A 57,671-nucleotide genomic window follows, 5' to 3' on the forward strand; every position below is an offset into this window, starting at 1 on the left:
AGGTCGCCGGTCACCTTCTTGCGGGAGCAATCCGTCCAGTTCTGGATGGTGTTGGCCACCATGTTCGCCGCGGTGTGTTCGTCGTTGTAGCTGGAGGCCACCGAGATCACCGAATAGCTGTTCTTGGAACCGAATCCGGTGAGCTCTTGGTAGTTCAGCCCGGTGTAGCCACTGCCGTCATAGGTCTTGTCCAGGCCGGCGTAGACCGCGCTGGCGCATTGCGCGTCGGAGGTGCTGGCCGCACCGGCGATCGGCGAGGTCGCCGTCTTGTAGACCGTCAACTCGACCGGCGGATCCGACGGCCACTTGACGATGGGCGAGGTCTCCGCCGAGGTCAGCTGGAGAGCGGCTAGGTCGACGTCGGCGGAGGGGGTGGTGTCGTCGATCCCCGGCGCGCCCGGGGTGGCCGAGGCCAGGCCGGGCAGTACCGTCAGCGCCCCGGCGGCGCAGGTCGCGATCGCGAGCGCCAGGTAACCGATTCTCCGGTCGGTGTCGTCCCGTTGCATTGCACGTCCTTAACGTTGGGGTCGGTCGGTTCGGTTATCGATGGAACCACATTGCGGACTCCAACGTGGGGGTCTCCGCGGGGAACACCGGATAACATGCGGTCAGCCCCAGCCGCCGGTAGGGGATCTCAACACGGCGAAACGGAATGGATTTCGATGCGAATTCACCTGGCCCCAGTGGTGGCAGTCTCGGTCGCGGCGTTAATCGGGGTGGTCTCGGACGGTTCGATCGCACAGGCCGCGCCCAGCGCCGCAGACCTGGCTGACGTGCTGGTTCCCGCCGATGAGGTCAGTGAGCGGATGGACACCACCATGCAGGTGATCAGTTCCGAATCCGGCACCCAGCCGTTGAGCACGCCGACCACCACCCCGGCGAACTGCACGGCCGTGTACGCGCCCGGCTCGGCAGCGGCCTACGACGGCTCGGGCTACACCGACTTCGTCGTGCAGACCCTTCGCCAGCCCGGCGGCGAGGTGAACCCCAACGTGGTTCAGGCCGTCGCTGAGTTCCCCGACGCCAAGGCCGCGCAGACCTACCTCAATGACCAGGCCGCCATCTGGAAGAGCTGCAAGGGCACGCCGTTGACCGCCGACTACGCCAACGGATTGACCTCCGACCTCAAGGCCGGGGTCGTCACCGCGGGCGGCCTGGAACTGTTCGCCACGTTGTTCGCAAATCCCATGAAGGGCACGGCCGGTTGCGAGCGGGTACTGCAGGCCAAGGGCAACTACGTCGTCGACGTCCGGCTCTGCACCGACGACAACCCGGGCGGCAAGGGGCGCAGCCTGCGTTCACAGATTGTCCGGAACCTCGCCTAGCCCCAGCACGCAAACTACGTCGACGAAAGGTCAGCTCTCCATGCGCAATTCGCACACCCTGGGCATGTTCACCGCCGGCATCGCTGCAGCCGGACTGCTGCTTGCGGCCCCGGCCTTCGCCGCGCCGGTCGACGCCGACGACCTCGCGGCGCTGCAGCCCGATCCCGCCTCGCTCAACAGCATCTTCGCGGGTCCGGGACTGCGGAATCCGTCGCTGACGGTCACCGACCACTCCAATGGGCTGCGCAACTACAAGTCCATTGAGAAGGGCTGTGTCGGAGCGGTCTATCCGGCCACCGAAGCGACCTATGGCGGCAGCTCCTACCGAGGGATCGATCTGCAGACCCTCACCAGTGATGTGACCGGCCCGGTTCGGGTGCGGGTGACCACCGTGATCGCGGCGTTTCCCACCGAGGAAGCCGCGTCGGCCTTCGTGAGTGAGACCGCGCAGTCCTGGCAGAACTGCGCCGGCGATCAGGTCAACCTGACGCTGCCCGGACAGGACGATGAGCAGTGGTACGTGCAGACGCCGTCGGAGGCCGGCGACGGCTTCGCGGTGCGGACCAACCGGGTCTCGGACCACTCGACCTGCTCGCACCTGATCACCGGAAAGTCCAACGCGGCCGTCGAGGTTCTGGTGTGCAGCAGCGGGATCGTGTCCGATCAGGCGCTCAAGGTCGCCGACCAGGTCCGGGCGGGCATCACCGGCTGACCCGGCTCAACGCGGCCGGACCACCACTTCCTGCAGCTGCGCCTCGGCGGGGGTGCGGATGGCGGCGGCCACCACTTCGGCGACGGTGCCGGGGCGCAGGAAGCGGGCCGGGTCGTACTCGCCACCCTCGTAGGCGACCAGGTCTTGCTGCATGTCGGTGTCGACCCGGCCGGGGTAGACCGTGGTGACCCGCAGGTCCGGCTCGTCACCGCGCAGCGAATCCGCGAACGCCCGCAGCGCGAACTTGCTCGCCGAATACGACGCCATGCCTGCAGAGACGCGTTGCCCGGCACCGGAGTTGATGAAAACCACCTGGCCACGGGCTGCCCGTAGGGCGGGCAGCAGCGCCAGAGTCAGGGCCACCGCACCGAACACGTTCACCTCGAAGGTGGCCCGCCACTCCTCGATATAGGACTCGCCGGCCGCACCGGGCAGCATCACCCCGGCGTTATGCACCAGCACGTCGAGTTCGTCGACGATCTCGGTGGCCGCCTCGATCCCGTCACCGTCAGCGAGGTCGAGCGGCCAGGTGGTGGCACCGAGCCGTTCGGCGACCGCGTCCAGACGCGTCGACGGTCGGCCGGCCAGCAACAGGGTGTGGGTGGGCGCCAGTGCCTCCGCTATCGCCGAGCCGATTCCGCCGCCGGCGCCGGTGATCAGGGCGGTCGGCATCAACCGCAGTCCAGGGGGCAGCCCGCGTCGTCGGCGGCTGCCGGATCGATCCCATCGCACGTGGCCAGTCGCTCCAGCGGTTCCAGCGCACGCGTCAGGGTGTCGAGTTCTTCCGGGCTGAGCTTGGACAGCATCGCCGCCAGCGCGGCGTGCCGGTTTGCCAGCGACTCACGGTGGCTCGCCAGACCCTCGGGGGTGATGTCGACCAGCACCGCCCGCAGATCCGAGGGGTCGCGGCTGCGCTTGACCAAGCCGATCTTCTCCAGGCGGCGGATCGCCACCGTGGTGGTGGGGGTGCGGACCCGCTCGTGGGCGGCCAGCTCGGTCATCCGGATGGGGCCCCGGTCCAGCAGCGTGATCAGGATCGACAGCTGAGCCAGGGTGAGTTCGCCGGTCGGGGTGCCTCCGCTGATGTCGCCGCGCCGCAGGATCGAGAACAGTTTGGACAGCGAACGGTGCAAGCCTTCCGCGATCGCCGTCACCTGCGGCGTATCGGCCTTGCTCTCCGTCATAGTTCGCCAGTCTAACCGGTGACTGTAAACAGGGTTGACAAGTCGGACAGGTTGCTGTCACAACACCTGGGAAAGGAACTTCTGCAGGCGCCGCGTCTCGGCGTTGTCGAAGATCTGATCCGGCGGGCCGCACTCCACGACCTTGCCCCGGTCCATGAAGACAACCGTGTCCGATGCCGAACGGGCGAAGCCCATCTCGTGGGTGACCACCACCATCGTCATGCCGTCGGCCCCGAGTTCGGCGATCAACGCCAAGATCCCCTTGACCAATTCCGGATCCAGCGCCGAGGTGGCTTCGTCGAAGAGCATCACCTGCGGCTGCATCGCCAGCGCCCGAGCGATCGCCACCCGTTGCTGCTGGCCCCCGGAGAGCGCCGACGGGCGGGAGGCCGCCTTGTTCTTCAGCCCGACCCGGTCCAGCAGGCCCAGCGCGAGCTCGCGTGCGGCCTCGACGGACATCCCACGCAGCTTGCGCGGAGCCAGCGTGATGTTGTCCAGCACGCTGCGGTGCGGGAACAGATTGAAATGCTGGAACACCATCCCGATCCGCTGACGCAGCTCGTCGGGGTCGTCGGCCAGCACCGATCGGCCGCCCAGCAGGACGTCGCCGGCGTCGGGCTCGTGGAGCCGGTTCAAGGTGCGCAGCATCGTCGACTTACCCGAGCCGGACGGACCGATCACCGCGGCGGTGGAACCCGCAGGCACGTCGAGGTCGACTCCGTGCAGCACCTGGTGTTTGCCGAAGGACAACTGAATCCCTTTGGCCGCCAGCGACACCGGCTCGCGGGCCGCGGGCGCCGTCACGTCATCTCCTGACTGGAGATGGCCGGGCTGAGCTCGACGGCATCATCGGCTTCGGGGGGCCTGCCGCGCCGCAGGCGATGATCGACGACATTCACCAGGTGGGTCAGCGGGATGGTCAACGCCAGGTAGAGGATGCCGGCGGCCACCAGCGGGGACAGGCTGCCGGTCTGGGCGTTGAAGTCGCGGCCCACCTGGAACAGCTCCCGCTGACCGGCGACCAGGCCGAGGAAATACAGCAGTGCCGACGCCTTGAGCAGGGCGATGAACTGGTTGACCAGCGCCGGCAGCACCCGCCGGATGCCCTGCGGGATCACCACCAGCCGCATGGCCGACGGGTAGCCGAAACCCAGTGCGCGCGAAGCCTCCAGCTGGCCGGACTCCACACTCTGGATGCCCGAGCGCAAGATCTCCCCGATGTAGGCCGCGGCGGTCAATCCCAGTGCCGCGATCCCCAGCGGGTAGGGGTTGTTGTGCGTGAGCCCGCCGACCAGCGGCCCGACCACCAGGCCGATCATCAGGATGATCAGCACCTCGGGCAATCCCCGGAAGATGTCGGTGTAGATCCGCGCCGGCCAGCGTAGCCATCGGGTCCGCGAGATTCCGGCCACGGCCAGCCCCAGCCCCGCCACCAAACCGATGGCGCCGCCGCTGACGGTCAGCAGCAGTGTGTTGGGCAGGCCGGTTTTGAGCAGATCCGGCAGGGCCCGCCGGTACAACTCCCAGTCGAAGAAGGAGTCGCGCAGCTGTGCCAGCGTCGATTTGGGCGTGTACGCCTCCGACTCGGGGCGGTGATGGCGGGCCGCGATCGCGGCGAAATCCGGCAGATGCGGGGTGGCCGCCGACTTGGACCCCGGCTGCCAGTCCGGCGGCAACGGCCGCGGCACCCAGTCGGTGAACAGCTGCGGCCAGGTGCCGTCTTCGATGACCGCGTCCAGGCCGGCGTTCAGCGCCGAGATCAGCGCCTGGTTCCCCTTGGCCACCGCGTATGCCTCGAAGCCGGCCGGGCTGAAGGTGTAGCCGACGATCTGCGCCGGATCGCCGGGCTTCAACAGATTCAGCGCGGTGAGCGACGGCGCCACCCAGGCGTCGACCTGGCGGCTTTTCAGGCTGCTGTACAGCGTGACCGAGTCGGGGAACCGCACCGGTTCGACTTCCAGGGCGTCGACGGCGTAGGCGTCTTCGACGGTGCCCTGGACCACCGCGATGCGCTGGCCGCCGGACAGGGCGTCGAACCCGGTGATCCCCGACCCGGCCGGGACCACCAATGCCATGTAGCCGAAGTCGTAGCCGTTGGTGAAACCGACTGTGCGGCGGCGCTCGTCGGTGGCGTTGATCGACGCCGACCCGACGTCGAAACGTCCCGACTCCACCTGGGCCAGCAGGCCGAAGAAGTCGGTGCCGACGAAGTGCACCCGCAGACCCAGCTTCTTGGCGATGGCCCGCAGCAGTTCATTGTCGAACCCGCTGTAGCGGCCCATGGCGTTGATGCAGTTCGTCGGCGGGCTTTCGGTGAGCGTGCCGACCGTCAGCACCCCGGGGGTGCCCAGACCCAACTTGGTCACGTCGATCGAACTCAGCGGCTCGACACCGGCCGTGGTGTATTTGTCCTCGCGCGGACGCTTGGCGTTGGCCAGTTTGACCGGCAACGCGACGGCGGCCTGCTCCCCGGGCGGGGTGCACAGGTCCGGGGCGGCCCCGGCCGGCGGCACCGCCGCCAGACCGCCCACGATCATGCACGTGGCGATGAACGCCGCGAGCCTTATTGCTCGTCGCGCCATCGGCACAGCGCCTTGGCGGCGGTCAGGTCGTAGTCGGGTCCACTGCTGCCGATGGTCAGCAGGGTCACCCCGAGTCCGGTCAACGCGGCGGCCTCGGCCAGCAAGTCGGCCACGGTGCCGCGTGTCTGGTCACCGCCCAGCGCCGCCGAGTGCTCGATCGTGGCGGGGTCTCGCCCGATAGCGGCGCAGTGCTGCGCCAGCACGGCGGCTTTGTGCGGGTAGCTGTTGGCGTCGGCGAAGCTGTGCCACATGTCGGCGTGCTCGGCCACCAGGCGCAGCGTCTTGCGCTCGCCGCCACCCCCGATCAACATCGGGATGGCGCGAGTCGGCGGCGGATTAAGCTGGGCCAGGCGAGTTTTGATGCGCGGCAGTGCGCCGGCCAAGTCGTCGAGGCGGCTGCCTGCGGTGCCGAACTCGTAGCCGTATTCCCGGTAGTCCCGATGCTTCCAGCCCGAGCCGATGCCCAGGATCAGCCGACCGTCGCCGATGTGGTCGACGGTGCGGGCCATATCGGCCAGCAGCTCCGGGTTGCGGTAGGAGTTGCACGACACCAGCGCCCCGATTTCGATGCGCGAGGTCTGCTCGGCCCAGGCGGCCAACATGGTCCAGCATTCGAAGTGCGGTCCGTCGCGGTCACCGTAGAGCGGGAAGAAGTGGTCCCAGTTGAAGGCGATGTCGACCCCTAGGTCCTCGCAACGCCGGACCGCGTCGCGGATCGCGCTGTATCGGGGTGCGTGCTGGGGCTGCAGTTGGACGGCGATGCGGATGGGCCGGGCCATCTCGCCACCTTAGCCCCGGAATCGGCGGGTATCAGGCGAGTGAACCGACGGATTCATGCGGCGGTCCCGGCTGCGCCTCTCCTCCGTCGAGCCTCGCTGAACCGCCGGTTGTTACGCGAGGGTCATGCGAAGCAGCTCGACCAGGACGCGCGGCCGATCACTTTGCACGGAGTGCCCGGCACCGTCGACCACGTGGGTGGTCAACCCCGGCGAGCGTTGCGCGTATTCGGCGACGTCGTCGGCGGAGACGAATACCGAATCGCCGCCGCGGATCAACGTGGTGGGCGCGGTGATCGCCGAGACATCGGTCCACAGCTCGGTGAAGTCGCCGACCGAGCGGATGGTGTCGTAACGCCACGTCCAACTGCCGTCCGGCAACCGACGAGTGTTGTGCAACAGTCCGCGTCGCAGCGACTCCGGATCCCGATGCGGCGCCGCAGCCGTGGTGACCGCCAGCAGTGACTCGAAATCGGGGAAGGTCCGTTCGCCTTGGGCCAATGACACGGTCCCGCGGTCGGCGGCGCTCATCTCGGCGTGGCGCTGCAACGCCGACGGTGTCACATCCACAATCGCCAACCGGCGCACCAGCTCGCCGGCGGTGGCCGCCAATCGGATCGCGGTCAGCCCGCCCAGGGACATGCCGACCACCAACTCGGCATCCGGTGCCAGCTCGCGCAGTACCGGAGCCAGGGTGGTGGCATTGCGCTGGGGTGAGTAGTCGCCGTCCTCGCGCCACGCCGAGCGGCCGTGCCCGGGCAGGTCCACTGCCAGTGCGGGCTGGCCGAGCCCGAGGATGACGGTGTCCCAGGTGTGGGCGTTCTGCGCACCGCCGTGCAGGAACACCACCCGCGGCGGTGCCGAGCCCCAGCGCAGTGCGCTGACTTCGCCGGCCTCAATCCGCTCGACGTCGGGCAATGCGCCGGCCAGACCGGCCTGCTCGGCGTTACCGCGCAACAGCGCGAACTCCGAGAGGCCGGCCAGCTCGTCGTCAGTCATGTCCCCCCGCAGAGTGGATGTTGTCTAGCCGACGATGAATTCTTCGAGCTGGGCGCGCGCGATGTCGTCAGCCAGCTGCTTGGGCGGGCTCTTCATCAGGTACGCCGATGCCGGCAGGATCGGTCCACCGATGCCACGGTCCTTGGCGATCTTGGCGGCACGCACCGCGTCGATGATGATGCCGGCCGAGTTCGGCGAGTCCCACACCTCGAGCTTGTACTCCAGGTTCAACGGGGCGTCGCCGAAGGCGCGACCTTCGAGGCGCACGTAGGCCCACTTGCGGTCGTCGAGCCAGGCCACGTGGTCGCTTGGTCCGATGTGGACGTTCTTGTCCTCGACCTTGCCGGCCAGCGAGCCGGTCAGGTTGGAGGTGACGGCCTGGGTCTTGGAGACCTTCTTGGACTCCAGCCGCTCACGCTCGAGCATGTTCTTGAAGTCCATGTTGCCGCCGACGTTGAGCTGGTAGGTGCGGTCCAGGGTGACCCCGCGGTCCTCGAACAGCTTGGCCATCACGCGGTGGGTGATGGTGGCGCCGACCTGGCTCTTGATGTCGTCGCCGACGATCGGCACGCCGGCGTCCGCGAACTTCTTGGCCCACACCGGGTCGGAGGCGATGAACACCGGCAGCGCGTTGACGAACGCCACGCCGGCGTCGATGGCGCACTGGGCGTAGAACTTGTCGGCCTCTTCGGAGCCCACCGGCAGGTAGGAGACCAGCACGTCGACCTTGGCCTCGCGCAGCGCGGCGACCACGTCCACGGCCTCGGCGTCGGAGACCTCGATGGTCTCGGCGTAGTACTTGCCGATGCCGTCCAGGGTCGGGCCGCGTTGCACGATGACGTTGGTCGGCGGCACGTCGGCGATCTTGATGGTGTTGTTCTCCGAGGCGAAGATGGCCTCGGAGAGATCGAAGCCGACCTTCTTGGCGTCCACGTCGAACGCGGCGACGAACTTGACGTCGCGGACGTGGTACGGGCCGAAGCGCACGTGCATCAAGCCGGGAACCGTGGAGGTGTCATCGGCGTTCTGGTAGTACTGGACGCCTTGGACCAGCGAGGACGCGCAGTTGCCGACGCCGACAATGGCGACCCGCACATCCGTCGTTTGCTCAGTCATTTTCGACGCTCTCCTTTTTTGCTTTCACTGCTGACGTGCTGTGTTGTGTTTCCCCGATGCCCGCGTCCGTATGCAGGATCAGGGTTGTTCGGCCCGGCCCTGCGATACGCGTTCGGCCGCGATCAGCTCGTTGAGCCACTTGACCTCCCGCTCACTGGACTCCAGCCCGAGCTGGTGCAGTTGGCGGGTGTAGCGGTCCAATGAGTTGCTGGCCCGTGCCACCGCGTTGCGCAGGCCTTCCCGGCGTTCTTCCACCTGCCGGCGGCGGCCTTCGAGGATCCGCATCCGAGCCTCGGCGGGGGTGCGGTTGAAGAACGCCAGGTGGACTCCGAAGCCGTCGTCGGTGTAGTTCTGCGGGCCGGTGTCGGACACCAGCTCGTTGAATCGTTGACGGCCGGCGTCGGTCAGCCGGTACACCCGCCGGGCCCGGCGTACCGGGGTTCCCGTCGGCGCGGCGTCCTCGGCGATGACTCCGGCCAGCTGCATGCGCCGCAGCGCGGGGTACAGCGAGCCGTAGGAGAACGCCCGGAACGCACCCAGCAGACCGGTCAACCGCTTCCGGAGTTCGTAGCCGTGCATCGGAGACTCGAGCAGCAAGCCCAAAATGGCAAGCTCAAGCACTCCAGTCACCTCCTGCAGATGGCGTAGCTACGACCGGCCGACGGTTCGCGCCATAGTATCGCGCCGATATAACCAAGCCCAAGTGGCTGTTGTTCGCCCGATGTTCAGCCCGGCGAAACGAGAGGTTCCGTGGTCGCCGCATCTCTTGCTCGCCGAACTACGTCGCTCGCCGAATCCGCTGGTCAGGACGGGTAGTTGATGCGCTTGACGGTGCCGTCGCCCGCGAAGGCGATGTAGCCGCTGCCGTAGTCGCTGGAAACATACACCGACAGCGACAGCGCCCCCGGTGTCGTGGGATCCCGCGCCGGATCGACGATCAGGTAGGTGCTTTTCACATCGGCTGGTTTGATCCCGAGCGTCTCGGGAGCTCCACGCAGGATCCCGACCGCGGCCTTCACGTCGAATGCGCCCAGATCGACCAGTACGTCACTGCTGCTCTTGGACGAGGTGGACGGGTCATCCCAACCGCCTCGGTAGGAGTAGTCCAGTTTGCGGCGCTCTTCGCCTGGGTCGGACCGTTCGAGAGATGCGTAGTCGGGATAGACCACCAGCCGGTAACCCATGGTGTCGCCGAACTTCTGCCGGGCCTGCTCCAGCAGGCCGGTGAGTCCGCCCAGGGACTGCAGCTGTCGTGGTGGGGTGAGCACCACCGGCGCGACGCCGTCCGGCTTGGCCCCGGGATCAGAGGTGAAACTCAGCGGCGAGCTGGTGTTTCCGTACATCGCCCAGCCCAGCAGCATGCCCGCCACCAACGCGGCGCCCAGTGTGCCCAGCGCTTTGAGGGCGACACCGCGGACGCCGAACTTGGTGGGACTGCCCAACGCCGGCAGTTTGACCGGAGCGGTTTCGGTCTGCAGGTCACCGACCAGGGAATGCAGGTCTCCCAGCGTCACGGCGCGGGTGGCCGCGCTGATCCGCTCCCGGTGCTCGGCGCTGGACACCTGCCCCTCACCCAGAGCGCTGTCCAGGATCCGGCAGACGTCGTCCCGGTCGCTGTCTTTGGCTCGGGTGCCCGCGGTCTGCCGTGTCGCCACGGCGACGATAGTAAAAGAAGGCCGCCCCGCGGTGACGCCGAATCCGCCGCTTGACGTCGGTTGGGGGCGTTGATCGCGACCGCCGGAGAGCACCCGACGTACTCTGGTGACCGTGCGATTGCAGCGACAGATAGTGGACTACGCGCTCCGGCGCCGTTCCCTGCTGGCCGAGGTCTACTCCGGGCGCACCGGGGTGACTGAGGTGTGCGACGCCAACCCGTATCTGCTGCGCGCCGCGAAGTTCCACGGCAAGGCCAGTGCGGTGGTCTGCCCCATCTGCCGCAAGGAGCCGCTCACCCTGGTGTCGTGGGTGTACGGCGAACAGCTGGGTGCGGTCTCGGGCTCGGCGCGTTCCGCCGAGGAACTGGTCCTGTTGGCCACCCGCTTCTCGGAGTTCTCGGTGTACGTCGTCGAGGTGTGCCGGACCTGTAGCTGGAATCACCTGGTGAAGTCATATGTGTTGGGCCTCGCGCGCCCGCCGAAGGGATCCCGCGGTCGGCGTACGGCACGTAGCGGAGCCCGTACCGCCAGTGAGTAAGCATCACGACGACGGGTCCGATGCTGGCTCGGCCCGGCACTCCGACGCCGGCGGCCGGCGCCCACCGGCGGGTCCGGATGATCGACTGACCACGATCATTCCGGCGGTCGACGATGCTGTGACCGCCGACCTGCGCGATCCCATCGACGCGGTTCGGGCGGCCCTCGACGGGGCGCCCCCGCAACGCGAGCAGGCGCTCAGTGGCCGGATCCCGAGGCGGGAGCCACCGCCGGAGAAGCCGACCGCGCCGCCGCGACGGGCGGAGCCCTCCGCTCGCGCCGACCGGCCGGCCGCGCCGAATCCGCTGGAGTGGCTGCGTGCGCACCCGCCGAATTGGCGGTGGATCCGGCGCGGGCTCTACACCGCCGTGGTGGTGATGCTGCTGCTGCCGGTCATCACCTTCGCGATGGCCTACTCCATCACCGATGTGCCCTCGCCCGGTGACATCCGGACCAACCAGGTGTCCACGATCCTGGCCAGTGACGGATCCGAGCTGGCCAAAATCATTCCGCCGGAAGGCAACCGCGTCGATATCGACATCAACCAGGTGCCGGTCTACGTGCGTAACGCGGTGTTGGCCGCCGAAGACCGCGACTTCTACTCCAACCCGGGCTTTTCGGTGTCGGGCTTCGCCCGCGCGATCAAGAACAACCTCTTCGGCGGTGACACCCAGGGCGGTTCGACGATCACCCAGCAGTACGTCAAGAACGCCCTGGTCGGATCCGAGCGGGCCGGCATGGGCGGATTGGTCCGCAAGGCCAAAGAACTCGTGATCGCCACGAAGATGTCCAGCGCGTGGCGCAAAGACGATGTGCTGCAGGCCTACCTGAACATCATCTACTTCGGCCGCGGTGCCTATGGGATCGCCGCTGCGTCGCGGGCCTACTTCGACAAGCCCGTCGAGCAGCTCGACATCGCCGAGGGGGCGCTGCTGGCCGCACTGATCCAGCGGCCATCCACCCTCGACCCCGCAGTCGATCCCGAAGGCGCCCTCGACCGGTGGAACTGGGTGCTCGACGGAATGGTGGAGACCGGGGCCATTTCCGCCGGTGAGCGTGCCGCCCAAGAGTTTCCGTCCACCGTCTCGCCCGAACTGGCCCGCGACCAGAACATCACCACCGGGCCCAACGGCCTGATCCAGCGCCAGGTCACCCAGGAACTGCTCGAGCTGTTCAACATCGACGAACAGACGCTCAACACCCAGGGCCTGCAGATCACCACCACCATCGACCCGGCGGCGCAGGACGCCGCCGAAGACGCGGTGGCCACCTACCTCAAAGACCAGATCCCCAACATGCGGACCGCGGTGGTGTCCATCGATCCGCGTGACGGCGCGGTGCGCGCCTACTACGGGGGCTCGGAGGCAACCGGCTTCGACTTCGCTCAGGCCGGGCTGCAGACCGGATCGTCGTTCAAGGTGTTCGCCCTGGTGGCCGCGTTGGAGCAGGGCATCGGCTTGGGGTATCAGATCGACAGTTCGCCGCTGACCCTCGACAATGGCCGGACCAAGATCACCAACGCCGAGGGCGAGGGCTGCGGTGTCTGCAACATCGCCGAGGCGCTCAAGCGCTCGCTGAACACCGCCTACTACCGGCTGATGCTCAAGCTCAAGAACGGTGCGCAGGACGTGGCCGACGCCGCGCATCAGGCCGGGGTCGCCAAAAGCTTCCCCGGCGTCCCGCACACCCTGTCGCAGGACGGCGGCCCGCCCGAAGGCGGAGTGGTGCTCGGCCAGTACCAGACCCGGGTGATCGACATGGCGTCGGCGTACGCGACGTTGGCAGACTCCGGCATCTACCACCCGCCGCACTTTGTGCAGAAGGTGGTCAGCGCTGACGGCAATGTGCTGTTCGACGCGACAACCTCCGAAGACACCGGCGAGCAGCGCATCCCCAAGGCGGTCGCCGACAACGTCACCTCCGCCATGCAGCCCATCGCCGGCTGGTCGCGTGGGCACAACCTGGCCGGCGGACGGCCATCGGCGGCCAAGACCGGCACCACGCAGCTGGGCGACACCGGGGCCAACCGGGACGGCTGGATGGTCGGCTACACGCCGTCGCTGTCGACCGCGGTCTGGGTGGGCACCACCGGGGGAAACGAACCCCTGGTGAATCAGTGGGGTGGTCCGGTCTACGGCGCGGGCATTCCCGCCGACATCTGGAAGGCCACCATGGACGGCGCCCTGAAGGGCACCCCCAACGAAACCTTCCCCACGCCCACCGAGATCGGCGGTTACGCGGGTGTCCCGGCCGCGCCGCCACCTCCTCCACCGATGGACGCCGGCCCGCCGTTGCCGCCGGAGGAGACCGTCATCCAGCCGACTATCGAGATCGCACCGGGCATCACCATTCCGATTGGTCCGCCCACGACCATCACGGCCGCCCCGCCTGCACCACCTGCGCCGCCTGCGGCCGAACCGGGTGGCCCGCCACCGGCGGAGCAGCCGCCCGCTGTGCCGTAGTGCGTTTGTGACCTGGTTTCAACCCGATGGTGAGTCCACGGAAGTAGTCTGTTGGCCATGCGACTGCAGCGATGCGTGGGGGACGGCTGGCTGCTGAGCACTTCGCCGATCGCCGAAATGGGTTGTGCCCGACTCGGGATGGCGAAGGGCCGGAAGCCTGACTCCTACCCGCCGGGACGCCCTGGGCGCCGGTGAAAACGCAGGGCCCGACAGCGCCGGGTGCCGACAGCGCTGAGGAAGAACACTTCTTGACGACGACCAACGCCAAGCCCACTGACAAGCCGAATGGGGCGGGCGCCGAGGGCACCGCGGACGACTCCGCCGAGATCATCGATGACGAGGCGGATCGCCAGGAGCGTCTCGAAGCGGTCAAGGCCGCCATGGAGCGACCACGCCCGGAGAGCGAAAAGCCTCCCAGCCCAGCCGAATCGCCGGCAGATCTCGACGTCGAGCCGGAGCAGCACGAATTGCGGCGGCGGCGGAATTGGCTCTGGGCCCGACGCGGCCTGTACGCCGCTGCCGCGGCGCTCCTTGCGGTGCCGGTGGTCACCTTCGGGATGGCCTACCGCACCGTGGAGGTCCCCGAACCCGGTGACATCCACACCACTCAGGTGTCGACCATCCTTGCCGCCGACGGCACCGAGCTGGCGAAAATCGTTCCGCCGGACGGGAACCGGGTTGACATCAAGCTTGACCGGGTACCGGTTCACGTGCGTGACGCGGTGTTGGCCGCCGAGGACCGCGACTTCTACACCAACTCCGGTTACTCGGTCTCCGGGCTGTTTCGGGCGGTCAAGAACAACCTGCTCGGCGGTGACACCCAGGGCGGGTCGACGATCACCCAGCAGTACGTCAAGAACGCGCTGGTCGGGTCCGAGCGGGCCGGCATGGGCGGATTGGTCCGCAAGGGCAAAGAGCTCGTCATCGCCACCAAGATGTCCGAGGAGTGGTCCAAAGACGAGGTACTGGAGGCCTACCTCAACATCATCTACTTCGGCCGCACCACGTACGGGATCGCCGCGGCCGCGCGGGCGTACTTCGACAAGCGGGTCGAGGACCTCACCGTCTCCGAGGGCGCGCTACTGGCGACCGTGATTCAGCGGCCGTCCGCCTTGGATCCGGCCATCAACCGGGACCTGTCCGTCGAGCGGTGGAACTGGGTGCTCGACGGCATGGTGCAGACCGGTGCCCTGACGCTCAGTGAGCGGGCCAAGCAGTTCTTCCCGACCACGATCCCGCCCGATCAGGCGCGCAACGCCGACCAGGCCTCCGGGCCCAACGGGCTGATTCAGCGCCAGGTCACCGAAGAATTACTCGACATGTTCCACATCGACGAGCAGACCCTGAACATGGAGGGACTGCGCATCACCACCACGATCGACATGAAGGCACAGCGGGCGGTGGAGAAGGCCGTCCGGGCGACCATGGCTGGGCAGAAGCCGACTATGCGGACCGCCGTGGTCTCCATCGATCCACGCAACGGCGCGGTGCGGGCCTACTACGGCGGCGACGAGGTGGGCGGCTTCGACTTCGCCCAGGCCGGCTTGCAGACCGGTTCCTCGTTCAAGGTGTTCGCCTTGGTGGCGGCGTTGAAACAGGGCATCGGGCTCGGTGAGCAGGTCGACAGCGGCCCGCTGACGGTCGGCAAGACCAAGATCAGCAATGTGGGCGGCGCCAGCTGCGGAGTCTGCAACATCGCCGAGGCACTCAAGCGGTCCCTCAACACGGCCTACTACCGGCTGATGCTCAAGCTCAAGCACGGACCGCAGGACGTCGCCGATGCCGCGCACCAGCTCGGGGTCGCCAAGAGCTTCCCGGGGGTCGCGCACACCCTGTCCCAGGACGGCCTTGGCGGGCCCCCGGAGAACGGCATCGTGCTCGGCCAGTACCAGACTCGGGTGATCGACATGGCGTCGGCGTACGCCACCCTGGCCGACTCCGGGATGTACCACCGGTCGCACTTCATCGCGAAGGTCGTGGGTCCGGACGACCGGGTGCTCTTCGACGCCGCAGCGGCCACCAAGGACTCCGGCGAGCAGCGCGTCCCGAAGGCGGTCGCGGACAACGTCACCGACGCCATGAAGGCGATCCCGAGCTATTCGGGCGGGCACGACCTGGCCGGTGGGCGCCCGGCCGCGGCCAAGACCGGCACCACCCAGCTCGGCAACACCGGCGCCAACCGGGACGCCTGGATGGTCGGTTACACGCCGACCCTGTCGACCGCGGTCTGGGTGGGCACCACCACCGGCGACGAACCGCTGACGAACAAGTGGGGCGGGCCGGTGTACGGCGCGGGTCTGCCGGCCGACATCTGGAAAGCCAGCATGGATGGCGCGCTGTGGGGTGACCCGATAGTCCAGTTCCCCAAGCCCACCGAGATCGGCGGCTCCGCCGGCGTGCCGACCGCGGCGCCGCCGGCCCCGGACTGGAACTGGTATGCGCCGCCTCCGCCCCCACGGGACTGGGACGAGCCGCCACCCCCGCCGCCGGGCTTCCCGATGCCGGAGCCGTTCCCGCCGCCTCCACCCCCGCCACCCCCGCCTCCACCACCTCCGCCGCCTCCACCACCCCCGCCGCCGGAGCCGCCTCCGGCGCCGGAGGCTCTCCCGTGACGGAGGAGACGACCGAACGCACGATGCGCTCGCCCCGCCCGCTGGCGGCGGATCTGCGCAGCGCCGACGACCGCGACCTGCCCAGCCGCACCGATGTCGTCGGTCATGCGCTGTCGAACACCATCGGCGGGCCGGTCGGCCGCCATGCGCTGATCGGGCGGACCAGGTTCATGACGCCGCTGCGGGTGATGTTCCTGATCGCGGTGCTGTTCTTGGCGCTGGGCTGGACCACCAAATCGGCGTGCTTGCAGAGCACCGGCAGCGGGAGCCCCGATCAGCGGGTGGCCAACTGGGACAACGAGCGTGCGTACTTCCAGTTGTGCTACTCCGACGTGGTGCCGCTCTACACCGCGGAGCTACTGGATCAAGGCAAGTTTCCGTACAAGTCCAGCTGGGTGGAGAAGGACTCGTCAGGGAAGGAACAGACCCGCTACGACGGACTGCCCGCCGTGCGCTACATGGAATATCCGGTGCTGACCGGCTTGTACCAGTACTCGGCGATGGCCTTGGCGAAGACGTACACGGCGATCACCAAGGTGCTGAAGATCCCGGCATTGAGCGGGGTCGCCGAGGTGGTGGTTTTCTTCGACATCGTCGCGTTGGGTCTGGCACTGGCCTGGCTGGCAACGGTGTGGTCCACCGCCGGGTTGGCGGGCCGACGCATCTGGGACGCTGCGTTGGTGGCGGCTTCGCCGGTGGTGATCTTCCAGATCTTCACCAATTTCGACGCCTTGGCCACCGCTTTCGCCGGGGCCGGTCTGTTGGCCTGGGCACGGCGCCGCCCGACGATGGCCGGCGTGCTGCTCGGTCTGGGCACCGCCGCCAAGCTCTACCCGGTCCTGCTGCTGTTCCCGCTGCTGGTGCTGGGCCTGCGCACCGGCCGGCTGCGGGAAGTCAAACGCACCGCGGTGGCCACCGCGGTGAGCTGGCTGGCGGTGAACCTGCCGGTCCTGCTGTACGCACCGCGGGGCTGGAGCGAATTCTTCCGGCTCAACTCCCGCCGCGGCGACGACATGGATTCGGTCTACAACGTGGTGAGGTCGTTGACCGGCTGGCACGGGTTCGACGGCGACCTGGGGATGTGGCAGCCGCCGATGGTGCTCAACGGTGTCGTCGCCGGGCTGTTCGCGCTGTGCTGCATCGGGATCGGCTACATCGCGCTGACCGCGCCTCGGCGGCCGCGCGTCGCTCAGTTGGCGTTCCTGGTGGTTGCGGCTTTCCTGTTGACCAACAAGGTCTGGAGCCCGCAGTTCTCGCTGTGGCTGGTGCCGTTGGCGGTGCTGGCCCTGCCACACCGCCGGCTGTTGCTGATCTGGATGACCGTCGATGCGCTGGTCTGGGTGCCGCGGATGTACTACCTCTACAGCGTTGCGGACCGCAGCCTTCCCGAACAGTGGTTCACCACCACCGTGTTGGTGCGCGACCTGGCGGTCATGGTTTTGTGTGCACTGGTGATTCGGCAGATCTATCGACCGGAGCACGATCTGGTGCGGGCCCACGGTTGGGCCGACGACCCGGCGGGTGGGGTGTTCGATCAGGCACCCGATGTGCCCCCGCCGTGGCTGCCGGGCTGGTTGCGACCGAAGCGGCGGTATCGCCCGAACGGGGTGGAGACGAGAACGGATGTGCACCGGCCATAGCGTCACGCGGGGGATTTGGGGCGGACTCCCATAGTGGCGGCGCCGCCGCTCGAAAGAACGTTCGTTTACCTCGCCGAATTATTTTCGTGACTTTGCTGTAATCTCGCGGGCGCGATGACTACCGCCCCCACATCCCCCGACGGTCCGTCCACGCCGCAGGTCGCCGTTATCGGACTGGCTTGCCGGCTGCCAGGCGGGATCGATTCGCCGCAACGGTTCTGGGAGGCCTTGCTGCGCGGTGCGGACTTTATCGCCGAAGTCCCCGCCGACCGGTGGGATGCCGACTCCTACGGCGGCCCCGAGTCGGGCCCAACCGTACCCCGCTGGGGTGCCTTCCTGGAGGACATCGGCGGATTCGACGCCGAGTTCTTCGGGATGACCGAGCCCGAGGCCACCGCGATCGATCCGCAACACCGCCTGCTGCTGGAGACGTCGTGGGAGGCCGTCGAGCACGCCGGACTCGACCCGGCGGACTTGGCTCGATCGCAGACGGGCGTGTTCGTGGGCCTGACCCACAGCGACTACGAGCTGCTGGCCGCCGAGTGCGGCGCTGCCGAGGGGCCGTACGGATTCACCGGTACCAGTACCGGTTTCGCTTCCGGCCGGGTTGCGCAGGCGCTGGGGCTACATGGCCCGGCGGTCACGGTGGACACCGCATGTTCGTCGGGATTGATGGCCGTGCACCAGGCCTGCCGCAGCCTGCAAGTCGGTGAAAGCGAGCTCGCCCTGGCGGGCGGTGTGTCGGTGATGCTCGAACCCCGCAGATCGGCCGCCGGATCGCCGCAGGGCACGCTGTCACCGACCGGCCGATGCCATTCCTTCGATACCGCCGCCGACGGTGTCGTTTCGGGTGAGGGCTGTGTGGTGCTGCTGCTCAAGCGGTTGCCGGATGCGGTTCGCGATCACGATCGCATCCTGGCCGTGCTGCGAGGGACAGCGGCCAATCAGGACGGCCGCCCGGATTCGGCCGCGGTGCCGCCAGAGTCGGCGCAGGTTGCGATGTACCGAACTGCGTTGGCCACCGCAGGCGTCGACGCCGGCACCGTGGGTCTGGTCGAGGCGCACGGGGTCGGCAACCCGATCGGGGACCGGGTCGAATACACCGGACTGGCCGCGGTCTACGGCACCGACAACCGCTGCCTCCTGGGATCGGTAAAGACCAACTTCGGGCACTGCCAGTCGGCATCCGGGCCGCTGAGCCTGATGAAGGCGATTCTCGCGCTGCAGCACGGCACGGTTCCCCAGAACCTGAACTTCACTCGGTTGCCTGACCAACTGGCCGGGATAGCGACCAACCTTCTTGTGCCGCAAGAGAATATGCCATGGCCCAGCACCGGCGAGCTTCCGCGTCGGGCCGCGGTGTCTTCCCATGGCCTGTCGGGCACCAACGTGCACGTCATCGTCGAACAAGCACCGGCGGACACTGCCCCCGAACCAGCGGCAGAACCCGACGAAGCGGCGCCCCTGCTCTTCCCCCTGTCGGCCACCTCCGCGGCCCAGCTGCGGGTGACATCAGCCCGGCTGGCGGACTGGCTCGACGAGCACGCCACCGCGATGACCGACTCCGGCTTCGCCGATCTCGGTTACACGCTGGCACGGCGGCGCGCCCACCGGCCGGTACGGACGGTGGTGGCGGCTAGCAGCGTCGGTGAACTCGGCGCGGCGCTGCGTGAAATCGCCGGTAACGACCTGCCGTATCAGCCGATCGTCGGGCCGGACGAGCGTGGGCCGGTGTGGGTGTTCTCCGGCCAAGCTCCCCGGTGGGTGGGAATGGCCGAAGTGCTCGCCGGGGAACCGGAGTTCGCGGCGGCCGTCGCCGAGATGGAGCCGGTAGTCGCCGAGGAAGCCGGGTTCTCACTCACCGAGGTGCTGTCCGCGTCGCAGCCGCCCACCGAAATCGACCGGCTGCAGGTGACCGCCTTCGCCACGCAGGTCGGGCTGGCCGAAGCCCTGAAGGCTTATGGGGTTCGGCCGGGTGCTGTCATCGGGCATTCGCTCGGGGAGACCGCGGCGGCCGTCGTCGCCGGTGGTCTGACGCTCGAAGACGGGCTCCGGGTCACCTGCCGCCGCGCCCGGCTGCTGTCGGCCATCGCCGGAGGCGGCTCCATGGCCGCAGTGGAACTGCCGGCGCAGCAAGTGCTTTCGGAGTTCTCCATCCGTGACGTGTCCGACGTGGTGCTCGCCGTGGTCGAGTCGCCGGTGACCACCGTGATCGGCGGTGACGGCGACATGGTGCGCGACTTGGCGGCCGCCTGGCAACAGCAGGGTGTGGCGGCTCGCGAGGTGACGGTCCCGGTGGCCGCGCATACGCCCCAGGTGGAACCGATCCTGCATGACTTGGCGCAGGCCCTTGCCGACCTGAAGCCGACCGAACCGGATGTCCCGTACTACTCCGCAACGCTGTGGGCGCCGCGCGACCGGCCGGAATTCGACGGCCAGTACTGGGCGGACAACCTGCGTTACATGGCCCGGTTCGCGGCGGCCGTGCAGGCCGCGATCAAGGACGGCTACCGGATCTTTGCCGAGCCGGCGCCGCAGCCCCTGCTCACTGAGGCCATCGAGCAGAATGCCAGCAGCGGCGATACCTCGATCGCTGTGCTGTCGCCCAACCGCTTCGAGTACCAGGCAGGGGTGTGGCCGGGACTGCGCGGCTTCGTCGCCGACCTGCACAGCGCGGGTACCGCGGTGGACTTCGCCGTGCAGTACCCGACGGGGCGGCTGGTAGAGGCGCCGCTGCCGAGCTGGAACCATCGCGCGCTGATGTTCAGCCGCGAGGCCGCTGACGCCAAACCGCAGGGCGCCGCGGTCCGGGCGGTACACCCGTTACTCGGGTCGCACGTGCACCTGTTGGAGGAACCCGAGCGCCACGTTTGGCAAGGCGATCTCGGCACCGTGGCGCACCCCTGGCTGGACCACCACCGATTGGACAATGTGGCCGCGGTGCCCGGCGCCGCCTACTGCGAGATGGCCCTGGCCGCGGCCCGGGTCAGCCTGGGCGGATCGGCCGAGGTCCGCGACGTCCGGTTCGAACAGGCGCTGCTGCTCGACGAACATACGCCGGTGTCCTCGGGTGCCGCGGTGGCTGCTCCCGGCGTCTTGACCTTCACCGTGCATACGCATCAGGAACGGGCCCGCATCGGCCGGGCAAGCGCGGTGCTGCAGGCTCTGCCGGATGTTCCGCAGCCGCAGGCCCACGACGTGGCGGCGTTGCTGGCCGCCCACCCGTCCTGCGTCGAAGGCACCGAGCTGCGAAAGCTGTTGGACGGCGGAGGTATTCAGTACGGTCCTGCCTTCGCGGGCCTGACCGCGGTCCGTGTCGGCGACGGGCAACACCGCGACGCTGCCACGGTGCTCGCCGAGGTCGCGCTGCCGGGACAATTGCGCGCTCAACAGGCGCCCTATGAAATCCATCCCGCATTGCTTGACGCATGCTTCCAATCGGCTGCCGTTCACCCCGGCGTCCCGCGCGCAAGTGACGGCGGACCACTGCGGCCGGTTGGCGTGCGCAGCCTGCGCCGTCACCACCCCACCCGCGCTGCGCAGTACTGCCTCACCACGGTGACGGCACTGCACGGCGACGCATGCGAGGCCGACCTGGAGTTGATGGACGCGGCGGGCAACGTGTTGCTCAGCGTCGAAGGACTCCAGCTCGCCGCAGGCAGCTCCGAGCACGAAACCGCTGAGCGCACCCTGGATGAGCGGTTGCTGACCATCGACTGGGAGCGCCGCGACCTACCAGACGCAGCCCAGGCCGCCGCGGGGAGTTGGCTGCTGCTGAGCATGGCCGACGCCGCCGACCCCATGACCACCTATCTCGATGCCGCACTGAAGGATGCTGGGGCGCAGTCCGATACGGTCTCGGTGCCGATTGACGGCGACCATGTGGCTGACGCGGCAGCGCCCAGCGCACGCCTGGCCGACGTCCTCAACGAGGCGCTGGGCGGCCGCACCGGGATAGTCGTGGTGACCGCACCGTCGGTCGACGGCTGCCACCCACCGCAGCGGGGCCGGGGCTTCGTGTCCTACCTACTGAACGTCGTTCGCCAATTGGCGGTGCTTCCCGGCGAATCCCCACGGTTGTTCGTGGTGACCAGAAACGCCGCGACGGTGCGGCCAGGTGATCAGGCCAACCTGGAGCAGGCGAGCCTGCGCGGGCTGCTGCGGGTCATCGATTCGGAGTATCCGCACCTGCAGGTCACCCAGATCGACGTCGAGGGCAGTGTCGCAGAAACCGATGAGGGTTTCGCCGCCCGGCTCGCGGCGCAACTTCAGAGCGGGTCCGAAGAGGACGAGACCGCGTGGCGCGACGGTGCTTGGTATACCGCGCGGCTACGTCCCGGACCGCTCAGCCCTGCCGAACGGCGGACCACCGTTATCGAGCACGGACAAGATGGCCTGCGGCTGCAGCGCAGCAGTGCCGATGAGGGCGATTCGCTGGAATCGGTTGCGCACCCCCGGGTTGCACCGGGTCCCGGACAGATCGAGGTTGCGGTGGCGGCCTCCGGGATGAACTACGCGGAGGCGCACTCCGCCGAGGGGCCTGCTCGGCAGCTGGGCACCGACTTCGCCGGGGTGGTGGTCGCAGTCGGTCCCGACGTCACCGGTCACCGGGTGGGCGACCACGTGGGCGGAACTTCGCCTGACGGCTGTTGGAGCACGTTCATCACGTGCGATGCCCGCCTGGCCGTCACCCTCCCCGCGGAGGTGCCGCTGTCGGAGGCCGCCGCGATACCGACCGCCTACGTCACCGCCTGGTACGGGCTGCACGAGCTGGCGCGGATCACGGCAGCAGACAAGGTGCTGATCCACTCCGCAACCGGCGCCGTCGGTCAAGCCGCCATCGCTATCGCGCGAACCGCCGGCTGCGAGATCTTCGCCACCGCAGACACTCCGCAGCGTCGACAGCGGTTGCACGACATGGGCATTGAACATGTCTATGACTCCAGCAACCTTGAGTTCGCCGATCGGATCAAGGTGGACACCGACGGCTACGGCGTCGACGTCGTACTCAACTCGCTGTCGGGCGTGGCGCAACGCGCCGGACTTGACCTGCTGAGCTTCGGCGGCCGGTTCATCGAACTCGGCAAGCAGGATGTCTACGGAGACAGCTGGATTGGCCTGTTCCCGTTCCGCCGCAACCTGTCGCTACACGCGGTCGACCTGGCGCTGCTGGCGCATAGCCACCCAGAAGTCGTCCAGCGCATGCTGACCACGGTCTATCAGCGCGCGGCGGAGGGCGTACTGCCGCAGCCGCCGACCACGCACTACCCCTTGCTCGACGCGGCTGCTGCGCTGGCGCAGGCGGACGGCGCCGACAACGCGGGAACGGTCTTGCTCGACGCCCCACAGTCCGGCGTCACCGTGGCGGTGGTCCCGCCGGAGCAGGCTCGTTTGTTCCGGACTGACGGTTCTTACATCGTCACCGGCGGAACCGGCGGCGCCGGACTGTTCCTGGCTGCCGAGATGGCGGCGGCGGGCTGCGGCCGAATCGTGCTCAACGGGCTGTCGGCACCGCAGGGCCAAGCGCGACAGGTCATCGAGCAGTTGCGCGCCGGCGGCACCGATATTCAGGTGGAGTGCGGCGACATCGCCGACCCCGCGACCGCGCGCCGTCTGGTGGCGGCGGCGACCGAATCCGGACTGCCGGTCCGCGGCGTGCTGCATGCGGCCGGCACGGCTGCGGAGGCCGCGTTGACCGACACCACCGACGAACTCATCGATCGGTGCTGGGCGCCGAAGGTCTACGGCGCGTGGAACCTTCACCAGGCCCTGCAGGAGGAAAGTGCCGCGCAGCCGCTGGACTGGTTCTGCGCGTTCTCCTCGACCACCGCGCTCATCGGCCCGCCGGGGCAGGGTGCTTCGGCGGCAGCCAACAGTTGGTTGGACGCGTTCGGATGCTGGCGGCGGGCCCTGGGCCTGCCGGCGACGGTGATCGGTTGGGGGCCGTGGGCCGAGACCGGGGGCGGCACCGCACCAGCCGATGACGCCCAAGCCGCGATCACCTCCGCCGAAGGCGCCCGCGCCTTCCGTGCGGTACTGAGCTATGACCGCCCGTACACCGGCTACGCGCCGATTACCCGAGCACCGTGGTTGGCGGCATTGGCGCACCGCAGCCGATTCGCCGAAGCATTCCGGGCGGTACGCCACAACAGCCCCGACGCCGAGCGGTTCCTCGCCGAGCTGAAAGAGCTGCCGCGTCACGAGTGGCTCAGCGCGATACTGCGCCTGGTGTCCGACCAGATCAGCCTGCTGTTGCGCCGTACCGTCGACCCGGATCGGGCGCTGCCCGAATATGGCATGGATTCGTTGGCCAGCTTGGAGTTTCGCACCCGGATCGAAACGGAAACCGGAGTACGCGTCGGTCCCGCCCAGCTCACCACGGTGCGTGGCTTGGCCCAGCATGTGTGTGATCAGCTGGCGACCCGGTTGGAGGACCCGGAGCCACGCGGTGGCAAGTGAGTTGAGCCGGCTGGCGATTGCCCCCATCGACCAGCCGAGGTGTTGTTCGCCCGAGCAGAGGAGAAGACGTTGCGCGTAGGGCCATTGGCATTAGGGACGCTGGCTGACTGGGAACCCGATGAGGGTCCGACCGTGGTGTGGGGTCCGTCAGCTGCCGCGCTGGCCGCGGCGCGGCGCGCGCCGGTCAATGCCGTGCCGGCCAGCTACATGCAGGAACAGCACATTCGCGGCTATATCGACCAGACGGCCGCCGGACTCGACTACTCGCGCCTGATGGTGCTCAGCTGCGACATGCAGGGCAGGTGCGATCGGCGCGCCATCGACTACATCATCAATGCGCATCTGCGGCGGCATGAGACCTACCGCAGCTGGTTCGAGCACGCCGAGGACGGGCGTCTCATTCGTCACGTTGTCGAGGATCCCGCCGACATCGCGTTCGTCCCGGTGGATCACGGCGAGCTGACGTTGCCGCAAGTCCGCGACCTGCTCAACGAAACGCCCGATCCGCTGCAGTGGGACTGCTTCCGGTTCGGGATCATCCAGTCCAAGAGCCACTTCACGTTCTTCGCCAGCATCGACCACGTCCACGTGGACGCGGCGGTCGCCGGGGTGACGTTGATGGAGCTCTACATGATGTACAACGCGCTGGTGGCCGGCGGCGCGCCGCTGGAGCTGCCCGCTGCGGGTAGCTATAGCGACTTCTGCATCCGTCAGCACCAGTTCACATCTGCGCTCACGCTGGAGTCGCCGCAGATCCAGGCGTGGCGAAGCTTCGCCGAAAGCAATGACGGAAGCCTGCCCGGTTTCCCGCTGCCCCTCGGCGACCCCGCGCAGCCCTGCGAGGCGGCCATGGTCACCGTCACCATGCTGGGTGAACAGCAGACCGCCGAATTCGAGTCCGCCTGCATGGACGCGAACGCCCGCTTCGTCGGGGGAGTGTTGGCATGCTGTGGCTTGGCGCAGCGCGAATTGACCGGCGCGGCCACCTATTACGGGCTCACCCCGCGCGACACCCGCAATTCCCCGGGGGACGACCTCACGCTGGGCTGGTTCACCGGCCTGGTTCCGATCACGGTTCCGATCGGTGACATCTCGTTTGAGGAGGCGGCCAGCGCCGCGCAGATTTCCTTCGACTCGGGCCGAACGTTGGCGGAGGTGCCCTACCAGCGGGTGATGGAGTTGGCGCCACAGTTGCGTAAGCCGCCACCGAATTTCCCCGTCATCAACTTCCTGGACGCCGGCGCCGCCCCGCTGTCGGCCTTGATCGCCGCGGGGTTGGATGATCTGAACATCGGCGTCTTCAGCGACGGCCGGTACTCGTATCAGATGTCGCTCTACGTGATCCGGGTCGAGGAGGAGACGGCGGTCACGGCGATCTTCCCGGACAACCCGGAGGCTCACGAGTCGGTGGCGCGTTATCTGGCGGTGTTGAAGTCCGTGTTCGAACGGGTCGCCGACGCCGGCGATTGGGAAAATGTCGCCTGATCTCATTCTCGTTGGTCGCGACCGCCAAGCCCAGCAGGTGCTGCCGGAGGTGAGCTCATCTTCAGCCGGCTAGGCGAGTTCGTGGTGCGGCGACCGTGGCCGGTGATCGGCTTCTGGGCGCTGCTCGTCGTGCTGCTGCCGCTGTTCGCGCCGTCGCTGACCGAGATGGCGCAACGCCACCCCGTGGCGGTGCTGCCCGCCGACGCCCCGTCGGTCGAGGCCGCCGCCAAGGTCTCCGCCGCCTTTGACGAGGACGGCTCGGAGAACGTGCTGACCGTTCTGCTCACCGATGACCAGGGCTTGGATCGAGCCGATGAGAAGGTCTACCGCGCGTTGGTGGACCGGCTGCGTCTTGATACCGAAGACGTGGTGATGCTGCAGGACTTTCACACCACCCCGGCGTTGCGGGAAGTGCTCGTCAGCAGTGACGGCAAGGCATGGATCCTGCCGGTCGGGCTCGCGGGGGACTTGGGCACCCCTGAGGCCTACGCGGCGTACGTCCGCGTCGCCGGGATCGTCAAGGAGACCGTTGCCGGATCGACGTTGACCGCCGACGTCACCGGCCCGGCGGCCACGGTCGCCGACCTGACCGACGCCGGAGCGCGCGACCGCCTCGCGATCGAGCTGGCGATCGGTGTCCTGCTGCTGTTCATCTTGGGCGTCATCTACCGCAACCCGCTCACCATGTTGCTGCCCCTGATCACCATCGGCGTATCGATGGTGGCCGCGCAGGCGGCAGTAGCGACGGCGTCACTGGTGACCGGAATGGCCGTCTCGAACCAGGCCATCGTGATGCTCAGCGCCTTGATCGCCGGCGTGGGAACCGATTACGTCGTCTTCCTGGTCAGCCGCTATCACGACTACATCCGGATGGGTTCCGGTACTGCCGAGGACTGCCAGCGCGCGGTGCAGCGGGCGCTGGCGTCGATCGGCAAGGTGATCGCCGCGTCTGCGGCCACCGTTGCCATCACCCTGCTGGGGATGGGCTTTGCCAAACTGGGGGTGTTCGCCACGGTCGGCCCGGTGCTGGCGATCGGGATCGCGGTGGCGTTCTTCGCCGCGGTGACGTTGCTTCCGGCCATTCTGACGCTGGCCGGGCCGCGCGGATGGGTGGCGCCGCGCCCCGAACGCGCTGCGCGGTTCTGGCGCCGGACCGGGGTGCGAATCGTTCGGCGCCCCAAGACGTATCTGGTCGGCAGCCTGGCGCTGTTGCTGGCGTTGGGCAGTGCGGCCGGGCTGATCCGGTTCAACTACGACGACCGCAAACAACTGCCGGCCTCCGTCGACAGCTCGGTGGGGTATGCGGCGCTGGACCGGCACTTCCCGGTGAACCAGACGATCCCCGAGTATCTGCTGGTCCAATCGCCCAACGATCTGCGTACTCCGCGGGCCCTTGCCGACATGGAGCAGATGGCGCAACGGATCAGCCAGATCCCGGGTGTGGCCGCGGTCCGTGGCGTTACCCGGCCAAGCGGTGAGTCGCTCGAAGAGGCCAGGGCCACTTATCAAGCCGGTGAGGTCGGGGGTCAGCTGGGTGATGCCGCGGGCTTGATCGCCGAGCGCGATGGTGACCTCAACCGGCTGACCACAGGCTCCCGGAAGCTGGCAAACGGTCTCGGAGATCTGAACACCCAGGTCAGCCAGTCGGTTGCCAGCGTGCGCAGCCTGGTCGACGCGTTGGCGTATCTGCAGACGCAGTTCGGGGGCACCAAGACATTCGGTGAAATCGACCAGGCCGCAAGGCTGGTCAACAGCATCCGGGCGCTCGGCGACGCTCTCCAGGTGACCTTCGCCGGACTGGCGTCCAGCTTCGACTGGGTCGATCCCGTCACCGAGTCTCTCGATACCAGCCCGACATGCGACGCCAATCCGATCTGCGGGACGGCGCGAGCGGAGTTCCACAAGCTGCAAAACGCCCGTGCCGCGGGCACTCTCGATGAGATCTCCAGCCTGTTTCGTCAACTGCAGTCGGCGCAGCCCTCGCAGACCCTGTCGTCTGCGGTCAACGGGCTGAGCCGCTCTTTGCAGTCGGCCTCGCAGTCTCTGCACGCGCTGGGATTCGACAATCCTCGCCGGGTGCAGCGCAAGATCATCGAGATGCAGAACGGCACTTCCGAGCTCGCCAGCGCCGGCCGTCAGGTGGCCGACGGGGTGCAACTCCTGGTCGACCAGACCAAGGAGCTGGGACTGGGCCTGGACACCGCGTCGGCGTTCCTCATGACGATGGGCCACGACGCTTCTCCGCCGTCGATGGCGGGATTCAACGTGCCCCGGCAGGTTCTGGCCACCGAGGAGTTCAGGACGCTGGCCCACACCTTCGTCTCGCCCGACGGGCATTCGGTGCGGTATTTCATCCAGACCGATGAAGATCCGTTCAGCACCAAAGCCATGGACCAGGTCAACACAATCCTCGCGACCGCCCAAGCGGCGCAACCCAATACCGTGCTGGCGGACGCCTCGATCTCGATCTCCGGGTATCCGGTCACACTGCGCGATATTCGCGACTACTACGACCGGGACATCCGGCTCATCGTCGTCCTGACGACGCTGGTGGTGCTGATGATTCTGACCGCCCTGCTGCGTTCGGTCATCGCCCCGATCTACCTGGTGGGCTCGGTGATCATCTCCTACCTGTCGGCGATCGGGCTCGGGGCGCTGGTCTTCCAGGTCATATTGGGGCAGCAACTGCATTGGAGCGTGCCAGGTCTGGCGTTTGTTGTGCTGGTGGCCGTGGGCGCCGATTACAACATGCTGCTTGCGTCCCGACTACGCGACGAATCGCCGCTGGGCGTGCGTACCAGCGTCATTCGCACGGTCGGGTCGACCGGCGCGGTGATCACCGCGGCGGGTCTGATCTTCGCCTCCGCCATGTTCGGGCTGCTGTTCGCCAGCGTCGGCGCTGTGGTGCAGGGTGGCTTCGTGATCGGAGCCGGCATCCTTGTCGACACGTTTGTGGTGCGCAGTATTACCGTGCCCGCCGCCGCAGCACTGCTCGGACGGGCGAACTGGTGGCCCGCGCGTCCGTGGCTACAACCCGTGCCCGACAACCCGAAACGGAGCATCGCCAAGGGCGAGGCGATCGAAACGGTGGCCGAGGCCTGACCTTTTGCGTCAGCCGTTGAAACCGAAGAAGTTGCGAAGCTTGCCGACGGTGTCGTCGACGGCGCTGTTGGTCTCTGGTCCCAGAATCTGCACCACATCCATGCCCGCCGGGTCGACCGAAATCGGTTTGGTGGCGGGATCGTCGTTGCGGGAGTAGCCGGCGTCGACCTGGGGCTGCAGGAAAGCGTCGAGCTGGTCGACCAGATCGTCCGGAACGCCGGCGAAGCGCAACGGCAGCGTCAACGGCAGGTGATTGATCGGAATCAGGTACGACGTGGTGGTTGCGCCCCGGGAGTTGACGGTGGCCCTGATGTTCTGCGGGGGCACATCTGCCGGAGTCGTGAACGCGGCAGGAGTGTGCACAATCGCAGACCCCAGAAGGGCGTTGGCGACCGACCACAGATTGTCCGGCCGGTCGGGGAAGTCGGCCATGCCGTCGTAGGCGGCGACCACCCGGTTGGTGTCGTACTGGCTCTCCACCTCGGGGGGCATGACGTAGTCGTCCAGTGGCAGGCGGCTGCCCGGCGGGAAGAGTCCGCCGAGAAAGCTCTTCCCGAAAGCGTGCTTGCCCATGGGGGAGCCGAACGTTGAGAACTGCAGCATGTGGGGTGGCGGCGCGTTGGGATCGCTGGCGAGCCGGACCTGCTCCTTGTCGAGCGCCATGGTGCCCTGCGACAAGCCGACCACGGCGGCCGGCTCGGTCCCACGACGGATCACCGCATCCAGGCTGTCGGCCGCCGCGTCGACGGCGGCGGCCACGGTCACGTTGTCGCGCTGAGCGTCGGGCGCGAACATGGTGGGCACCCACCTGAACATGGCACCCGCCGGGTAGTCGATGATCTCGCGCTTCCTGTTGGGGAAGTAGCCGGCACCGGCGCGCTTGGTGTAATCCGCCCACGGGATGCCGGGGGGGCGGGCACCGCCGACTGCGTAGACCACGTCAGCGGACGCTGCATCACCCACGGGCGCCGGGGTCGGCGCGATCCATGGATTGTCCACCGGGGGTGCGGGGTTGGGTGCAGCAGTGGCGACGCTGGAGCTCAACCCGCCGGCCGTGCCGGCGAGCCAGACCGCGAGGGCTCCGGCGACCAGTCGCTTCATCGCTAACTCCTTACAGCTGTGCGCGGCGTCCGTTGGACCTGCCGGCAACCCCGGCCGGGGTAGCCGTCAGTCCGCGCAAGGGGGGTGTCACCACCTTCTCACAGACCTAAGCTGCCGGCAGGGGGCAAGAGCCCACCGCCGGCAGCGCGAGACCGTGGGCTCAGCGGTCCATCCGGATGAACTGCTGACTCTGGTACTGCTCGACGCAGGCGGCCCGGCGAACCTTGCCGCTGGTGGTGATGGGAATCGATCCCGGACCCACCAGCACCACGTCGGCGACGGTCACTCCGTGGGCCTGGGAGATCGCAGCCTGCACATCGTTTTTCAGGACGGCCAGCCGCGCCGCGGTGTCCTCGGCGGATTCGCCGCGATCCCGAACTTCGATGATGGTGACCAGGGTCTCGTCCTCGTTGACGGGAACCGCGATGGCCGCGACGCGACCCCCGCTGATCTCTTGAAGGGTGGCTTCGATGTCCTCGGGGTAGTGGTTGCGTCCGCGGATGATCAGCAGATCCTTCATGCGGCCGACGATGAACAGCTCATCCTCGGAGATGAATCCGAGGTCGCCGGTCCTTAGCCACGGGCCGTTCGGGGTGCCCTCGGACGCCCTGACCAGTGACGCCCCGAACACTTCCTGCGTCTGTTCCGGCTTGTTCCAGTAGCCGGCGGCCACATTGGCGCCGGCTGTCCAGATCTCGCCGACGGTTCCCGCCGAGCACTCGGCGCACGTTTCGGGGTCCACGATGCGCACCGCCGGCGACTTCGGCACACCGTAGGTGAGCAGGGGCGTGCCGTCCGGTGCCTCGCACCGTTGAGCGCTGCCGCGCGTCAACTTCTCCGACTCGAAGTAGACGGTCTGGGGCGGGCATTCCACGTCGAGCGTCGCCACATACAGCGTGGCCTCGGCCAGCCCGTATGCGGGGTGCAGCGCCCGGGCACGGAAGTTGTGGGGGGCGAATCGGTTGAGGAAGCGCTCCAAAGTCGCGGGGTGGACGCGTTCGCTGCCGCTGACGATGCCCAGCACGTCGCCCAGGTCGCGGCCGGCCAGGTCCTCTTCGGTGGTCTTTCGCACCGCCAGTTCGAAGGCGAAGTTCGGCGCCGCCGAAAATGCCCGGGGGTGGCTGGCCATGGCTTGGATCCAGCGTGCGGGGCGCTGCAGGAACGCCACGGGGCTGGTCAGCTCGCATCGGTAGCCGCCGAGGACCGGCGCGATGATGCCCAGGATCAAGCCCAGATCGTGGTAGAAGGGCAGCCACGACACGATCGTGGTGTCCGGCGGTGCCACCCCGTTGAACTCCGGGAAGTAGCCCGCCATGAACTGCCGGAAGTTCACCTGAAGGTTGCGGTCCGTCACCATCACGCCAGCAGGAAGCCGCGTCGAGCCCGAGGTGTACTGCAGATACGCCACACCGCCGGAGTCGACGGGTTGCTCACCCATGGCGACGCTGGCGTCCAGATCCAACGCGTCGACAGCGACGACGGTCGCCGTGGCGTCGGCCCCGGATTCGCGCACATACTCGGCGACCAGGTCTGCGGCGCCGGTCGTGGTCAGGACGACGGACGGCGCGGTGTCGGTGAGCACGGCACTGACCCGCTCATCGTGTGCGCCGGGATGCGGCACCGGCAGGGGCACCGCGATGAATCCCGCCTGGATGGATCCGAGGAAGGCCGCCACGTAGCCGAGACCCTGCGGGGCGAGGATGACGGCGCGGTCCCCGGCGGAACCGTGCTGCTTGAGTTCGCGCGCGACATTGAGAGCCCGCCGATAGATCTGTGACCAGGACAGCGTCTCGGCGACACCGTCCCAGTCCTGCTCGTAATCGGTGTAGGTGTAGGCGGGGTCATCGGGGGAGAGGAAGGCGCGTTCGCGCAACAAAGTTAATAGGGAAACATCAGGCATGGCGGTGAGGCTACCGTCACAATGCGAGATGTGCCGCGCAACAGTGGGCGGGAGGACCTTGTACCTCTATCTGGCCAGCGCGACCTGCGCCCCCGCTGGGGTCGCCCCCGCCCCCGGCAGCAGCCGGGCGGCACGCCCGTTACCGCCGGACAGCAACCCGGCCAGCCGCTACGATCGTGACGATCCGGACCCGAGCTGCCACCGAGAGATGCGGGACGCCCGATGAACCGTTCAGTTCGAGCCGCGGCCTGCTGCTCGCTGGCCCTGCTGGCAACCTTCGGCTGTAGTGCGACCACGGGTGAGATCCCCGTCGACGCCATGATGGCCAACGTGTCTTCGGCCCCCAGGACGCCCGGTGCGGCGCCCACGGACGGGCTGCCACCCGGGCGGGTCGGTGCCCTGCTCCTGTCCGACGACGATGTCAGCGCCATCGTCGGGCTGCCGATGCACGGAAACGGCAGTTGGCAGGTACCCGGCGCCGAGGTCACGTTGCGGGATCGCAACGACTGCAAGGCTCTTACGCTCTCCGGCAAAGATTTCTGGACCACGGACTACACCGCGTATCGACAGGTCTCACAGCAGGACAGTGACGACATGAACTTCTTCACCTGGCAGGGTGTGGCCGCCTACCCGAACGGGCGCAGCGCGTCGCGGGTGTTCCACCGGACGATCAACGCCGATCTGCAGGCGCGCTGCCGGACGGCGACGGTGCCCGCCGAGAGCGATGAGCATGCGGACTGGCACGTCGACTCCCTCACGGTGACCGACTCGAAGTTGTCCGTCATCGTGTCCGAACAGCGTGACCGGACGAACACCGGATGGCGCTGCGCAACACAAATTCGCTTGCAGCGCAATGTGATCCACCGTGACGGGGCGTGCCAGACCGGCAACCCGTCGACAACCACACAGCAGATAGCGGATATGACCGCGAACCGGATCGGGGGCTGACATATGAACGACGGATCGTCGAGGAGCGAGGTGATGAAGCGGGTATTGGCCGGAGTGGGCGTCGCGGGCCTGACGGCGATGGCGATGCTGGGGTGTTCGCACGGCGGCGACCAGGATGGCGAAGCCGGCCAGGCCGTCAAGCTGCCGTCGCCCGGTGACTCCACCAAGGCCCAGACCTCAGAGGCGCTGGCTCCCACCGGTGAACCCGCCGGCCGGTCCTCGATGTCCCCGGTTCCGCCGCCGCTGGTGCTGCCCGATCGGTTGCGCAACCTGTTGGTGCCCCCGGACGTGTCCGGCCCCATCGTCGGGTCACCGTTGGGTTTTGAGAAGCGCTTCGACCAGCCGGCGCCACCGGTGACGCTCGACGAGCACCCCGAGTGCGCCGTGCTGCTCGGCCCGGCCATGCCCGCCTTCGGCTTCGAGTGGACGGCCTACAAGGGCGCCCAGCAGAAGGACCGGGAAGAGAACGCCGACATCGTCGTCGGCCAGGGCGCGGGTTCCTACCCCGACGCCGACAAGGCGCGAGCCGCGTTCGCCGCGGCTTTCCCCGCCGAGCTGCGCACGTGCGACGGGGTCGCCGTGCACAACCCGCGCGATACCGACGCCAAGGTCACCTGGCAATTCCACGTCACCACCGTCGACGGCACCCGGGCGCAGTGGAGCCGGGTGCAACTGGCCGACGGCAAGCCGCTGGACTGGAGCTGCGCCTACGAGGCCGACGTCAAGAGCAACGTTCTGCTGTACACCTCGATATGCCGGCGCGGCGCCGGCGGGGCTGAGGCGGCGGCGAAGCTCGCCGAGCGGCTGATGGTCTGGATTCCGGCCACCTGAGCGGGGTCAGTGCACCCGGTCCAAGACGTGCTGGCTGAGCCGGTCCATGGTCACGGCGGCGTTGCCCCACTGGCTGCACAGCACCTCGACCATGAAGTTGGCCCCGACCGCGACGAGGACCGCAGAGGTGAACCCCATATTCGCGCCGTTGTAGCGAGCCGAGAGCAGCCAGGAGGCCACTGTCGTGTCCGGGCTCAGTTCGACGTGCACCAGGTCCATGGTGACGCCCGCGTCGACGTCGGTCCCAGCCATCCGTGCATTGAGGCAGCGGTCGACCGCCGGCCGGTTGTAGGTGTTGGTGAACGCCTCGCCCGCTTCGGCCACCGAAGGGAAGGTCGTCACGGCCACGATCGCGGCTGCTTCGTGTGCGCGGTTCTCCCACCGCTGTGCCCGGTGAGACGCGTAATTGTTTCCGACTACCTCAGTGGTGCCCACCTCGTAGAACGCCCGGCAGTCATCGCGCTGTCGCAGACGTTCCGGCTGCGACGGCACCATGCCCACCGGGCCCGTGTTGGACATCGGCATCCCGGCGAAGGCGCTGACCTCGTCGTCGGACGGGATCAACATCGCGACCTGGCCCGGCTGCACCCAGTCGCCGTCGGCGGCCGCCGGCGCCGGCCTCGGCAGCGCGCCCAGCGCGGCAAGGACGATTGCCGATATCACGAACCATCTGCCGTGACTCACCATGGCGGTGAGCCTAATCGGACTCGATGAGCAACCCGCCGATTTCACTCCGGCGGTCCGCCTCCGGTAACCTAGCCCGGTTGCCGACGCAGGCGACCCTCCTGCCGTGGATACCTCCACGGCCGCACTACGACCATAGGAGGTGATGAGGTTCCCATGCGTCCATACGAAATCATGGTCATCCTTGACCCCACTCTCGACGAGCGCACCGTCGCCCCGTCCCTGGAGACGTTCCTGAACGTCATCCGCAAAGACGGCGGTTCGGTCGACAAGGTCGACATATGGGGCAAGCGCCGCCTGGCTTACGAGATCGCCAAGCATGCCGAAGGCATCTACGCGGTTATCGACGTCAAGGCCGCTCCCGCCACGGTGTCCGAGCTTGACCGTCAGCTCAGCCTGAACGAGTCGGTGCTCCGCACCAAGGTGATGCGCACCGACAAGTCGTAGCCGACTGTCGCAGCCGTTGCGTAGGCTCATGCTGCGAATGCAGCATCAAGTGCTGACACCGATCCTAGGAGGGCCCCGTGGCTGTAGGTGACACCACGATCACCATCGTTGGAAACCTGACCGCGGATCCCGATCTGCGGTTCACCCCCTCGGGGGCGGCGGTCGCCAACTTCACGGTGGCGTCCACTCCGCGGGTTTTCGACAGGCAGAGCAACGAGTGGAAGGACGGCGACGCGCTGTTCCTTCGGTGCAACATCTGGCGCGAGGCCGCCGAGAATGTGGCCGAGAGCCTCACCCGCGGATCGCGGGTGATCGTCACCGGGCGGCTGCGGCAGCGGTCCTTCGAGACCCGCGAGGGCGAGAAGCGCACCGTTTACGAGGTGGAGGTCGATGAGGTCGGCCCCTCGTTGCGGTATGCCACCGCCAAGATCAACAAGGTCAGCCGCGGCGGCGGCGGAGGCGGTTTCGGTGGGGGCGGCGGCATGTCGGCCCCGGCGAGTCCCTCCGGACCGCCCGCGGAAGACCCGTGGGGCAGTGCTCCGGCGTCCGGCTCCTTCGGTGGCGCCGACGACGAGCCGCCCTTTTAGACCAACGAACCACAGCACGAAAGAGATAGGTAGATGGCCAAATCCAACAAGCGGCGTCCGGCTCCTGAGAAGCCGATCAAGGCTCGCAAGTGCGCATTCTGCTCCAACAAGAAGCAGGTGATCGACTACAAGGACACCTCGCTGCTGCGCACCTACATCAGTGAGCGGGGCAAGATCCGCGCCCGTCGTGTGACCGGCAACTGCGTTCAGCACCAGCGCGACGTCGCGCTCGCGGTGAAGAACGCCCGCGAGGTCGCGTTGCTGCCCTTCACCTCGTCGGCGCGCTAGCCGACTACTCAATCTTGGAGAAAGTACGAAACGATGAAGCTCATTTTGACCGCTGAGGTGGACCACCTCGGAGCGGCCGGAGACACCGTCGAGGTCAAGGACGGATACGGCCGCAACTTCTTGCTCCCGCGGGGGCTGGCCATCGTCGCCACGCGCGGCGCGCAGAAGCAGGCCGACGACATCCGCCGGGCCCGCGAGACCAAGCAGGTGCGCGACCTGGACCACGCCAAGGAGCTCAAGGAAGCTCTGCAGGCGCTGGGCACCGTCACGCTGCCGGTGAAGACCTCCGGCGACTCGGGCAAGCTGTTCGGCTCGGTGACCGCCGCTGACGTGGTCGCCGCGATCAAGAAGGCCGGCGGGCCCAACCTCGACCGGCGGATCGTGCGGCTGCCCAAGGCCCACATCAAGGGTGTCGGCAGCCACGCGGTGTCGGTGCACCTGCACCCCGACGTGAACGTCGACGTCACTCTCGACGTCGCCGCGGCAAACTAAGCACGTATCTCAGCAGCCCCGGTAGCGCTCTGATCGGCGCCGCCGGGGCTTTGCTGTGTTCGGATGGGGGCCGGGTCGGTTAGTGCTGGCTAACTTCTAGGGAACGCCCGGACGTGTGGGTCGTTCACCTTGTTGTGGAATCGCGTCTACCTGCCTGCAAAGCAACACGCCCAAGGCGGCAACCTAGGACGACACGCCGATGAGATTGTCTTCCACAATGAAAACACCCCGCGTTACCACTCTGACCTGGGGGGACGTCCGTGGGTGGAAGAACAATCCACAAGTCTTCCCCACCGTCCCAAACAAATGGGGGACCGGTGTGCACACTTAATCCACACCTTTGTGAACAAGCTCGTTTTGTACGGCCGCCAGCAACGCCTACCGTCAACGCGGCACGGCACAACGGGGGTGTCGGTGCCACCGGATATGTTCGGGCCAACCAACGTCGAACGGTCGTTCGATTGTGCCAGTGGACGAGGAGGGGCGCATGGCAGTAGTCGACGACCGTGGTCACTCTGAGCTCGAGGAGCCACCACGCGAGGACGTCGGCCGCCAACCGCCCCAAGACATGGCTGCAGAGCAGTCGGTGCTCGGGGGCATGCTGCTGAGCAAGGACGCCATCGCCGACGTGCTGGAGCGGCTGCGGCCCGCTGATTTCTACCGTCCGGTGCACCAGAACATTTACGACGCGATCCTGGACCTCTACGGCCGCGGTGAGCCGGCCGACGCGGTGACGGTGGCCGCCGAACTCGACCGCCGCGGCCTGCTGCGCCGGGTGGGCGGCGCCCCGTACCTGCACACGCTGATCTCCACGGTGCCCACCGCGGCCAACGCCGGCTACTACGCCACGATCGTCGCCGAGAAAGCCATCCTGCGCCGGCTGGTGGAGGCCGGTACCCGGGTGGTGCAGTACGGCTACGCGGGCGCAGAGGGCGCCGACGTCGCCGAGATCGTGGACCGGGCCCAGGCCGAGATCTACGAGGTCGCCGAGCGGCGCAGCTCCGAGGACTTCGTCCCGCTGGAAGACCTGCTGCAGCCCACCATGGACGAGATCGACGCGATCGCTTCGCACGGCGGTATCGCGCGCGGTGTGCCGACCGGCTTCACCGACCTCGACGAGGTGACCAACGGGCTGCACCCGGGGCAGATGATCATCATTGCGGCGCGGCCCGGTATGGGGAAATCCACGCTGGCGTTGGACTTCATGCGGTCGTGCTCGATCAAGAACCGGATGGCCAGCGTCATCTTTTCGCTGGAAATGAGCAAGTCCGAGATCGTCATGCGATTGCTGTCCGCTGAAGCCAAGATCAAACTCGGCGACATGCGCTCGGGGCGGATGACCGACGACGACTGGACCCGGCTGGCGCGGCGGATGAGCGAGATCAGCGAGGCGCCGCTCTACATCGACGATTCGCCGAACCTGACCATGATGGAGATCCGCGCCAAAGCCCGCCGGCTCAAGCAGAAGGCGGACCTGCGCCTCGTGGCGGTCGACTACATGCAGCTGATGACCTCCGGCAAGAAGGTCGAGTCACGCCAGCAGGAGGTGTCGGAATTCTCCCGGAACCTCAAGCTACTGGCCAAGGAGCTCGAGGTGCCGGTGATCGCGCTGAGCCAGCTCAACCGTGGTCCCGAGCAGCGCACCGACAAGAAGCCGATGCTGGCAGATCTCCGCGAAAGTGGAAGTTTGGAGCAAGATGCGGACATGGTTATACTTCTGCACCGGCCCGATGCCTTCGAGCGTGACGACCCCCGCGGCGGCGAGGCGGACTTGATTCTGGCCAAGCACCGTAACGGGCCGACGAAGACGGTGACGGTGGCGCACCAGCTGCACTTGTCGCGGTTTACGAATATGGCGCACTAGCGGGACGGCGGCGGTGACAGGTGTTGGCGACGGTTACGCCTGCCCCAAGCTCGGCCGGTAATCAGCCGCCTCGGACTCGGCAGCAAGCAACGCACCCAGCTCACCCTCCTGCTGGGCGACAAACACACCGATCACCTGCCGGCATACCTCCGGCACGCTCACCCCACGTATATCCGCAATACGTTTCAACCCGAACAGCATTGACGTAGACACATGAAACTGAACAGCGAACTGACCGCAAGAACCATCCTCAGGCGGCAACCCCGGACCCACCACCACAGGTTCATCAGCCTCGTACTGGTCCACCTCAGCACCCCGAGCTCGCTCGACAACCCCACGCCGATCGCCGCCACCAACGCCGCTGGCCGGATCCCGGAACTCTTCATGACTGAACAAACCCATTCCGCCTACGCTAGACCCCGCAGAATCTCACGCAGCCTCACGCGCAGCGCCGGCTTCAATTACGCGACCCTCAAGCCAGAACAAGGGCGGACGGCGCGCGGGCGTAAATGATCGATCTGGAGAGCCTGTCGGCGCTATTGGCTAAGCCGGACCCGGACTAATTTTCTCTCGACGTGGCACGCGGTTGCGTCGCTTCGTGGGGCGACGGTATGGCCACCTCAATGGCCTGGGACGGCAGCACAGCCTTTGGGCAGCCGGCGATAGGTTCGGTGCACATCACTCGGCCGGTCAGGATCGCCTAATTCTGCAGCGGCGCAACCGCCGCAACTGGCGCATGCCCGCGGCCGCCAACTATCTCCAGGGCTGGGCGCGAAACCTTCCTCGAGCCGGGCGCGAACATCCTCGGTGTCGAGGTGCGTGCCAATCGCCACACGGTGGCTGGCCGCGGCCCCGGCATGTCGGTGTGAATCACCGCAGCTCCGGCATAAGGAGTCGAGGCCAAGCCGTGAACCGGTCCGAACTGACAGATGGCTGCAGACCGCACTCCCTCGCTAACCTCGATACGTGCCAGAGTCAACGACCCCCCCACCTGCACGAGGGCGTCCTCGCGAAGATCGATCCAGCTCTGAAGGCGGCGATTCCCCCAGCCCGATCGTTCTCGATGTGGAGGGCTCCGGTGTCCAACCGCCGGTCACCCCGCGGGTGCGTCGGCTGTTCTGGCTACTGGAGCGAATCGCGCCTGCCATCGGGTCGCGCTGGGCGCTGGAGCTGTGGTGCACCCCACCGGTCCTCGAGTCCAGCCTGCGCATGCCGCCCGGCGTCCCACCCGGTGAGCCGCTAGAAGCGCACTGGGACGGGCACCGGATCGTCGGCGAGTCCTGGGGCGAGGGGCCGCCCGTCTACCTGGTGCACGGCTGGGGCGGGCGTCGCCCACACCTGGGCATGTTCATCAAACCCCTCGTCGAATCCGGGCACCGGGTCATCGCGTTCGACCTGCCCAGCCACAACGAGTCAGAGCCGGGCGTACTCGCACCCGGTCGCACCACCGCCATCGAGTGCGCCGAAGCCGTGGCCGCCATGATCCGGACCCACGGGCCGGCCCGCGCGGTCGTCGCCCACTCCCTCGGGGCCAACGCGACCGCATTCGCGGCGTCGTGGGGCGCCACGGTCGGACGGTTGGTGTTCCTCGCGCCGATGGGCGAGTTCCCGATCTACCTGGATCTGTTCGCCGCGCGCCACAACTTCGGCCGCCGGATACGCGCCGGCCTGCATCGGCGTCTGGAACGCCGCATCGGCATGCCGCTCGAGGACACCAACATGGTCCGGATCGCCGAGCGCACCGACTACCCGCCGCTGCTGCTCATCCACGACCCCGATGACCCCGACACGCCCTATGCGACGAGCGAGAAGGTCGTTGCGTCATGGCCGGGCGCGCGCTTGATGACGACGGCGGGCCTCGGCCGGTTGGCGCATTTCCGCATCTTGAGGCATCGCCCCGCGATTCGTGCGGGCATCGACTTCATCGGCCCCGCAGCGGAGTGAAAAACCCTGGTTGTACGGCCGCGACCTAAATGCTGTACTGCCGCAATCGCTGCAACCGTCGCATGCCCGCGGCGGACACCTTCTCCCCGGCGGGCCGCAGTGCCTCTTCGATCCGGGCGCGAACGTCCGCGGTATCGAGGTGCGTGCCTATCGCGACGAGGTGGCTGGCCCCTGAACTCGCAGCCGCGGTCACCACGTGCACCGACGTGCCGACGACGTTGACCAGGTAGTGACGCTTGCCGATCGCGACCGTGCCCTTCATCCGGTAGACCCCATGCGGCGGCTGTTCGAGCAGGTCGATGAGCGGTCCCGGGTCAACGGCGCCGTCGCCGACGACGGTCACCGAGTCCGCATGCACGTGATCGTGGTGCTCGCCGGCGTCGTCGAGGAGCAGCTCCCGAAACGACATCTGCCCGGACTCGCCGCCGTCGCTGATGTCGTAGAGCAACCGGGGATCCACCCGTCCGGCCATCGCCCCCACCACGTGAGCGTGGGGATTGAGTTCGCGCACACGGGCTTCCACCCGAGCAAGGGCCTCTTCACGGGCGTCTTCGGCGATCCGATCCAACTTGTTGACCACGACCAGGGAGGCCACGCCGTAGCGCTGCGGCGGGGCCGACTCGGTGTCGACCGTGTCGAAGTGTTCCGCTGCGTCGATGACGTCGACGACACCGCCGTGACGTATTCGCTCCACCCCGCTGAACCGAATCACGCGCGATACATCCGCGGGTTCGGCCACCCCGCTCGCCTCGATGATGATCGCGTCGAGCGCCAGCTTCGGGTCGGCCAGCTTCTCCAGGGCTTCGTCCAGTCCGCCCTCATCCGGCAGATGGCAGATGCACCCACCGGCGATCGACACCGGTTCGTCGACTTGGCCGGTGACCAGGCCGGCGTCGACGTTCAGTTCGCCGAAGTCGTTGATAATGACCCCGATTCGCGCGCCCGGCGCCCGCAGCACATGGTTGAGCAGAGTGGTCTTGCCCGCCCCGAGGTACCCCGTCAGGGCGATGACGGGGATAGCGGGCGTGTTGCGGTCGGCCACCCGGCCATTATCGGCACTACCCGGGCCGGGGCGTCACCACGGGGTAGAAGTCGGTCCGTCAGCTGCCGTACAGATGCAGCGCCCGGCCGGTCACGGTGGCCACGTCGCCGCTGAGCCCGGCGATGGGCGGACCGCCGCGCTGATGGATCACGTTGGCGAGCACGATCACGTAGGTGTCCGACCCCGGGTCGATCCACAGGGTCACTCCGGTGAACCCGGTGTGACCGAAGCTGCCGATCGGAAAGATCATCCCGCGCGGCCGGGAGTGCGGCGTATCGATATCCCAGCCCAGACCGCGGAGATCCTGCCCGCTGATCGCCGGATAGTTCACCGCGAGCAGGGGATCGGCCCTATTGGGCGAGGCTGCATTCGCCTGTTGCGCAGCGGCATTCGCGGCCACGACCTGGGAGGCGTCGTGTCCGGGTTGCTGGGGTGTCGTCATCAACTCCAGGGTGGATTGCCGCAACGGAAACGGGCTCGGGCGCCCGGCAAGCCGATCGAGTAGGGCCTGGGCGAACCTGCCGATATCGCCGGCGGTCGAGAACACCCCGGCGCTGCCGGCCACCCCTCCGATGCGGCGTGCCGTCGGATCCTGCACCGTGCCGCGCAGCAGTTGGTCGAAGTCGGGGTTGATCCCGGGGGTGTCTTCGTCATGTGCCGTCGGCGCGATCCGGGCCAACAGGTCGGTGCTCCAGCTGCCTGCCGGACACTCGCCGTCCGGGGATTGGCCCGGGTCCAATGCGATGGCAGTACCGCGGACCTGGTGGGGACCACAGGCTTTGGTGGCGGGCAGGTAGCGGGTGTCGGTCATGCCCAGCGGCGCAAAGACGTTGTCCTGCACGTAGGTATCCAACGGCTGGCCGGTCAGGGTCTCGACCAGCACGCCCAGGATGATGAAACCGATGTCCGAGTAGTGGAATAGCTCGCCGGGGCCGAACTCCAGCGGTGCGGTCAGCGCCCGATGAACACCACCGGCCTTGTCGGCCTCGGTCAGGCCCCACGGACCCTGGTGGCTCAGATCGCCGCCGATGCCCGAGGTGTGGGTGAGCAGCATGCGTAACGTCACCTGGGCGCGTCGGGGGTCGTTGGTCTCGTTGAACTCCGGCAGGTAGGTCTGGACGGGTTCGTCGATTCCGACCCGGCCCTGTTCGTACAGTTGCAGGACCGCGACGGTCGTCGCGAGGCACTTCGTCAACGACGCGATGTCGAAGATCGTGTCCTCGGTCATCGGCTCGGCCGGTGAGGGCGCGCCGTCGAGCCCCGGTTCGTCCGCGAGTTTGCGCGCGCCGAAGGCCTGGCTGAAGGCGATCGTGCCGGCGTGACCGATCCGGACCACCGCACCCGGTAGCCGGGGCACCGCGATCGCGTCGTTGATCAATGTGGAGACCGGCGCGATCAGCTCCTCGCGAGGTAAGTAGGGCGCTTCCGGGCGAGGGAGGACGGGCACTGTGGTGGACGGGGCAGCCAGGGGCGGCGCTGGCATGGGCCGCGGATGGCCACACGACGGAACCGCCGCAAGTACCAGCGCGACGGTTCCCACGGCGCGGGCCCGGGTGATGCGTGATGCTGACACCGTCACAGTTCGACGGTAGTCATCGCGGGTTGGGGGGCGGGGAGGCCACCGCCCATCTCGTCTGAGCGATTCGAATCACGACCGCAAAACAAGACAGGGGTGCGAGGCGGAAGTCACTAGACAACCGCAGCTATGAAGAAGAGGCATGAGGAGGCGCAATGGAAGATCAGAAGCACGTCGACTTGCTGCGGTCCGGGGTCGCCTCGTGGAACGCCTGGCGAGACGCCCATCCTGACGTGAACCCCAACCTGATCGGCGCCGATCTTGCCGGCGTGGATCTGCGCGGGGCAAACCTGGCGCGCGCCATGCTTGCCCGCGCCGACCTCGGCGGGGCCCAACTGGCGAAAGCCACGATGCGCTCGGCCCACCTTCTCGTGGCCAACCTTCGGGGCGCGGACCTTGAGGGCGCGGACCTTACGCATGCGGATCTGTTCGGTTGCGTTCTGGAGGGGACGAACCTACGAGCAGCGAACCTGGTCGGCGCGCGGGGATCACGCGCGCAGCTGAGTGGCTGTGATCTCGCCGGGAAGGACCTCGAGGGGGCCTCCTTCTCCGAGGCGAACCTTACGGGCGCTGACCTCCGTGGCACGAATCTGCGTGAGGCCAACCTATCTGGGGCCGACCTGCGGGGGGCGAAGCTGGCCGGGGCACGTTTGAAGCGAACGGATCTGTCCGAGGCAAACCTGTCCGAGGTTGACCTCAGCAAGGCGGAGTTCGGCAGCCACACGTCGTTCGCCGGAGCCGACCTGCACGCGGCCAAATTCTGGGAGGCCAACCTGTTGGGGGTGGACTTCGCCGGCGCGGATCTCCGCGGCGCGTACTTCGGCGGCGCCCTGTCGTGGGAGGTGAACTTCGCCGGGGCGAACCTGTCCGGTGCCTTCGTGGACAAGGCGCATCTCGAAGGCGCGGACCTGCGGGGCGCGCAGCTGGTGGGCGCAAACCTTGCCGGTAGCTACCTGAGGGGGGCGGACCTGTCCGGCGCGGACTTGTCGGGTGCGAACCTCGAAGGGGCACAACTGGTCAAGGTGAATATTGACGGGACCCGGCTGACGGCGTGCCGCGTCTATGGCGTGTCGGCATGGGATGTGCGCGGTGCGCCGAAAGACCAGACCGGGCTCATCATCATGCCCGAATCGGACGTCAGCATCACCGTGGACGACCTGGAGTTGGCGCAATTCCTCTACCTGCTGCTTGATCGCGCGAAAGTCCGCAATGCGATCGACTCCCTCACATGCAAGACCGTTCTCATCTTGGGGCGCTTCACATCCGAGCGGAAGGCGATTCTCGATGCGCTCGCCGGCGAGGTGCGCAGGAACAATCTCCTGCCCATCATCTTCGACTTCGACCGACCCGCATCCCGCGGCGTGACCGAGACCATCAAGACGCTGGCCGGGTTGAGCTTCTTCGTCATCGCCGACATCACGAACCCGAAGTCATCGCCACTAGAGCTGCAAGCGACGGTCCCGGATTACCAGGTACCGTTCGTTGCGATCATCCAGCAGGGCGAAACGCCGTTCTCCGTGTTCACCGATCTGGCGAATCAATACGATTGGGTCCTTCAACCGGTCTTCGCCTACAGCTCCGAGGCGGAGTTGCTGCGAAACTTCAAGGTGGCGGTGCTGGATCGCGTCTGGAAGAAACATCGAGAGTTGGCGGAACGAAAGGCACGCGCCATCCAGTCCGTCTCGATTGAGGAGTTCTGCAAGTCAGCTGGATCAGGAGGTGAACCCGACGACGGTGCACAGCCACCGTCTGGCAAGCCGGGGTGACTCTTCCATGGTCTTGGCGACGCCGGGTGAAACACGTTGGTGCTCAGCCCAACGACCGCGGCTCCCAGACGGGTTTGCCGTCGCGGCCCGCCTTTCGTGCCAAGTGGTGATTGCGACCTCGAAGTAGCCGAAGTTGCAACACCGATTCAGTCCAGAACGTCCGGCGTGCGGAGGACGTCCACGTCGAGTGGAACAGCTTCTTGGTCGCCGCCAACGCATCGGGTGACCGCTCGGCGAGTTGTGCTGCCAAATCCTGGGCGGCGCCAACGGGATCGTCGGCAACCGAGGTCACCAGTCCGTACTCGAGGGCGTCGGCACCCGAGAACACTTCTGCCGTCATGGTCAGGCGTTTGGCTACGTCCAGGGGAAGCAGCTCGCGCAGCGTGACGGCGCCGGTCATGTCGGGGATCAGGCCCCACTTGGCCTCCATGATCGAAAGCTTGCAGTCCGGCGTCGTGATCCGGAAGTCGGCAGCCAACGCCAACTGCAGTCCTCCGCCGTAGCAATGGCCGTGCAGCGCAGCGATCACCGGAACCGGCAGCTCGCGCCAGCCCCAGCAAGCCTGCTGAAACAGGTTGGTCTTCTGCCAGGGCAATTTGCCGAAGTTGCGCACGCCGGCCAGCCCGGACAGCTTGGCTCCGGCGAAGTCCAGCCCGGTGCAGAACGCCCGGCCGTCGCCGCGCAGGATCACCACGCGTATCGAGCGGTCACGGGCCAGCTGATCGGGGACTGACGCCAGTGCCTGCAGCATCGGCAGGTCAAGGCTGTTCATCTTGTCGGCTCGATCCAGTGTCACGTGGGCGATGCCGTCGATGACCTCAACGCGGATGCGTTCCTGTTCCATCGCAACAGAATAGAACCAGCATCTGGGGACGTTTTGAGCGTTAGACCTCCGGCGGGAACCAGAAGTCGAGGGTGTCCTCGACGCCGCCCCAGTCGATGCCCAGCCAGTCACCGAAGAAGTCCTCGATGTTGCCGAAGACGCTGTAGAAGGACGCCACCAGCGAGTAGAACAGGCCCTCCCACCAGCCGCTGTCGATCAGTCCGTGGGGCCACGCGTTGAGCCAGGCACCGAACTGGTCGAAGTCGCCGGAGATATTGATGTCGGTCAGCATGCCGTCGATGGTCGCGGCGTGGTTGGCCACCTGGTCGGGGGTGAGCCCCAGGTACATCATGTGCTCGTAGAGGATCCCCAACGCGGAGGTGGAGTTGGGGTCGGCGACCGGGTCGCCGGGGATCGTGTACACCGTCGTCGTGAACGCGTCGGTCGGGGTGTGGACGCCGGACAACAGGCCGGTGTCGAAGAAGTCGCCGGACGAGGAGCCTCCGCCGAGATCCGGTATCGCGGCGCCGGAGCCCACCGGGTTGCCGATGAACACGAAGTGCAGCAGCGACGGGTCGACGCCCTCGTGGGCCAGCTGGGCCATCGCGATCGAACCGGCGGTCGCGCCCTGCGACCAGCCGAACACCCACAGTGGGTGCTCGGCGTCGTAGCCGTCCGGGTTGGCGGCGAGCTGGGCGTGCACCTCGCGCACGATCTCGGCCGCCCCGACGAAGCTGCTGTGGCCCTGCTGAACCAGGGCGGGGGTGGACAGCAATAGCAGCGGCGCGTCACATCCCGCGGAGCCGACCACGCACGCGCCCGCGTCGTCGTCGAGGTCGAAGCCCAGCGGCCGCAGGAAGAGATCGGCCGCGGTCTGGGCGAATGTCGCAGACGGTGTCGACAAGATCGTCGGGCCGACGAAGATCGCGGTATCGGCCAGCAGGCTCACATCGACATGCGTGGCGTGCGCCACGGGAGCGGACAGCACACTGCCCGCCACCGTGCTGGCGACCGCGATCGGCGCCAAGGCCTTGGTCAGCGTCATGGGGCGCCCTTTCGTCACTGGCTTGCCACCTTTCCCAATCATTTGCGAAGCGAGATGTTTCAAACCGTCGGGAACCAGTAGTCCAGGGTTTCCTCGACCCCGCCCCAGTCCAGGCCCATCCAGTCGCCGAAGAAGTCTTCGAGCTTGCCGAAGGCGCTGTAGACAAACGCCACGGCCGAGTAGAACAGGCCGTCCCACCAGCTGCTGTCGGCCAGCCCGTGGCCCCACGCATTGAGCCAGGCACCGAACTGGTCGAAGTCGGTAGAGATGTTGATGGTGGTGAGCAGGTCGTCGGTGGTGGCTGTGTGGTTGGCCACCTGATCGGGGGTGAGCCCCAGATACATCATGTGCTCGTAGAAATCGCCATACGGCGACGTGGAGGTGTAGTCGGCGTTGGGGTCACCGGGGATCGTGTAGATCGTGGTCGGGAAGGCGTCGCTCGGGGTCTCCTTGCCGTACAGCATCCAGCTGTCGGAGAAGTTGCTGTGCGCCGAGCCGTCGTCCTCCATGTGCGGATATTTGCCATCCGGGGCGGTCGGGTCTCCGATGAACACGAAGTGCAGCAGTTCGGGGTCGACGCCGTCGTGGGCCAGCTGGGCCATCGCGATCGAGCCGGCCGTGGCGCCCTGGGAGTAGCCGAAAATCCACAACGGGTGCTCGGCGTCGTAGGCGCCCGGGTTGGCGGCGAGCTCGGCCTGGACAGTCCGAACGATCTCGGCCGCACCGGCGAAGCTGCTGTGGCCGACTTGGATGAGGCCCGGGGTGCTCAGTAGTTGCAGCGGCGCGTCACACGTGCCCGAACCGATCAGGCACGCCGTCGGGTCGTCGCCACCATCGAAGCCCAACGGCCGCAGGAACAGATCGGCAGCGGTCCGGGCGAATGTGGCAGACGGCGTCGACAGGATCGTCGGGCCGACGAAGATCGCGGTGTCGGCCAGCAGGTCGACGTCGGCGTGCAGGTCGACGCCTGCATGCGCCGCGTGCACCATCGGTGCGGCGAGCACACCGCCTGCCACCATGCCGGTGATCGCGATCGGCGCGACGAGCTTGGTCAGCATCGCGGGGCTGTCCTTCACCACGGGCATGCCGCCTTTCCGAATCATTCGTGCACGACAGATCCCGACAGCCATAGCTAAAAATCACACGAGTAAATCGAAAGTTAAACCTGAGGGCGATCATGGCAGGGGCGTTCGGCGCAAGTCAATGGAAGTGCCGCCTGGCCGAACGTGTAGGCAAACGGCATTCTCCTGGAGTGGTATGCCGATTGACGCGTCTACGGCGCGACTGCCACTATTGGCTCTTCAGGATTTCTTCCCTATCTCATACATAAGCCTTAGGAGCCTCGGGCATGAACGCAACCAAGGTTTTCGCGCCGCTTGCTGCCGCAAGCGTGATCGCAGCCGGCGTCGTCGGAACCCCCGTCGTCCACACGGCGCACGCGCTACAGGTAGCCCTGCTGTCGGACACCGCGATCTTCATCGGCGGCACCATGATGCCCACCCCGTCGGCAACATTTGCCCAGACCGCGGCCGATCTGTTCCTGCAGCCGCTGGGCTTCGACGCGGGCGACGACGCGGCGGTGTGCGTGATCGGGGCCGGCGACTGCGACGGCCCGCTGCGAGTGCTGACCACCCCGCAGCTCTTCCTGCAGGGCTACAGCAGTTTCGCCGGTGCGTCCGAGATCGTGCGGGCGGTGCACGCCGAGCTCAACGCAAACCCGGGCACCTACGACGCCGACAACCCACTCTGGATTTTTGGCTATTCGCAGGGCGCCACGGCCAGTTCGATCGCGATGGCGCAGCTGGCCCACGACGGCGTCGACCCCGAGGCGCTGCACTTCGTGTTCATCGGCGATCCGTCGGGTGCCAACGGCACATGGCCGCACACCCTGGGCGAGTTGTCGCTGTCCAACGATTCCTCACTGTTGTTCGGCAACCAGACGCCGAACGACGCGTTCACCACCACCATCTACACGTTCCCCGGTGACCCCGTGGCCGACCACACCGCGCCCTCCATGCTCGGCTTGTTCTGGGAGCACGTCATGTATCTGGGGCTGACCCCGGAGCAGGTCGCCGACCACGTCGCGACCGCCGACGGCCTGATCACCAATATCGACCTCTCCGGTGACATTGACCAGTTCACCGCCTGGGTCAACGCCATGGGCAACGGGCTGGCCGAAAGCGGGGTGTGGGACGCACTGTTCAATTCGCTCGTGCAGTTCGTCTACAACGCCTTCGGGAAGTTCGAGGAGTTCTTCACCGACTGGATGGGCATCGACTGGGGCGGCGTCGAGGACACCCTCGACTACTGGTTCCCGCTGGTCTGATCTCAGCCGGGCCCGACAGGCGCCCTTGACAACCTACAACCAAACGGTTGTACGATTGCCGGGTGATCACGCTCGACGACGACAGGGTCGACGCCCTGTTCCACGCACTTGCCGACCGCACCCGGCGTGACATCATGCGCCGGGTCCTGGCCGGCGAGCACTCCGTTTCAGAGCTCGCCTTGAAGTACGAGATGAGCTTCGCGGCGGTGCAGAAGCACGTCTCGGTGCTGGAGAAGTCCGGCCTGCTCACCAAGCGCCGCAGCGGCCGTGAGCAGTTGGCCAGCGGCGACGTCGCAGCGGTGCGGTCGGTGGCATCCATGCTCACCGAGTTGGAGCAGGTGTGGCGCGGTCGCATCGCACGTATCGACGAACTCATCTCGTCCGACGACACCTAGGAGGTCGCACCATGCCCGTGATCGACGTACAACACGACATCGACGCCCTGACCTTGACCATCACCGCCGACTTCGCCGCGCCGGTGCGGCGAATCTGGCAGGTCTACGCCGACCCGCGTCAGCTGGAGAAGGTCTGGGGGCCACCGACATTCCCCGCAACCATGGTCGACCACGACCTCACGCCCGGCGGCCGCACGAACTACTTCATGACCGGCCCGGACGGCGAGAAGTACGCCGGATACTGGCAGATCGTCGCCGTCGACGAGCCGTGGAGCTTCACCTTCGACGACGGCTTCGCCGATCTGGACTTCAATCCGGATCCCGGGATGCCGACCTCCAGAAACATCTATACCTTCGCCGAGCACGCCGGCGGAACCCGCGCGAGGTACGTGAGTACGTTCGCGTCCGCCGCAGACCTGCAGAAGGTGTTGGACATGGGCGTGATCGAGGGCTCCACCTCGGCGCTGAACCAGATCGACACCTTGGTCGCCTCCTGAATCGCGTTTGACCAGGAGCTCGAGCGGCAATTCCAGCTGTTCGGGCGGCTACAGCCGGCCGCAAGGACCGCAAGGACCCAGCCATGGCCTTCGACCTCACGCCGACCACGGCACAGCACGACCTGGCCCGCCGCGCCCATCAGTTCGCCGAATCGGTCATTCGGCCGGTCGCGCTCGACTACGACCAGCGCCAGGACTTCCCGTGGCCGGTGCTCGAGGAGGCCGCCGCGCAGGGCTTCTACAGCCCACTGTTCTACCGCGACCTGATCGGCGACTCGACAGGCTTATCGCTGCCGATGTTCATGGAAGAACTGTTCTGGGGCTGTGCCGGAATCGGACTGGCGATCGTGATGCCGGCGCTGGCACTGTCGGCGATCGGGCAGGCCGCCACCGCCGAACAGATGCTGCAATGGGCACCGGAATGCTTTGGCACACCAGGTGATCTCAAGCTCGCGGCGCTGGCGATCTCCGAGCCCGAAGGCGGTAGCGACGTCCGCAACCTGCGCACCACCGCCCGCCGCGACGGCGACGACTGGATCATCGACGGCCACAAGATGTGGATCGGCAACGGCGGCATCGCGAACGTGCATGTGGTCAACGCCGTCGTCGACCCGGACCTGGGCCACCGTGGACAGGCCCTGTTCATCGTCCCCGGTGGCACCCCCGGGTTGGAGTTGGTCCGCAAACTCGACAAGCTGGGCTGCCGGGCTTCCCACACCGCCGAACTGCGCTTCGAGCGCGTGCGCATCCCGTCCGAGAATCTGCTCGGCGGGCAGGAAAAGCTCGAGCACAAACTCGCCAAGGCCCGCGAAATACTGGCCGGCGCGCCGTCAACCGGCTCCGCGACACTGGGGACCTTCGAGCAGACCCGGCCGATGGTCGCCGCACAGGCCATCGGCATTGCCCGCGCCGCACTGGAATACGCGACCGACTACGCCACCCGCCGGGAGGCCTTCGGCGGCCCGATCATCGACAACCAGGGCATTGCTTTCCCGCTCGCGGAGGTGGCCACCGCGATCGACGCCGCACGGCTGCTGACCTGGCGGGCATCCTGGATGGCGGCCAACGGAATCGGATTCAATCGCGGCGAGGGATCGATGGCCAAGCTGGCCGCCAGCGAAGTCGCGGTGCGGGTCACCGAACGAGCCGTGCAGACGCTGGGCGGCTGGGGCTATATCACCGACCATCCGGTGGAGAAGTGGTACCGAGACGCCAAGCTGTACACCATCTTCGAAGGCACCAGCGAGATCCAACGGATGGTGATCGCGCAGGCGCTGGGCGCGGCGGTCGGTACCCCGCCGCTGCACGTGGAGATCGAGCCATCCGGCGGGCCGTTGAACCGGATGTTCGGTCGCGGCACGCCGCTGCGTACCCGGGCCGCCGCCGGCGCGCTGGCGATGCAGGACCGCATCCCGGCGCCGGTGCTGCGGGCCGCCATGAAAGTTCTGCGCCCGCCGAGATGACGGATCAGGTCGTCACCGCTAACCCGAGGGCATGGGCCGAAACACCTGTAATGCGCGGTAGCACGCAGTGAATTCCGCTTCCGTGCAAGAGGTGTCGACTTCTCCGTCGTGGGCGATCGGCACCGGCCCGTCGACTGCGGTGAACTGGAATTGCGGGACCCGCAGTTCGTGGTAGAGCCGGCTGCGCTGCAGCCGCCCGGTCAGCAGCGCCGCCAAGATTCGCAGCGTGGACCACGGCCGGCCGGTTTCCAGGATCCGCACGTCCAACAGCCCGTCATCCATCCGGTTCCGCACGGCCGGCGCGAAGCCGTCGGGCTGATACACCGAATTGCCGAGGAAGAACAGCGACGTCTGCAGGGTCTTGTTGTCGTAGCAGATGCGCACCGGCTGTTCGCGACGCAGCGTCATCAGCATGGCGTAGGCGCTGGCCACCGGCTTGCCGAGCTTGCCCTGCAAGCGTTCTCGACGCCGGACGAACGTCGGGTAGGCACCGATGCTTGCCGTATTGATCACGGTGGTCTCGTCGTTGAATCGCACTACGTCTACCCGCGACAGGCTGCCCTCGGCGATGGCCCGGATGGTCTTCGCGGTGGTGTCGCAGCCGATGTCCTTGGCGAAGTGGTTCAGCGTGCCGCCCGGGAACACCGCTAGCGGCAGTTTGCGTTCCAGCGCCACGTGCGCCGCCGTCGCGACCGACCCGTCGCCGCCGGCGATCGCGAGCACCTCGGCGGTATCTGCGGCGCGGCGCAACGATTCGGCCAGGTCGTCGTCAGGGCCGACTTCGACGACGGTGACTGCAGGCAGTGCCTGACGCACCTGCGCGGCGACGTCGCCCGCGCGCCCGTCGCCAGACTCGGGATTGACCACCAACGCCACGCCGGCACCGTCGGGACGTGCGGGGGAGGGGACCTGCAGGGCTGCACTGTGCGGCGCCGGTGGAGAGGCTATGGGCGGCACCAGCTTTGCCCCGACCACCGCGATCGACGCACCGATGCCCAGCCCGGCGAGTACGTCCCCGGGATAGTGCACGCCGGTGGCGACCCGGGACAGACCCACCAGGCCGGCCAGCCCCGCGACGGGCAGCCCCAGCAGGGGATTCTCCAGGCCGACCCCGGCGGCGAACGCCGCCGCGCTCGCGGAGTGGCCGGACGGCAGCGAGTTCGACAGCGGCAGCCGGCGGGCGCGGCGTAGCAGGGGCACCAGCGCGATGTTGGGGCGCGCGCGAGGCCGGATCCGTTTGATCACCTGGTTGGTCACCAGACTGGTCAGGGCCAGGCTGGCCACTCCCCGTGCGGCGGCGCGCTGTGTCGCCGGGCCGCCCGTCGCGGCCATGGCGGCTGCGAGCGCCAGCCACAGTTTGGAATGGTCGGCGGCACGGGTCAGTACCGGCATGGTGGTGTCGAGCAGTCGGCTGGGCGAGTGTGCGATCGCCTCGAACACCTCCGCGTCGAGCTGGCCGAGGCCCTCGGTGACCTGACGTAGTCCGGAACGGCGGCGCGGCAGGGGCGCCATCGGTAGTTGACCCACGGCAGTGATTCCTCCGTCCACCGGCGCCGCCGCCGGCGCCGAATGGCAGCCCTATACCCGTTTCACGGTGGGGAGACTCCCCGCCGCCGCGGTCCATGAGAAACTCTCATCGTTTTCTCCGGTTCATGCGCAGGGCCCCTCGGCGCGAGCGCTCACAGCACCGGTGATCGAGAGGAACCGACTGTGAACGAGCGACCTGGCGCAGTACTGGACCAGCAGACCGGCGCGGGCGCCGGCCCGGGCCTGGGGTGGCGGCCCACCACCGCAGCGGCCGCGTTCGCCCCGGACGACATCGCCGACATCATCGGCTATGTACGCCACCCCGTTCACGTGGTGCGCGAAACGGCCACCGGGATGCTGGGCCTGGCCCTGGGCGGTGAGTTCGTCGGCGCCGGCGAATCGGATTTGTCCCTGGTAGGAACACTGCCTGCGATCTACCCCGAGTGGCTGGGGGACCGCGAATTCTGCGAGGCGCACGGCGTTCGATTCCCCTATGTCACCGGAGCGATGGCCAACGGCATCGCGACGCCGGCGTTGGTCATCGCGATGGCCGAGGCCGGCATGATGGGCTTCTTCGGCGCGGGCGGGCTCTCCTACGAGGCGGTGGAGCGGGGGCTGGACGAGATCCAGACCGCGTTGGCCGGCCGGCCCGGGCTCGCCTGGGGAGCCAACCTGATCCACTCACCCAACGAGGTCTCCCTCGAGACCCGCGTCGCCGAGCTGTTCATCGCGCGCGGTGTTCCGGTGGTCGAGGCTTCGGCGTTCATGAAGCTGACGCCGGCGGTGGTGCACTACGCACTGGCGGGGCTGGACACCGATGCGGCCGGCAACATCGTGCGCCGCAACCACGTGATGGCCAAGGTGTCGCGGCCCGAGGTGGCACGGATGTTCATGGAACCGGCGCCGGCGGCGTTGGTGTCCGCCTTGGTGGCGGCCGGAAAGCTGACCGAGCGCGAAGCCGAGCTGTCTCGGTATGTGCCGGTGGCCGAGGACATCACCGTCGAATCCGACAGCGGCGGGCACACCGATAACCGCCCGCTGCCGGCGCTGTTCTCCGAAATCGTCATGCTGCGTGACTCGCTGGCCCAGCAGCACCAGTTGAACTGCCGGGTGCGGGTGGGTGCGGCGGGTGGTCTCGGTGCGCCGCAGGCGGTCGCCGGCGCCTTCGCGATGGGCGCGGCCTACGTGCTGACCGGGACCGTCAACCAGGCCTGCGTGGAGTCGGGGCTTTCGGCGCCCGGGCGCGCCATGCTCGCTAAGGCCGGCATCGCGGACGTGATGATGGCTCCCGCCTCGGACATGTTCGAAATGGGCGTCAACCTGCAGGTACTCAAGCGGGGAACGATGTTCGCCCCGCGCGGCAAGAAGCTCTACGAGTGGTACGCAGGCAACCCCGACCTGGCCAGCGTGGTCGCCAAGCACGGCCCCGAGCTGGAGAAGATCCTGGGCACCACCGTCGCCGAGGTATGGGCGGACACCCAGCGGTACTGGCAGCAGCGTGACCCGGCGGTGCTCGAGCTCGCCTCCAGGGATCCGAAATACCAGATGGCACTGGTGTTCCGCTGGTATCTGGGGCAGTCGAGCCGCTGGGCCATCAGCGGCATCCCCGAGCGAGTCTTGGACTACCAGATCTGGTGCGGTCCGGCCATGGGCGCATTCAACAGCTGGGTGGCAGGCAGCCACCTGGAGTCGTGCGAGAACCGCCAGGCCGTCCAGGTGGCGCTTAACTTGCTCGAAGGTGCCGCCCACGTGACCCGCGCCAGTGCGGCCCGCTCTTGCGGGGTGCCGGTTCCGGCCAAGGCGTTCGCCTACCGCCCGCGGCCGCTGGCTGTCTGACGCGGTCGTCAAATGCGCCCGCTCGGCGCGTTCTAGCTGTTCAGCAGCTCATCAACGTGACATTGTGGCGGATGACTGTAACGCATGCGGGGGTGTGAGCCGGGCATCTTCGGTGTGTGATGGCTGCAACACTCTGATATGGTCCCGGCAGCGTCTGGCCATCGGGATGATCAGCGGACCCCCAGCTGCAACTCACCGTCTCTGATGGCGAAACTTAGGCTTTCGATGCTTTGTGTCAAGGCCGCTCTTAAGGAGACCTGTGGTAGCCAAACATCCACCTGTCGCAGTGGTCGGTGTCAGCGCGCTGTTTCCCGGGTCTGAAGAAGCCGAGCGATTCTGGCGCAACATCGTCGAGGGTGCGGACCTGTTCTCCGACGTACCGGAGTCGCACTGGCGGATCGACGACTACTACGACGCAGATCCTCGCACGCCCGACAAGGTATACGCCCGTCGCGGCGGATTCTTGCCCACCATCGACTTCTCGCCGATGGATTTCGGCATTCCGCCGAACGTGGTGCCCGCGACCGACACCGCCCAGTTGTTGGCGCTGCGGGTCGCGCAGCAAGTACTGGAGGACTACGCCGGCGGCGACATCTCCGGCATCGACCGCGAACGGGTCAGCGTGGTGCTGGGTTCGTCCGGTGGCACCGAGATGTCCGGCTACATGAGCGGTCGGCTGCACCGGCCGACCTGGGAACGCGGCCTGCGCGCAGCAGGACTCTCCGACACCGAGCTGACCGCCTTCAGCGAGAGCGTGGCGTCGGGCTACACCCCCTGGCAGGAGAACACCTTCCCGGGCCTGCTTGGCAACGTCATCGCCGGACGTATCGCCAACCGTTTCGATCTTGGCGGAACGAACTGCGTCGTCGACGCCGCGTGCGCCAGTTCGCTGGCCGCCATTGAGATCGCGCTGCACGAGCTGTACCTGCGCGAGGCCGACATGGTGATCGCGGGGGGCGTCGATGCCTTCAACGACATCTTCATGTTCATGTGCTTCGCCAAGGTCACCGCGCTGTCGCGCACCGGCGACTGCCGCCCGTTCTCCGACCAGTCGGACGGGACCATGCTGGGCGAAGGCCTGTCGATGCTGGCGCTCAAGCGCCTCGACGACGCCGAGCGAGACGGCGACCGGATCTACGCCGTGATCCGCGGCATCGGCACCTCCTCGGATGGCCGGGCCAAGAGCATCTACGCCCCCAGCCCGGATGGTCAGGCCAAGGCCCTGCGCCGCGCCTATGAGGCCGCCGGCTACGGACCGGAGACGGTCGGGCTCGTCGAAGCCCATGGCACCGGCACCAAGGCCGGCGACGTCGCCGAATTCACCGCCCTGCGCCGGGTCTTCGACGAGTCGGGCCGGGCGGACCGTCAATGGTGTGCCGTCGGCTCGGTCAAGTCCCAGGTCGGACACACCAAGGGGGCTGCGGGAGCCTGCGGCCTGTTCAAGACCGTGATGGCGCTGCACCACAAGGTCCTCCCGCCGACTATCAAGATCGACCGGCCCAACCCCGGACTCGAGATCGAATCGTCGCCGTTCTACCTGTCGACACAGACCAAGCCGTGGATCGCCGACCAGAACGTGCCGCGGCGGGCGGCGGTCAGCGCGTTCGGCTTCGGCGGTACGAACTTCCACATCACGCTCGAGGAGTACGCCGGCGCCGGGAAGCACGCGCCGCGCTACCGGTCCTGGGACTCCGAGCTGGTGGTCCTCGGCGCGGACTCCGCGGCAGCGCTGTCTGCGCAGGCCGGGGAACTGGCCGCCTCGTTGATCGACTCGCCGGACATGCTCGGCTACCTGGCACACAGCACGCAGTCGGCGTATGACGCCACCCGTCCGCACCGCCTCGCCATCGTCGCCAGCAGCGTCGAGAGCCTGCGCACGATGCTCGGGGAAGCCGCCGCGAAGCTCCAAACGCCCAGCGGGGAAACGTCATTCAGCTCACCCAAGGGCTACTACTACTCCTGCCAGCAGGCCGGGCCGGTCGCGCTGCTGTTTCCCGGGCAGGGCAGTCAATACGTCGGCATGGGTGCCGACATCCCGCAGCTGTACGAACCGGCTTTGGCGCCTTGGGAGCTCGCGCGCGCGGACCTGCTCAACGCGGACCGCGACCTGCACGACGTCGTCTGGCCCAAGACGGCGTTCACCGAGGAAGACCGGACCGCGCAGGCCGCCGAGCTGACCAAGACCGAATGGGCGCAGCCGGGCATCGGCGCGCACAGCCTCAGCCTGCTGTCGGTGGTCCGCTCATTGGGCATCGCGCCGGTCGCCGTCGGCGGTCACAGCTTCGGCGAGGTCAGTGCCCTGTGTGCCGCGGGGGTGATCAGTGACGACGTCGCACTGCTCATCGCCCGCGCGCGCGGTGCGCTGATGGCCCAGGCCGCCGCCAGCAGCGACGGAGCGATGTGCGCGGTGACCGCCCCCGCCGAAGAGGTCCGCAGACTTCTCGGCGAGTGGGGCCTGTCGGTGGTCATCGCGAACCACAACGCCCCCAACCAGGTTGTGCTTTCGGGCGACAGTGCGGCCATTGCCGATGCCGCGCAGCGTTTCAGCGCAACGGGAATGAATGCGCGGCTCCTCGACGTCGCCACCGCCTTCCACTCCGAGATCGTCAGCTCCGCGGCGGCCCCGTTCGCCTCGTACCTGGCGGGCATTCCGTTCGGTGTGCCGCAGGTGCCCGTCTACGCCAACGCGACGGCTCAGCCGTACGTCGGTGGCGCCGACCAGATGCAGGCCACGCTGGCCAACCAGATCGCTCAGCCGGTGCGGTTCGTCGAGCAGGTGCAGGCGATGTGGTCCGCCGGCGCCCGAACGTTCGTCGAGGTGGGCCCCGGCAGTGTGCTCACCAACCTCGTCGGCAAATGCCTGACCGGCCAGGACCACGTCGCGGTCTCCCTGGATGCCAAGGGCAGAAACGGAATTCGATCGCTGTGGATGGGGCTGGCCCAACTCGTGGCCGCCGGCGTCCCGATGAACTTCGAAGCCCTGTGGGCCGACTACCGCCAGGGTGACGATCCGCGAACCCGTCCGGCGCCCAAGTTGACGATGAAGCTCAACGGCACCAACTTCGGCCGACCCGACATCAACGACGAGCCGGTGCAGCGGCCCTCGGAAGAATTTGCGAAATCCGAAGAATTTGCGAAATCCGAAAAATCCGTGAAATCCACCCCCCGCAGTGACCACAACGGCCACGCGACCGTATCGGAGCCCACTATGACAGCAGCTCATCCGCCCGTTCCCGCGGCGAACGGGTGGCCGGCACATGTCCCGACGCACGTCCCGGTCCCGGTCCAGGCCGCCGCGGTTCCGATGGTGACCTCGCCGCTGATGTCGGGTCCCGGAGCCGAGATGGTGACGCACATGGTCGGCGCGCTGGGCAGCATGCAGCAGACCATCGCCCACCTGCAGGGCCTGCTGCAGACCCTGGTCTCCAGCACCGGGATGACGCCGATGCCGGTCAACCAGCTGGCCTTCCCCACCGCGACCACGGTGGTGCCGGCTCAGCCGGTGGCCGCCTATGGCGTCGCGGCTCCTCCGGCCCCGCCGGCGTTCGCCCCGCCGCCCGCGCCGGCCATGCCCGCGCCGCCTGCGGCTCCGGCAGCCCCGATCAGCGTCCCGCCAGCGCCGGCACCTGCACCTGCACCCGCG

General features: G+C 67.5%; 44 protein-coding genes (2 of these 44 cut by a window edge). 24 read left to right on the forward strand and 20 right to left on the reverse strand.

Annotation, left to right across the window (positions count from 1 at the left end; genetic code table 11):
- On the reverse strand, nt 1–506 hold the 5' portion of the coding sequence (locus tag ACJH5R_RS20185) for a sensor domain-containing protein (protein ID WP_406782690.1). 217 nt of this gene lie to the left of the window's left edge; only the first 506 of its 723 coding nucleotides appear in the window; its start codon is at nt 504–506; its stop codon lies off the left edge, out of view.
- Between the two features lie 156 nt (nt 507–662).
- On the opposite strand from ACJH5R_RS20185, the gene ACJH5R_RS20190 reads away from it, so the two are divergent.
- Both ACJH5R_RS20190 and ACJH5R_RS20195 read left to right on the forward strand, forming a co-directional pair.
- Nucleotides 663–1,325, forward strand: coding sequence for a sensor domain-containing protein (locus tag ACJH5R_RS20190; RefSeq protein WP_406782691.1), 663 nt, complete (start codon nt 663–665; stop codon nt 1,323–1,325).
- Nucleotides 1,326–1,365: 40 nt separating this feature from the next.
- Nucleotides 1,366–2,037 (forward strand): sensor domain-containing protein, encoded by a 672-nt coding sequence (locus ACJH5R_RS20195; RefSeq protein ID WP_406782692.1) that lies wholly within the window; start codon nt 1,366–1,368, stop codon nt 2,035–2,037.
- 6 nt (nt 2,038–2,043) lie between these two features.
- On the opposite strand, the gene ACJH5R_RS20200 is transcribed toward ACJH5R_RS20195, so the two are convergent.
- From ACJH5R_RS20200 to ACJH5R_RS20240, 9 genes are all read right to left on the reverse strand, one after another.
- A complete protein-coding gene (locus ACJH5R_RS20200) occupies nt 2,044–2,709 on the reverse strand; it encodes an SDR family oxidoreductase (protein WP_406782693.1) in 666 nt (221 codons plus the stop codon).
- Complete coding sequence (locus ACJH5R_RS20205; RefSeq protein WP_406759512.1) at nt 2,709–3,221, reverse strand: MarR family winged helix-turn-helix transcriptional regulator; 513 nt, start codon at nt 3,219–3,221, stop codon at nt 2,709–2,711. Before ACJH5R_RS20205 ends, ACJH5R_RS20200 begins: the two co-directional genes overlap by 1 nt.
- A 57-nt stretch (nt 3,222–3,278) precedes the next feature.
- Nucleotides 3,279–4,025, reverse strand: a complete 747-nt coding sequence (locus ACJH5R_RS20210; RefSeq protein WP_406782694.1) for an amino acid ABC transporter ATP-binding protein — start codon at nt 4,023–4,025, stop codon at nt 3,279–3,281.
- A complete protein-coding gene (locus ACJH5R_RS20215; protein WP_406782695.1) occupies nt 4,022–5,803 on the reverse strand; it encodes an ABC transporter substrate-binding protein/permease in 1,782 nt (593 codons plus the stop codon). The genes ACJH5R_RS20210 and ACJH5R_RS20215 overlap by 4 nt, the downstream gene beginning before the upstream one ends.
- Complete coding sequence (locus ACJH5R_RS20220) at nt 5,785–6,582, reverse strand: LLM class F420-dependent oxidoreductase (RefSeq protein WP_406782696.1); 798 nt, start codon at nt 6,580–6,582, stop codon at nt 5,785–5,787. Before ACJH5R_RS20220 ends, ACJH5R_RS20215 begins: the two co-directional genes overlap by 19 nt.
- 111 nt (nt 6,583–6,693) lie before the next feature.
- Entirely contained in the window at nt 6,694–7,578 is an 885-nt protein-coding gene (locus tag ACJH5R_RS20225) for an alpha/beta fold hydrolase (RefSeq protein WP_406759516.1), read from the reverse strand.
- Nucleotides 7,579–7,602: 24 nt separating this feature from the next.
- On the reverse strand, nt 7,603–8,694 hold the full coding sequence (locus ACJH5R_RS20230; protein ID WP_406759517.1) for an inositol-3-phosphate synthase: 1,092 nt from the start codon (nt 8,692–8,694) through the stop codon (nt 7,603–7,605).
- Nucleotides 8,695–8,772: 78 nt separating this feature from the next.
- On the reverse strand, nt 8,773–9,315 hold the full coding sequence (locus ACJH5R_RS20235; protein ID WP_047321095.1) for a PadR family transcriptional regulator: 543 nt from the start codon (nt 9,313–9,315) through the stop codon (nt 8,773–8,775).
- Between the two features lie 182 nt (nt 9,316–9,497).
- Nucleotides 9,498–10,349 carry a DUF1707 domain-containing protein gene (locus ACJH5R_RS20240; RefSeq protein ID WP_406782697.1) on the reverse strand — a complete coding sequence of 284 codons (852 nt, stop codon included), beginning with the start codon at nt 10,347–10,349 and terminating at the stop codon, nt 9,498–9,500.
- A 112-nt stretch (nt 10,350–10,461) separates the two neighbouring features.
- Between ACJH5R_RS20240 and ACJH5R_RS20245 the strand changes: the two genes are divergently transcribed.
- The 7 genes from ACJH5R_RS20245 (at nt 10,462) to ACJH5R_RS20275 (ending at nt 28,646) form a co-directional block, all read left to right on the forward strand.
- A complete protein-coding gene (locus ACJH5R_RS20245; protein ID WP_406759519.1) occupies nt 10,462–10,887 on the forward strand; it encodes a DUF5318 family protein in 426 nt (141 codons plus the stop codon).
- Complete coding sequence (locus ACJH5R_RS20250) at nt 10,880–13,348, forward strand: transglycosylase domain-containing protein (protein WP_406759520.1); 2,469 nt, start codon at nt 10,880–10,882, stop codon at nt 13,346–13,348. Before ACJH5R_RS20245 ends, ACJH5R_RS20250 begins: the two co-directional genes overlap by 8 nt.
- Nucleotides 13,349–13,596: 248 nt before the next feature.
- On the forward strand, nt 13,597–15,960 hold the full coding sequence (locus ACJH5R_RS20255) for a transglycosylase domain-containing protein (RefSeq protein WP_406782698.1): 2,364 nt from the start codon (nt 13,597–13,599) through the stop codon (nt 15,958–15,960).
- 23 nt (nt 15,961–15,983) lie between these two features.
- Nucleotides 15,984–17,600, forward strand: a complete 1,617-nt coding sequence (locus tag ACJH5R_RS20260) for a glycosyltransferase family 87 protein (protein WP_406782714.1) — start codon at nt 15,984–15,986, stop codon at nt 17,598–17,600.
- A gap of 114 nt (nt 17,601–17,714) precedes the next feature.
- Entirely contained in the window at nt 17,715–24,059 is a 6,345-nt protein-coding gene (pks2, locus tag ACJH5R_RS20265) for a sulfolipid-1 biosynthesis phthioceranic/hydroxyphthioceranic acid synthase (RefSeq protein WP_406782699.1), read from the forward strand.
- A 69-nt stretch (nt 24,060–24,128) separates the two neighbouring features.
- Nucleotides 24,129–25,544, forward strand: a complete 1,416-nt coding sequence (locus tag ACJH5R_RS20270) for a condensation domain-containing protein (protein WP_406782700.1) — start codon at nt 24,129–24,131, stop codon at nt 25,542–25,544.
- A gap of 102 nt (nt 25,545–25,646) precedes the next feature.
- Entirely contained in the window at nt 25,647–28,646 is a 3,000-nt protein-coding gene (locus ACJH5R_RS20275) for an RND family transporter (protein WP_406782715.1), read from the forward strand.
- 9 nt (nt 28,647–28,655) lie between these two features.
- Here ACJH5R_RS20275 and ACJH5R_RS20280 read toward each other — a convergent pair whose 3' ends face one another.
- Entirely contained in the window at nt 28,656–29,747 is a 1,092-nt protein-coding gene (locus tag ACJH5R_RS20280; RefSeq protein ID WP_406782701.1) for a PE-PPE domain-containing protein, read from the reverse strand.
- 160 nt (nt 29,748–29,907) lie between these two features.
- Nucleotides 29,908–31,647, reverse strand: a complete 1,740-nt coding sequence (locus ACJH5R_RS20285; protein ID WP_406782702.1) for an AMP-binding protein — start codon at nt 31,645–31,647, stop codon at nt 29,908–29,910.
- 222 nt (nt 31,648–31,869) lie between these two features.
- Here ACJH5R_RS20285 and ACJH5R_RS20290 point away from each other — a divergent pair, with 222 nt between their 5' ends.
- The gene (locus ACJH5R_RS20290) at nt 31,870–32,595 is read left to right on the forward strand and encodes a sensor domain-containing protein (protein WP_406782703.1); all 726 of its coding nucleotides are present in this window, start codon (nt 31,870–31,872) and stop codon (nt 32,593–32,595) included.
- Between the two features lie 33 nt (nt 32,596–32,628).
- Complete coding sequence (locus ACJH5R_RS20295) at nt 32,629–33,426, forward strand: sensor domain-containing protein (protein ID WP_406782704.1); 798 nt, start codon at nt 32,629–32,631, stop codon at nt 33,424–33,426.
- Nucleotides 33,427–33,432: 6 nt separating this feature from the next.
- Here ACJH5R_RS20295 and ACJH5R_RS20300 read toward each other — a convergent pair whose 3' ends face one another.
- Nucleotides 33,433–34,113, reverse strand: coding sequence for a sensor domain-containing protein (locus ACJH5R_RS20300; protein ID WP_406759528.1), 681 nt, complete (start codon nt 34,111–34,113; stop codon nt 33,433–33,435).
- A 153-nt stretch (nt 34,114–34,266) separates the two neighbouring features.
- Here ACJH5R_RS20300 and rpsF point away from each other — a divergent pair, with 153 nt between their 5' ends.
- The 5 genes from rpsF to dnaB all read left to right on the forward strand — a co-directional run bounded on the left by rpsF (nt 34,267) and on the right by dnaB (nt 37,788).
- Nucleotides 34,267–34,557: a 30S ribosomal protein S6 gene (gene rpsF / locus ACJH5R_RS20305; protein WP_406759529.1), complete on the forward strand. Its 291-nt coding sequence runs from the start codon at nt 34,267–34,269 to the stop codon at nt 34,555–34,557.
- Nucleotides 34,558–34,634: 77 nt separating this feature from the next.
- A complete protein-coding gene (locus ACJH5R_RS20310; protein WP_406759530.1) occupies nt 34,635–35,144 on the forward strand; it encodes a single-stranded DNA-binding protein in 510 nt (169 codons plus the stop codon).
- 33 nt (nt 35,145–35,177) lie between these two features.
- Nucleotides 35,178–35,432: a 30S ribosomal protein S18 gene (gene rpsR / locus ACJH5R_RS20315; RefSeq protein WP_024442719.1), complete on the forward strand. Its 255-nt coding sequence runs from the start codon at nt 35,178–35,180 to the stop codon at nt 35,430–35,432.
- A gap of 33 nt (nt 35,433–35,465) precedes the next feature.
- Nucleotides 35,466–35,924: a 50S ribosomal protein L9 gene (rplI, locus tag ACJH5R_RS20320; protein WP_406759531.1), complete on the forward strand. Its 459-nt coding sequence runs from the start codon at nt 35,466–35,468 to the stop codon at nt 35,922–35,924.
- Between the two features lie 487 nt (nt 35,925–36,411).
- A complete protein-coding gene (dnaB, locus tag ACJH5R_RS20325; RefSeq protein ID WP_406759532.1) occupies nt 36,412–37,788 on the forward strand; it encodes a replicative DNA helicase in 1,377 nt (458 codons plus the stop codon).
- A gap of 33 nt (nt 37,789–37,821) precedes the next feature.
- On the opposite strand, the gene ACJH5R_RS20330 is transcribed toward dnaB, so the two are convergent.
- Entirely contained in the window at nt 37,822–38,190 is a 369-nt protein-coding gene (locus ACJH5R_RS20330) for a hypothetical protein (RefSeq protein WP_406759533.1), read from the reverse strand.
- A 651-nt stretch (nt 38,191–38,841) separates the two neighbouring features.
- Here ACJH5R_RS20330 and ACJH5R_RS20335 point away from each other — a divergent pair.
- Nucleotides 38,842–39,732, forward strand: coding sequence for an alpha/beta fold hydrolase (locus tag ACJH5R_RS20335; protein ID WP_406759556.1), 891 nt, complete (start codon nt 38,842–38,844; stop codon nt 39,730–39,732).
- Between the two features lie 25 nt (nt 39,733–39,757).
- Here ACJH5R_RS20335 and ACJH5R_RS20340 read toward each other — a convergent pair whose 3' ends face one another.
- A complete protein-coding gene (locus ACJH5R_RS20340) occupies nt 39,758–40,774 on the reverse strand; it encodes a CobW family GTP-binding protein (RefSeq protein ID WP_406782705.1) in 1,017 nt (338 codons plus the stop codon).
- 58 nt (nt 40,775–40,832) lie between these two features.
- Entirely contained in the window at nt 40,833–42,353 is a 1,521-nt protein-coding gene (locus ACJH5R_RS20345; RefSeq protein WP_406782706.1) for a serine hydrolase domain-containing protein, read from the reverse strand.
- Nucleotides 42,354–42,505: 152 nt separating this feature from the next.
- Between ACJH5R_RS20345 and ACJH5R_RS20350 the strand changes: the two genes are divergently transcribed.
- Nucleotides 42,506–44,116 carry a pentapeptide repeat-containing protein gene (locus ACJH5R_RS20350; protein WP_406782707.1) on the forward strand — a complete coding sequence of 537 codons (1,611 nt, stop codon included), beginning with the start codon at nt 42,506–42,508 and terminating at the stop codon, nt 44,114–44,116.
- Between the two features lie 43 nt (nt 44,117–44,159).
- On the opposite strand, the gene ACJH5R_RS20355 is transcribed toward ACJH5R_RS20350, so the two are convergent.
- Genes ACJH5R_RS20355 through ACJH5R_RS20365 form a run of 3 tightly spaced genes read right to left on the reverse strand, consistent with a single transcriptional unit; the run spans nt 44,160 to nt 47,069 of the window.
- Nucleotides 44,160–44,960 carry a crotonase/enoyl-CoA hydratase family protein gene (locus ACJH5R_RS20355; RefSeq protein ID WP_406759537.1) on the reverse strand — a complete coding sequence of 267 codons (801 nt, stop codon included), beginning with the start codon at nt 44,958–44,960 and terminating at the stop codon, nt 44,160–44,162.
- A 40-nt stretch (nt 44,961–45,000) separates the two neighbouring features.
- Nucleotides 45,001–46,002 carry a PE-PPE domain-containing protein gene (locus ACJH5R_RS20360; RefSeq protein ID WP_406759538.1) on the reverse strand — a complete coding sequence of 334 codons (1,002 nt, stop codon included), beginning with the start codon at nt 46,000–46,002 and terminating at the stop codon, nt 45,001–45,003.
- A 41-nt stretch (nt 46,003–46,043) separates the two neighbouring features.
- Nucleotides 46,044–47,069 carry a PE-PPE domain-containing protein gene (locus tag ACJH5R_RS20365; RefSeq protein ID WP_406759539.1) on the reverse strand — a complete coding sequence of 342 codons (1,026 nt, stop codon included), beginning with the start codon at nt 47,067–47,069 and terminating at the stop codon, nt 46,044–46,046.
- Between the two features lie 263 nt (nt 47,070–47,332).
- On the opposite strand from ACJH5R_RS20365, the gene ACJH5R_RS20370 reads away from it, so the two are divergent.
- The 4 genes from ACJH5R_RS20370 (at nt 47,333) to ACJH5R_RS20385 (ending at nt 50,665) form a co-directional block, all read left to right on the forward strand.
- Complete coding sequence (locus ACJH5R_RS20370; protein WP_406759540.1) at nt 47,333–48,310, forward strand: PE-PPE domain-containing protein; 978 nt, start codon at nt 47,333–47,335, stop codon at nt 48,308–48,310.
- 62 nt (nt 48,311–48,372) lie between these two features.
- Entirely contained in the window at nt 48,373–48,705 is a 333-nt protein-coding gene (locus ACJH5R_RS20375; protein WP_406759541.1) for an ArsR/SmtB family transcription factor, read from the forward strand.
- A gap of 11 nt (nt 48,706–48,716) precedes the next feature.
- Nucleotides 48,717–49,202: an SRPBCC domain-containing protein gene (locus ACJH5R_RS20380; protein WP_406759542.1), complete on the forward strand. Its 486-nt coding sequence runs from the start codon at nt 48,717–48,719 to the stop codon at nt 49,200–49,202.
- 83 nt (nt 49,203–49,285) lie between these two features.
- Nucleotides 49,286–50,665: an acyl-CoA dehydrogenase family protein gene (locus ACJH5R_RS20385; protein WP_406782708.1), complete on the forward strand. Its 1,380-nt coding sequence runs from the start codon at nt 49,286–49,288 to the stop codon at nt 50,663–50,665.
- A gap of 18 nt (nt 50,666–50,683) precedes the next feature.
- Here the strand turns inward: ACJH5R_RS20385 and ACJH5R_RS20390 are convergent, their stop codons facing one another.
- The gene (locus tag ACJH5R_RS20390) at nt 50,684–52,177 is read right to left on the reverse strand and encodes a bifunctional phosphatase PAP2/diacylglycerol kinase family protein (RefSeq protein ID WP_406759557.1); all 1,494 of its coding nucleotides are present in this window, start codon (nt 52,175–52,177) and stop codon (nt 50,684–50,686) included.
- 198 nt (nt 52,178–52,375) lie between these two features.
- On the opposite strand from ACJH5R_RS20390, the gene ACJH5R_RS20395 reads away from it, so the two are divergent.
- Together ACJH5R_RS20395 and ACJH5R_RS20400 are read left to right on the forward strand one after the other, a co-directional pair.
- Nucleotides 52,376–54,028: a PfaD family polyunsaturated fatty acid/polyketide biosynthesis protein gene (locus ACJH5R_RS20395; RefSeq protein ID WP_406759544.1), complete on the forward strand. Its 1,653-nt coding sequence runs from the start codon at nt 52,376–52,378 to the stop codon at nt 54,026–54,028.
- Between the two features lie 259 nt (nt 54,029–54,287).
- Nucleotides 54,288–57,671 carry part of the coding region annotated (locus tag ACJH5R_RS20400; RefSeq protein ID WP_406782709.1) for a beta-ketoacyl synthase N-terminal-like domain-containing protein on the forward strand (this coding region is incomplete at its 3' end). The annotated region continues 323 nt past the right edge of the window, so 3,384 of the 3,707 annotated nt are shown.

The sequence above is a fragment of the Mycobacterium sp. SMC-19 genome, from assembly GCF_045310815.1.
Lineage (GTDB): Bacteria > Actinomycetota > Actinomycetes > Mycobacteriales > Mycobacteriaceae > Mycobacterium.

What these genes read in the sequence shown, in the direction of transcription:
- ACJH5R_RS20365 (WP_406759539.1), bottom strand. Translation starts at nt 47,069, where the DNA reads ATGCCCGTGGTGAAGGACAGCCCCGCGATGCTGACCAAGCTCGTCGCG.
- ACJH5R_RS20290 (WP_406782703.1), top strand. Translation starts at nt 31,870, where the DNA reads ATGAACCGTTCAGTTCGAGCCGCGGCCTGCTGCTCGCTGGCCCTGCTG.
- ACJH5R_RS20380 (WP_406759542.1), top strand. Translation starts at nt 48,717, where the DNA reads ATGCCCGTGATCGACGTACAACACGACATCGACGCCCTGACCTTGACC.
- rpsF (WP_406759529.1), top strand. Translation starts at nt 34,267, where the DNA reads ATGCGTCCATACGAAATCATGGTCATCCTTGACCCCACTCTCGACGAG.
- ACJH5R_RS20195 (WP_406782692.1), top strand. Translation starts at nt 1,366, where the DNA reads ATGCGCAATTCGCACACCCTGGGCATGTTCACCGCCGGCATCGCTGCA.
- ACJH5R_RS20300 (WP_406759528.1), bottom strand. Translation starts at nt 34,113, where the DNA reads ATGGTGAGTCACGGCAGATGGTTCGTGATATCGGCAATCGTCCTTGCC.
- ACJH5R_RS20370 (WP_406759540.1), top strand. Translation starts at nt 47,333, where the DNA reads ATGAACGCAACCAAGGTTTTCGCGCCGCTTGCTGCCGCAAGCGTGATC.
- ACJH5R_RS20385 (WP_406782708.1), top strand. Translation starts at nt 49,286, where the DNA reads ATGGCCTTCGACCTCACGCCGACCACGGCACAGCACGACCTGGCCCGC.
- ACJH5R_RS20205 (WP_406759512.1), bottom strand. Translation starts at nt 3,221, where the DNA reads ATGACGGAGAGCAAGGCCGATACGCCGCAGGTGACGGCGATCGCGGAA.
- ACJH5R_RS20190 (WP_406782691.1), top strand. Translation starts at nt 663, where the DNA reads ATGCGAATTCACCTGGCCCCAGTGGTGGCAGTCTCGGTCGCGGCGTTA.
- pks2 (WP_406782699.1), top strand. Translation starts at nt 17,715, where the DNA reads ATGACTACCGCCCCCACATCCCCCGACGGTCCGTCCACGCCGCAGGTC.
- ACJH5R_RS20280 (WP_406782701.1), bottom strand. Translation starts at nt 29,747, where the DNA reads ATGAAGCGACTGGTCGCCGGAGCCCTCGCGGTCTGGCTCGCCGGCACG.
- ACJH5R_RS20215 (WP_406782695.1), bottom strand. Translation starts at nt 5,803, where the DNA reads ATGGCGCGACGAGCAATAAGGCTCGCGGCGTTCATCGCCACGTGCATG.
- ACJH5R_RS20295 (WP_406782704.1), top strand. Translation starts at nt 32,629, where the DNA reads ATGAAGCGGGTATTGGCCGGAGTGGGCGTCGCGGGCCTGACGGCGATG.
- ACJH5R_RS20200 (WP_406782693.1), bottom strand. Translation starts at nt 2,709, where the DNA reads ATGCCGACCGCCCTGATCACCGGCGCCGGCGGCGGAATCGGCTCGGCG.
- ACJH5R_RS20220 (WP_406782696.1), bottom strand. Translation starts at nt 6,582, where the DNA reads ATGGCCCGGCCCATCCGCATCGCCGTCCAACTGCAGCCCCAGCACGCA.
- rpsR (WP_024442719.1), top strand. Translation starts at nt 35,178, where the DNA reads ATGGCCAAATCCAACAAGCGGCGTCCGGCTCCTGAGAAGCCGATCAAG.
- ACJH5R_RS20355 (WP_406759537.1), bottom strand. Translation starts at nt 44,960, where the DNA reads ATGGAACAGGAACGCATCCGCGTTGAGGTCATCGACGGCATCGCCCAC.
- ACJH5R_RS20390 (WP_406759557.1), bottom strand. Translation starts at nt 52,177, where the DNA reads ATGGCGCCCCTGCCGCGCCGCCGTTCCGGACTACGTCAGGTCACCGAG.
- ACJH5R_RS20350 (WP_406782707.1), top strand. Translation starts at nt 42,506, where the DNA reads ATGGAAGATCAGAAGCACGTCGACTTGCTGCGGTCCGGGGTCGCCTCG.
- ACJH5R_RS20225 (WP_406759516.1), bottom strand. Translation starts at nt 7,578, where the DNA reads ATGACTGACGACGAGCTGGCCGGCCTCTCGGAGTTCGCGCTGTTGCGC.
- rplI (WP_406759531.1), top strand. Translation starts at nt 35,466, where the DNA reads ATGAAGCTCATTTTGACCGCTGAGGTGGACCACCTCGGAGCGGCCGGA.
- ACJH5R_RS20330 (WP_406759533.1), bottom strand. Translation starts at nt 38,190, where the DNA reads ATGGGTTTGTTCAGTCATGAAGAGTTCCGGGATCCGGCCAGCGGCGTT.
- ACJH5R_RS20230 (WP_406759517.1), bottom strand. Translation starts at nt 8,694, where the DNA reads ATGACTGAGCAAACGACGGATGTGCGGGTCGCCATTGTCGGCGTCGGC.
- ACJH5R_RS20260 (WP_406782714.1), top strand. Translation starts at nt 15,984, where the DNA reads ATGCGCTCGCCCCGCCCGCTGGCGGCGGATCTGCGCAGCGCCGACGAC.
- dnaB (WP_406759532.1), top strand. Translation starts at nt 36,412, where the DNA reads ATGGCAGTAGTCGACGACCGTGGTCACTCTGAGCTCGAGGAGCCACCA.
- ACJH5R_RS20285 (WP_406782702.1), bottom strand. Translation starts at nt 31,647, where the DNA reads ATGCCTGATGTTTCCCTATTAACTTTGTTGCGCGAACGCGCCTTCCTC.